The 57,671-nt window shown below is 37.1% G+C and carries 53 protein-coding genes, 5 tRNA genes and 1 pseudogene (2 of these 59 running past the window's edge); 40 read left to right on the forward strand and 19 right to left on the reverse strand.

Annotated elements, in window-relative coordinates; genetic code table 11:
- A protein-coding gene (locus CALHY_RS00905; protein ID WP_013402019.1) for an ISNCY-like element ISCahy1 family transposase crosses the window boundary here: on the reverse strand, positions 1-111 show its beginning. 1,320 nt of this gene lie to the left of the window's left edge; only the first 111 of its 1,431 coding nucleotides appear in the window; it begins with the start codon at positions 109-111; its stop codon lies off the left edge, out of view.
- A gap of 162 nt (positions 112-273) precedes the next feature.
- On the opposite strand from CALHY_RS00905, the gene CALHY_RS00910 reads away from it, so the two are divergent.
- From CALHY_RS00910 to CALHY_RS00980, 15 genes are all read left to right on the forward strand, one after another.
- The gene (locus tag CALHY_RS00910) at positions 274-765 is read left to right on the forward strand and encodes an AAA family ATPase (RefSeq protein WP_049772003.1); all 492 of its coding nucleotides are present in this window, start codon (positions 274-276) and stop codon (positions 763-765) included.
- A complete protein-coding gene (locus CALHY_RS00915; protein ID WP_013402147.1) occupies positions 762-1,460 on the forward strand; it encodes a hypothetical protein in 699 nt (232 codons plus the stop codon). The genes CALHY_RS00910 and CALHY_RS00915 overlap by 4 nt, the downstream gene beginning before the upstream one ends.
- 155 nt (positions 1,461-1,615) lie before the next feature.
- On the forward strand, positions 1,616-2,320 hold the full coding sequence (locus CALHY_RS00920) for a TraX family protein (RefSeq protein WP_013402148.1): 705 nt from the start codon (positions 1,616-1,618) through the stop codon (positions 2,318-2,320).
- Positions 2,321-2,429: 109 nt separating this feature from the next.
- Complete coding sequence (gene mntA / locus CALHY_RS00925) at positions 2,430-2,864, forward strand: type VII toxin-antitoxin system MntA family adenylyltransferase antitoxin (RefSeq protein ID WP_013402149.1); 435 nt, start codon at positions 2,430-2,432, stop codon at positions 2,862-2,864.
- Complete coding sequence (gene hepT / locus CALHY_RS00930; protein ID WP_013402150.1) at positions 2,854-3,273, forward strand: type VII toxin-antitoxin system HepT family RNase toxin; 420 nt, start codon at positions 2,854-2,856, stop codon at positions 3,271-3,273. The genes mntA and hepT overlap by 11 nt, the downstream gene beginning before the upstream one ends.
- 11 nt (positions 3,274-3,284) lie before the next feature.
- Positions 3,285-4,271 carry a tRNA dihydrouridine synthase DusB gene (gene dusB, locus CALHY_RS00935; protein WP_013402151.1) on the forward strand — a complete coding sequence of 329 codons (987 nt, stop codon included), beginning with the start codon at positions 3,285-3,287 and terminating at the stop codon, positions 4,269-4,271.
- Between the two features lie 41 nt (positions 4,272-4,312).
- The gene (locus tag CALHY_RS00940) at positions 4,313-7,345 is read left to right on the forward strand and encodes an S-layer homology domain-containing protein (RefSeq protein ID WP_013402152.1); all 3,033 of its coding nucleotides are present in this window, start codon (positions 4,313-4,315) and stop codon (positions 7,343-7,345) included.
- 35 nt (positions 7,346-7,380) lie between these two features.
- Positions 7,381-8,835, forward strand: a complete 1,455-nt coding sequence (locus tag CALHY_RS00945; protein ID WP_013402153.1) for an S-layer homology domain-containing protein — start codon at positions 7,381-7,383, stop codon at positions 8,833-8,835.
- 74 nt (positions 8,836-8,909) lie between these two features.
- Positions 8,910-10,328 (forward strand): S41 family peptidase, encoded by a 1,419-nt coding sequence (locus tag CALHY_RS00950; protein WP_013402154.1) that lies wholly within the window; start codon positions 8,910-8,912, stop codon positions 10,326-10,328.
- 167 nt (positions 10,329-10,495) lie between these two features.
- On the forward strand, positions 10,496-11,515 hold the full coding sequence (gene mreB, locus CALHY_RS00955; protein WP_013402155.1) for a rod shape-determining protein: 1,020 nt from the start codon (positions 10,496-10,498) through the stop codon (positions 11,513-11,515).
- A 17-nt stretch (positions 11,516-11,532) separates the two neighbouring features.
- Positions 11,533-12,300, forward strand: coding sequence for a flagellar hook-basal body protein (locus CALHY_RS00960; RefSeq protein WP_013402156.1), 768 nt, complete (start codon positions 11,533-11,535; stop codon positions 12,298-12,300).
- Between the two features lie 55 nt (positions 12,301-12,355).
- Complete coding sequence (gene flgG / locus CALHY_RS00965) at positions 12,356-13,159, forward strand: flagellar basal-body rod protein FlgG (protein WP_013402157.1); 804 nt, start codon at positions 12,356-12,358, stop codon at positions 13,157-13,159.
- A gap of 24 nt (positions 13,160-13,183) precedes the next feature.
- Positions 13,184-13,534 carry a rod-binding protein gene (locus CALHY_RS00970; RefSeq protein WP_013402158.1) on the forward strand — a complete coding sequence of 117 codons (351 nt, stop codon included), beginning with the start codon at positions 13,184-13,186 and terminating at the stop codon, positions 13,532-13,534.
- 198 nt (positions 13,535-13,732) lie between these two features.
- On the forward strand, positions 13,733-14,548 hold the full coding sequence (locus tag CALHY_RS00975) for a sugar phosphate isomerase/epimerase family protein (protein ID WP_013402159.1): 816 nt from the start codon (positions 13,733-13,735) through the stop codon (positions 14,546-14,548).
- A 1-nt stretch (position 14,549) separates the two neighbouring features.
- Positions 14,550-15,650 carry a Gfo/Idh/MocA family protein gene (locus tag CALHY_RS00980; protein ID WP_013402160.1) on the forward strand — a complete coding sequence of 367 codons (1,101 nt, stop codon included), beginning with the start codon at positions 14,550-14,552 and terminating at the stop codon, positions 15,648-15,650.
- Positions 15,651-15,740: 90 nt separating this feature from the next.
- Here the strand turns inward: CALHY_RS00980 and CALHY_RS00985 are convergent, their stop codons facing one another.
- The 4 genes from CALHY_RS00985 to CALHY_RS01000 form a co-directional block, all read right to left on the reverse strand.
- Positions 15,741-16,508, reverse strand: coding sequence for a sugar phosphate isomerase/epimerase family protein (locus CALHY_RS00985; protein WP_013402161.1), 768 nt, complete (start codon positions 16,506-16,508; stop codon positions 15,741-15,743).
- Between the two features lie 56 nt (positions 16,509-16,564).
- Positions 16,565-17,449 carry a carbohydrate ABC transporter permease gene (locus CALHY_RS00990; RefSeq protein WP_013402162.1) on the reverse strand — a complete coding sequence of 295 codons (885 nt, stop codon included), beginning with the start codon at positions 17,447-17,449 and terminating at the stop codon, positions 16,565-16,567.
- A 24-nt stretch (positions 17,450-17,473) separates the two neighbouring features.
- Entirely contained in the window at positions 17,474-18,427 is a 954-nt protein-coding gene (locus CALHY_RS00995; protein WP_013402163.1) for an ABC transporter permease, read from the reverse strand.
- A 167-nt stretch (positions 18,428-18,594) separates the two neighbouring features.
- Positions 18,595-20,196, reverse strand: a complete 1,602-nt coding sequence (locus CALHY_RS01000) for a type 2 periplasmic-binding domain-containing protein (RefSeq protein WP_013402164.1) — start codon at positions 20,194-20,196, stop codon at positions 18,595-18,597.
- A 307-nt stretch (positions 20,197-20,503) separates the two neighbouring features.
- On the opposite strand from CALHY_RS01000, the gene CALHY_RS01005 reads away from it, so the two are divergent.
- Complete coding sequence (locus CALHY_RS01005; RefSeq protein ID WP_013402165.1) at positions 20,504-22,825, forward strand: helix-turn-helix domain-containing protein; 2,322 nt, start codon at positions 20,504-20,506, stop codon at positions 22,823-22,825.
- Positions 22,826-22,904: 79 nt separating this feature from the next.
- Here CALHY_RS01005 and CALHY_RS01010 read toward each other — a convergent pair whose 3' ends face one another.
- Positions 22,905-25,190 (reverse strand): transketolase family protein, encoded by a 2,286-nt coding sequence (locus CALHY_RS01010; protein ID WP_013402166.1) that lies wholly within the window; start codon positions 25,188-25,190, stop codon positions 22,905-22,907.
- 339 nt (positions 25,191-25,529) lie between these two features.
- Between CALHY_RS01010 and CALHY_RS01015 the strand changes: the two genes are divergently transcribed.
- Complete coding sequence (locus tag CALHY_RS01015) at positions 25,530-26,480, forward strand: AEC family transporter (protein WP_013402167.1); 951 nt, start codon at positions 25,530-25,532, stop codon at positions 26,478-26,480.
- Here CALHY_RS01015 and CALHY_RS01020 read toward each other — a convergent pair.
- Complete coding sequence (locus tag CALHY_RS01020) at positions 26,473-27,702, reverse strand: MFS transporter (RefSeq protein ID WP_013402168.1); 1,230 nt, start codon at positions 27,700-27,702, stop codon at positions 26,473-26,475. The two genes, CALHY_RS01015 and CALHY_RS01020, sit on opposite strands and share 8 nt — an antisense overlap.
- A gap of 332 nt (positions 27,703-28,034) precedes the next feature.
- Between CALHY_RS01020 and CALHY_RS01025 the strand changes: the two genes are divergently transcribed.
- The 4 genes from CALHY_RS01025 (at position 28,035) to CALHY_RS01040 (ending at position 34,360) form a co-directional block, all read left to right on the forward strand.
- Positions 28,035-29,057, forward strand: a complete 1,023-nt coding sequence (locus tag CALHY_RS01025; protein WP_013402169.1) for a rhamnogalacturonan acetylesterase — start codon at positions 28,035-28,037, stop codon at positions 29,055-29,057.
- Positions 29,058-29,196: 139 nt separating this feature from the next.
- Entirely contained in the window at positions 29,197-30,546 is a 1,350-nt protein-coding gene (gene glmM / locus CALHY_RS01030; protein ID WP_013402170.1) for a phosphoglucosamine mutase, read from the forward strand.
- Positions 30,547-30,857: 311 nt separating this feature from the next.
- Positions 30,858-32,693, forward strand: a complete 1,836-nt coding sequence (gene glmS / locus CALHY_RS01035) for a glutamine--fructose-6-phosphate transaminase (isomerizing) (protein ID WP_013402171.1) — start codon at positions 30,858-30,860, stop codon at positions 32,691-32,693.
- A gap of 95 nt (positions 32,694-32,788) precedes the next feature.
- Positions 32,789-34,360, forward strand: a complete 1,572-nt coding sequence (locus tag CALHY_RS01040; protein WP_013402172.1) for a ClC family H(+)/Cl(-) exchange transporter — start codon at positions 32,789-32,791, stop codon at positions 34,358-34,360.
- A 73-nt stretch (positions 34,361-34,433) separates the two neighbouring features.
- On the opposite strand, the gene CALHY_RS01045 is transcribed toward CALHY_RS01040, so the two are convergent.
- Positions 34,434-34,763, reverse strand: coding sequence for a winged helix-turn-helix transcriptional regulator (locus CALHY_RS01045; protein WP_013402173.1), 330 nt, complete (start codon positions 34,761-34,763; stop codon positions 34,434-34,436).
- 131 nt (positions 34,764-34,894) lie between these two features.
- On the opposite strand from CALHY_RS01045, the gene CALHY_RS01050 reads away from it, so the two are divergent.
- The 4 genes from CALHY_RS01050 to CALHY_RS01065 all read left to right on the forward strand — a co-directional run bounded on the left by CALHY_RS01050 (position 34,895) and on the right by CALHY_RS01065 (position 37,097).
- The gene (locus tag CALHY_RS01050; protein ID WP_013402174.1) at positions 34,895-35,449 is read left to right on the forward strand and encodes a flavodoxin family protein; all 555 of its coding nucleotides are present in this window, start codon (positions 34,895-34,897) and stop codon (positions 35,447-35,449) included.
- 300 nt (positions 35,450-35,749) lie between these two features.
- On the forward strand, positions 35,750-36,193 hold the full coding sequence (locus tag CALHY_RS01055; RefSeq protein WP_013402175.1) for a type II toxin-antitoxin system RelE/ParE family toxin: 444 nt from the start codon (positions 35,750-35,752) through the stop codon (positions 36,191-36,193).
- 92 nt (positions 36,194-36,285) lie between these two features.
- Entirely contained in the window at positions 36,286-36,660 is a 375-nt protein-coding gene (locus tag CALHY_RS01060) for a helix-turn-helix domain-containing protein (RefSeq protein ID WP_013402176.1), read from the forward strand.
- Entirely contained in the window at positions 36,657-37,097 is a 441-nt protein-coding gene (locus CALHY_RS01065; RefSeq protein WP_013402177.1) for a protein-export chaperone SecB, read from the forward strand. The genes CALHY_RS01060 and CALHY_RS01065 overlap by 4 nt, the downstream gene beginning before the upstream one ends.
- On the opposite strand, the gene CALHY_RS01070 is transcribed toward CALHY_RS01065, so the two are convergent.
- Together CALHY_RS01070 and dinB are read right to left on the reverse strand one after the other, a co-directional pair.
- On the reverse strand, positions 37,090-37,323 hold the full coding sequence (locus CALHY_RS01070) for a hypothetical protein (RefSeq protein ID WP_013402178.1): 234 nt from the start codon (positions 37,321-37,323) through the stop codon (positions 37,090-37,092). The genes CALHY_RS01065 and CALHY_RS01070 overlap by 8 nt on opposite strands.
- 44 nt (positions 37,324-37,367) lie before the next feature.
- Positions 37,368-38,603, reverse strand: coding sequence for a DNA polymerase IV (gene dinB, locus CALHY_RS01075; protein ID WP_013402179.1), 1,236 nt, complete (start codon positions 38,601-38,603; stop codon positions 37,368-37,370).
- Positions 38,604-38,809: 206 nt separating this feature from the next.
- Between dinB and CALHY_RS01080 the strand changes: the two genes are divergently transcribed.
- The 5 genes from CALHY_RS01080 to CALHY_RS01100 all read left to right on the forward strand — a co-directional run bounded on the left by CALHY_RS01080 (position 38,810) and on the right by CALHY_RS01100 (position 43,586).
- Positions 38,810-39,133 (forward strand): hypothetical protein, encoded by a 324-nt coding sequence (locus CALHY_RS01080; RefSeq protein ID WP_013402180.1) that lies wholly within the window; start codon positions 38,810-38,812, stop codon positions 39,131-39,133.
- Positions 39,134-39,340: 207 nt separating this feature from the next.
- Positions 39,341-40,003 carry a Yip1 family protein gene (locus CALHY_RS01085; protein ID WP_013402181.1) on the forward strand — a complete coding sequence of 221 codons (663 nt, stop codon included), beginning with the start codon at positions 39,341-39,343 and terminating at the stop codon, positions 40,001-40,003.
- 19 nt (positions 40,004-40,022) lie between these two features.
- Positions 40,023-41,669, forward strand: coding sequence for an efflux RND transporter periplasmic adaptor subunit (locus tag CALHY_RS01090; RefSeq protein ID WP_013402182.1), 1,647 nt, complete (start codon positions 40,023-40,025; stop codon positions 41,667-41,669).
- A 19-nt stretch (positions 41,670-41,688) separates the two neighbouring features.
- Positions 41,689-42,876: an ABC transporter permease gene (locus tag CALHY_RS01095; protein WP_013402183.1), complete on the forward strand. Its 1,188-nt coding sequence runs from the start codon at positions 41,689-41,691 to the stop codon at positions 42,874-42,876.
- A gap of 20 nt (positions 42,877-42,896) precedes the next feature.
- On the forward strand, positions 42,897-43,586 hold the full coding sequence (locus CALHY_RS01100) for a SurA N-terminal domain-containing protein (RefSeq protein WP_013402184.1): 690 nt from the start codon (positions 42,897-42,899) through the stop codon (positions 43,584-43,586).
- Between the two features lie 80 nt (positions 43,587-43,666).
- Here the strand turns inward: CALHY_RS01100 and CALHY_RS01105 are convergent, their stop codons facing one another.
- A complete protein-coding gene (locus CALHY_RS01105) occupies positions 43,667-44,917 on the reverse strand; it encodes a SufB/SufD family protein (protein WP_013402185.1) in 1,251 nt (416 codons plus the stop codon).
- A complete protein-coding gene (locus tag CALHY_RS01110) occupies positions 44,896-45,636 on the reverse strand; it encodes an ABC transporter ATP-binding protein (RefSeq protein WP_013402186.1) in 741 nt (246 codons plus the stop codon). Before CALHY_RS01110 ends, CALHY_RS01105 begins: the two co-directional genes overlap by 22 nt.
- A 171-nt stretch (positions 45,637-45,807) precedes the next feature.
- On the opposite strand from CALHY_RS01110, the gene CALHY_RS01115 reads away from it, so the two are divergent.
- Together CALHY_RS01115 and CALHY_RS01120 are read left to right on the forward strand one after the other, a co-directional pair.
- A complete protein-coding gene (locus CALHY_RS01115) occupies positions 45,808-46,134 on the forward strand; it encodes a cyclic-di-AMP receptor (RefSeq protein ID WP_013402187.1) in 327 nt (108 codons plus the stop codon).
- Between the two features lies 1 nt (position 46,135).
- Entirely contained in the window at positions 46,136-47,065 is a 930-nt protein-coding gene (locus CALHY_RS01120) for an NAD(P)/FAD-dependent oxidoreductase (protein ID WP_013402188.1), read from the forward strand.
- A gap of 58 nt (positions 47,066-47,123) precedes the next feature.
- Here the strand turns inward: CALHY_RS01120 and CALHY_RS01125 are convergent, their stop codons facing one another.
- The 3 genes from CALHY_RS01125 to CALHY_RS01135 all read right to left on the reverse strand — a co-directional run bounded on the left by CALHY_RS01125 (position 47,124) and on the right by CALHY_RS01135 (position 48,301).
- Complete coding sequence (locus CALHY_RS01125; RefSeq protein ID WP_174299044.1) at positions 47,124-47,471, reverse strand: hypothetical protein; 348 nt, start codon at positions 47,469-47,471, stop codon at positions 47,124-47,126.
- Positions 47,464-47,973 carry a DUF6036 family nucleotidyltransferase gene (locus tag CALHY_RS01130; RefSeq protein ID WP_013402190.1) on the reverse strand — a complete coding sequence of 170 codons (510 nt, stop codon included), beginning with the start codon at positions 47,971-47,973 and terminating at the stop codon, positions 47,464-47,466. The genes CALHY_RS01125 and CALHY_RS01130 overlap by 8 nt, the downstream gene beginning before the upstream one ends.
- Positions 47,974-48,082: 109 nt before the next feature.
- A complete protein-coding gene (locus tag CALHY_RS01135; RefSeq protein WP_013402191.1) occupies positions 48,083-48,301 on the reverse strand; it encodes an FmdB family zinc ribbon protein in 219 nt (72 codons plus the stop codon).
- Between the two features lie 250 nt (positions 48,302-48,551).
- Here CALHY_RS01135 and CALHY_RS01140 point away from each other — a divergent pair, with 250 nt between their 5' ends.
- Together CALHY_RS01140 and spoIVA are read left to right on the forward strand one after the other, a co-directional pair.
- Complete coding sequence (locus CALHY_RS01140; protein ID WP_013402192.1) at positions 48,552-49,271, forward strand: FTR1 family protein; 720 nt, start codon at positions 48,552-48,554, stop codon at positions 49,269-49,271.
- Between the two features lie 89 nt (positions 49,272-49,360).
- Positions 49,361-50,836: a stage IV sporulation protein A gene (gene spoIVA / locus CALHY_RS01145; RefSeq protein WP_013402193.1), complete on the forward strand. Its 1,476-nt coding sequence runs from the start codon at positions 49,361-49,363 to the stop codon at positions 50,834-50,836.
- A gap of 41 nt (positions 50,837-50,877) precedes the next feature.
- Here the strand turns inward: spoIVA and CALHY_RS01150 are convergent, their stop codons facing one another.
- Together CALHY_RS01150 and CALHY_RS01155 are read right to left on the reverse strand one after the other, a co-directional pair.
- Entirely contained in the window at positions 50,878-53,511 is a 2,634-nt protein-coding gene (locus CALHY_RS01150) for a phosphodiester glycosidase family protein (protein WP_013402194.1), read from the reverse strand.
- A 45-nt stretch (positions 53,512-53,556) separates the two neighbouring features.
- Positions 53,557-54,264 carry a tRNA 2-thiocytidine(32) synthetase TtcA gene (locus CALHY_RS01155; RefSeq protein ID WP_013402195.1) on the reverse strand — a complete coding sequence of 236 codons (708 nt, stop codon included), beginning with the start codon at positions 54,262-54,264 and terminating at the stop codon, positions 53,557-53,559.
- Between the two features lie 150 nt (positions 54,265-54,414).
- On the opposite strand from CALHY_RS01155, the gene CALHY_RS01160 reads away from it, so the two are divergent.
- The 5 genes from CALHY_RS01160 to CALHY_RS01180 all read left to right on the forward strand — a co-directional run bounded on the left by CALHY_RS01160 (position 54,415) and on the right by CALHY_RS01180 (position 54,958).
- Positions 54,415-54,491: transfer RNA gene (locus CALHY_RS01160), tRNA-Pro, on the forward strand.
- Positions 54,492-54,590: 99 nt separating this feature from the next.
- Positions 54,591-54,675 (forward strand) — tRNA-Tyr (locus CALHY_RS01165).
- A 17-nt stretch (positions 54,676-54,692) separates the two neighbouring features.
- Positions 54,693-54,768, forward strand: a tRNA-Thr gene (locus CALHY_RS01170).
- 28 nt (positions 54,769-54,796) lie between these two features.
- Positions 54,797-54,872, forward strand: a tRNA-Lys gene (locus CALHY_RS01175).
- A 9-nt stretch (positions 54,873-54,881) separates the two neighbouring features.
- A tRNA-Arg gene (locus CALHY_RS01180) sits at positions 54,882-54,958 on the forward strand.
- A gap of 214 nt (positions 54,959-55,172) precedes the next feature.
- Here the strand turns inward: CALHY_RS01180 and CALHY_RS01185 are convergent.
- Positions 55,173-55,754: a Uma2 family endonuclease gene (locus CALHY_RS01185; RefSeq protein ID WP_013402196.1), complete on the reverse strand. Its 582-nt coding sequence runs from the start codon at positions 55,752-55,754 to the stop codon at positions 55,173-55,175.
- A gap of 205 nt (positions 55,755-55,959) precedes the next feature.
- Between CALHY_RS01185 and CALHY_RS01190 the strand changes: the two are divergent.
- A pseudogene (locus tag CALHY_RS01190) lies at positions 55,960-56,526 on the forward strand (acyl-CoA dehydratase activase); the annotation flags it as partial.
- A 69-nt stretch (positions 56,527-56,595) separates the two neighbouring features.
- Here CALHY_RS01190 and CALHY_RS01195 read toward each other — a convergent pair.
- Positions 56,596-57,671, reverse strand: partial view of a C69 family dipeptidase gene (locus CALHY_RS01195; RefSeq protein ID WP_013402197.1) — the 3' portion only. Its footprint extends 76 nt past the window's final position; the window shows 1,076 of its 1,152 coding nt (coding positions 77-1,152); its start codon lies beyond the right edge, outside the window — the gene reads right to left on this strand; the stop codon is at positions 56,596-56,598.

Below are 57,671 nucleotides of genomic sequence, written 5' to 3' on the forward strand. Positions count from 1 at the left end.
AATGAATTTATTGAACAAGCCCAAGAGGCTTTCAGGCTTGTAGAGAGCCGAAGCCTTTAGGTGGGAGAATAGGTCTATGAAAGAAAGTTGTTTAGGTTTGGTGTTGAACATTTTGGAACCCTCCTCATAGTAGAAAATTTGTTTTATATAATCATATTTTACTACAATTATGAGGAGGGTGACCAGTCTTTTTTGATTCTATGTAAAGCTTGATAACGCTCATCTTGAGCGTTTTTGCAAAAGGCTATTTTTATAAATGGCAAAGAGGTGGGTGTGGATACACGAAAGCATATTGCATTTTTGCCAGATACAATTATCTTTCCAAGATGGATGAAAGTGAAAGATGCCCTTTGTTTTTATTCAGAGTTTTTTGATGACTTTGTTTTAGAAAAAGCAAATTCAATACTTGACTCCTTAGATATTAGCAAAAACATAAAGATTCATGATTTATCAAGAGGCACAATTGAAAAATTTTCACTTGCACTTTTGCTTTCAAGAGATGCAAATCTGTATCTTTTAGACGAGCCGCTTGCATATGTTGACCCACTATCAAGAGAAACTTTGGTGGATTTGATTTTAAAAAATTTGAGCGATGACAAAACAATTATCATATCAACAAATATAATTTCGGAGGTTGAACATTTATTTGATGAAATAATTATTCTAAAAGAGGGAAGAATTGTATACATGGATTTGGCTGAAAATTTGAGAGAAAAGTCTGGGCTTTCGGTAAACCAGTTTTTCAAGGAGGTAGATAAAAAATGATGGCAAAATATTTAAAATATCAGTACAGAAGTGGCTTGCTGTTTTATATTTTCTTTGTTCTGGGTATAACCTTTGCTATGGTATGGTCTTTCAATTCAAAAAGTGTAAAGATTGAACCAGATAGAACTCTTAAAATTGTAATTATTTGGCTGTGGTGGTTTTTGTCACTCATGGGCGTGCTTGTCTACCATTTTGTGAGGTGGAGTGGTATTTTTAAAAGTCCAGAAAGGTTTTTGCTGCTTTCTTCTCCAAAGTTCAAACCTTTCCATTTTCTATTTGGTGGAATTGCTCATGCTGTTTTAGATGTACTAATTTTTTCAGTATGGTTTAACTTAGTTGGGGCAATCATGATAACTCCTAAAAAGTATATTTTAGATTTTCACAAGATAGTAAGAATTCTGGGATTAAATGATGTTTTTATCATATCTGTATTATTCTTTACTACTATATATTTTTGGTATTTAACTACAGTTATATACTGGAATACTATCAAAAGCTCTTCTAAATGGGGTTGGTGTTTGATATTTGCATTTGTGGTTCTTGGGTATATTCAGATAAAGATTTCTGAGTTTATAGGAAAAATAAATTTGAGTTTTCCAGCGTTTATCTTGGCAGTTATACTTTTTAACTTTGCAATATACAGCATTTTGATCTTCTTTAACTTAAAAGCTCTGAAAAAAGGCTTGGATACTTAAAAAGAAAGAAAATAAATGATTTATTATTGGGACTGTTGCAGATAAGAAAATTAAACAAAACAGTCCCATTTATTTTGTCATTTAGAAGGAGTTTGTAGATAGCTGGAGAAATATATAAATCAATTACAAATCTTTATGGAAGGAGAAGACAATCTGTGGACAAATTTGTATTGAAATTAAAGTCAATACCTTATTTTTCTATACTATCAAAAGACCTCACCAAATCAAAATCAAATCTATTAAAACTTATTGCCTGTATCACAATGTTTATTGACCACACAGGCTATTTATTCTTCCCGCAAAAACCTATTTTAAGAATTATTGGGCGTATTGCTTTCCCCATCTTTGCCTATCAAGTGGCGGTGGGGTTCTGGCACACATCTGACCACAAAAAATACTTAAAAAGACTCTTAATATTTGCCATCATATCCCAGTATCCTTTTTATCTTATGACAGGCGATGGAGAGCTGAATGTCATTGCGACCTTCTTTTTTGCAGCACTTTGCCTTTATTTTTTCAAAAGTTCATGGTATGTATTAGTAATTGTTCCACTTGCCATATCATACTTTGTTTCAATGGACTATGGAATCTACGGTGTTTTAGCTGTATTGATATTTTATTTTCTATATGAAAAACCCATTTTGCAGCTTGTGGGATTTTCCGTTCTTACAGTAATTGCCTCATACCTGTTAGGCTGGCAGCTTCAAGTATATTCTATTTTGAGTGTTATACTTATACTTTTTATAAGAATGTTCCCAGTTGACTTTGAATTCAGACTAAATAAATACTTTTTTTACTGGTTTTATCCTGTGCATATGCTGTTTTTAGTTTTTATTGGCAAGCTGCTGGGATATTTATAAAAGATGAATCTCATAAATTTGTGAGCTTATAAACCTTGATGTGTGGTAAAATATTTCTATAAGTAGATTATTACATTAAAGTTTTTAAAGAAAAAGAAGGTAAAAAGGCATGCCTGAGATTAACATTCAGGAAATAAAAAAGGTAGTTGTGGAGATTTTAAAGAAGGAAATATCGCCTTGGCTTATAATTATTTTTGGTTCTCTTGCCAAAGGAAATTTTAGGCAAGATAGTGATATTGACATTGCATTTTTTTCTGATAGAGAAGTATCAAATATTGAGAGGTTTAGAATTTCGCAAGAGCTTGCAGATAAACTAAACAGAGATGTAGATTTAGTGGATTTAAAAAGTGCTTCTACAGTACTAAAAGCCCAGATTGTTGGCACAGGAGAGGTAATATATTGTGAGGATGAAAAAAGAAAAAATTTATTTTTTATGAGAACTTTGAAAGAATACGCACTTTTGAATGAAGAAAGAGATATTGTTTTGAAAAGCTTTTTTGGGATGAGTATTTATTCTGAGGGTGAGAAGAATTATGATAGATGATATAATTGCAAATAAAATTCAGATTATAGAAAGATGTTTAAGAAGAATAAATGAAGAATATGAAAACAACCCTAAAAATCTTCTTAATTATACAAAGCAAGATTCAATAGTTTTAAATCTTCAAAGGGCTATAGAGGCAGCAATAGATATTGCAATACATTTATGTGCAGTTTTTAAATTTGGTATTCCACAAAGTTGTAGAGAAGTTTTCGATTTGTTGGAGAAAAATAAAGTTGTGTCAGAAGAGTTAGCTAAGAAATTGAAGGCTATGGTAGGGTTTAGAAATATTGCAGTACATGATTATCAAGCAATTAATCTTGAAATCCTCAAAAACATAATTGAAAAAAATTTATCTGATTTTTTAGAATTTAAAAGTTCCATACTTAATTTTTTACAAAAAAGGAGCTGATAGTGTAAAATATGCTTGACATCAAAGGGAAAATTTTCTTAGCACCTATGGCAGGGTTTACAGACAAAGTTTTCAGAAGGCTTTGCTCAAGATTTGGAGCGGATGTTACAGTGACCGAGATGGTCAGCAGCAAAGCACTTGTTCTTGGCAGCGCAAAAACAAAAGAGCTTATTTCATTTTCAGAGGAAGAGAAGATAAGAAGTGTTCAAATTTTTGGTAGCGACGCTAAAATTATGGCAGAATCGGTGAAAATCCTGCAGGATGAATTTGAATACGATTTTATTGACATAAACATGGGCTGTCCTGTTCCAAAGGTTGTAAAAAGTGGCGAAGGAAGCGCTCTTATGAAAAATCCTTCTTTGGCTGCGAAGATAGTCGAAGAGGTTGCAAAGGTGAGTAGAAAACCTGTATCTGTCAAAATTCGAAAGGGATTTGATGATGAAAATATTAATGCTCCTGAATTTGCATACATCCTGCAAGAAAGCGGAGCCTCTTTTGTGACAGTTCATGGAAGAACAAGGGCTCAGCTGTACTCTGGGAAAGCTGACTGGGAGATAATCAGAAAGGTAAAAGAAAAGGTCAAAATTCCGGTTATTGCGAACGGAGATATAGTAGATTTTGAGTCGGCAAAAAGAGCGTATGAAGTAACAAGAGCTGATAGCATCATGATAGGAAGAGCAGCGCTTGGGAACCCTTGGGTGTTTCTTCAGATCAAAGAAGGGTTTGAAAAGGGGTATGTTGAAACTAAAGTCTTGCCTCATATGAAGATAAGAGTTGCGATTGAGTTTTTCACGCAGCTTTGCAGCGAAAAAGGCGAGAAGATGGCAGTCTTGGAAGCAAGAAAGCACCTTAGCTTTTTTGTAAAAGGAATTGAGAATGCCGCTAAGATAAGAGATAAAATTAACAGAATAAATAATGCTACAGAGCTTTTAGAGTTTCTTGAAGAGCTTGCAGCTTCTCTTGAGAAAAAAGAAAGCTTTGTCGATAATATCTTATAGGACAAAATTTTTGAGTGAAAATAAAGCGGGGGATTTTTAGCATGATAAAAAATAAGATGAAAATAATTACCTTATATAGATTAATAAGCTGGGTAGTTTTGATTTTGTTTTTTTTGATGCTCATTCCTGCAAATATCCAAGCTGCTCAGGAGTATGTAGGAAGCAGCAGCTACAGCAAGATGGCAAAAAATACTCAAATTGTGAACTTGCCTCATAACGCCCTGGCAAGAGATTCGTTTTTATTTTTATCAGCCTTGGGCTTTTTTAACACTGTTGCAAGACAGAAGATAAACCCTTCTGATACGCTGTCAAAGGAAGAGGCGCTGTCTGTAATTTTAAACAGCGTTGGCAAACAGCAGGATGCTTTTGTGAGGGCTGAAAAGCTGGAACTAAAAAGACCATCAGGACAAAAGCTTGTAAAGCCATACAACTATCTTTATCTTGGATATATTCAGCTTGCATATGATATGAAAATTTTGTCCAAAAAAGAGTATCAGGATGCGATATCTCAAGTGCAGCCAAGTGAAAAAGAACATGAGAAGATGACCCAGCAGCTGATAAAGAAAAATGATGATACCATTGCAAAAGCTGTGTATGAAGGAAGACCATATTCGTATGACGATTTGATATTTGTACGATCTGCACCTGCTACCCGTCAGGAAGTTTGCTTATGGGTTGTAAAGGCATTCAAAGTACCTCTCACTTATGAGAATTTAGCCAAGACTTATCCTGATTATGACAGAATAGACAGTAAGTTTTTAAGTTCAATTAATACTCTTTTGAAAAATGGTGCTCTTGTTGGAAGGTCTGATGGATATCTTCATCCAGACGACTACATAACATATGAAGAGCTGGCATTTATCCTCGGGAGTCTCAAACCAAATATCCTTAGCGCAAATGGATTAAAAGAGGTAAAGCTTGAGGTAAAAGATATTCAGAAGTTTAATACCGATAAAATGGTTTTAGACTGTGAAGATGACAACGGAAATGATGTAAATATTACTGTTAACCCTGGCAAACAGGATTTTGGAGTAATAGCAGATGGAAACTTTTTAAGCTCTTCCTATCTTCAAAAAGGAGACTATGTAGCCTTTTATGTAAATAGCAAGAACGAGGTTGTGCTGGCCAGCATTTTGCAAAGGCCTGGTCAGGAAAACATAAAAGGTGTAATCTCCAAAATTGATGCAAAAAAGAGAACATTTTCACTAAAACTGGCAGATGGTAAAGTTTACAACCTGAGTTTACATCCCAAAGTTACAATCTATGATGCAAACTCAGGAAAGAGTTTAAACTTTTCAGAATTGAATGTAGGAAATCTTGTACAGGTTAAAGTCCAAAAAGACAGAGCAGATGCCATAACATTGCTTTCGCTTGACAGTCCTGAAATTGAAAGAGTACAGGGAATAATCTCAAGAATAACAAAGGACAGGATTGTACTCAGTCAAAATGGACAGCTAACAGAGTATCTTCTTTCACCAGATACAGTCTACATTGATAAAGGTGATTTTTCAAGAGTTCTTATAAAGAATGATTTTTATGAGGGTATGAAAGTTTTGGCAGGTACGGCTTGCGGGTATGTACAGTATCTCAGCACCACATATGATGAGAAATCTGAAGATATAGTTTCCGGTATTTTGCACGAGGTAGATTCAAACTTGGGGTATCTTGAGATTTACAACCAGGAAGGCGCAAAGAAGAGCTACAGATTTTCAAAAAAGCTTGGGCTAAAAGTAAAAAAGGATGGTCAAAATGCTTCTTTAGACAGCCTTTTGCCAGGCGATGTTGTTTTCCTCTATTTTAGCGGCGATTTTGTGCGCACAGTCACAGCAAGTTCAAACCTGCAGCAGAAGGTTGCAAAGATTGAAAATGTTGTAAGAAGCCTTGCAAGCGGTCTTCCACAAAAAATAATTGTCAATATCGATGGGAGAATATATGGACCATATGAAATAAATGACAACGTTGATATTGTAAAAAATGGCATTCCTGCAGCTTTAAAGGATATTATGCCGGGTCAGTATGTGAAGCTCACTGGGAGCTTCTTTGGAAGCTCAGCGTACATCCGCAGAATAGAGATATCAGGGAATGAATATGTAAAAAATATCTACATCGCAAAAGGAACGGTCAATGGAAATGTTTTATATCTTTCTGACATCCAGATTTTAAGAAACAACGCATTTGAACCGCTGTATACATGGCTTTCTTTCCAGATTCCATCTGATTTGAAATTCATTTTAGATGGCAGACCTCAAGCATCACTTTCAAAGTTGCAAAACTTACCTGTTGTAGTTGTGACAAAGGAAAGATTTTCACAGGAGGTTTTGGACACCGTTGTGGCAATATCAAGAGGTTCTTTTACCAAGATACAGGGCGAGGTGAGCATGGTTTCTTCAAATTCGGTGGTGATATCTGGAAATAGGTATTCAATAGGAAACAAAACGTACACCGTTGCAAACGGGCTTTTGACCCCTGCAAGCTTCAAGGTTGGGGATGAAATAATTGGCGTTGCAAGCCAGGACACCATTGTTGTAGCAAAGTACCAGGAAGGTATGTCAAAACCCGTATTTGTTCGCGGGCAGGTGCTTGATGTTTCAGAGCTTGAATATATCACTGTGAAAGACTATGTCTATTTAGATGGTCAGAGAGGATGGCAGTATGTTCCGAGCAAGTTAACTCTTCTTTATGATACACAGACAGTTTTGTGCGATGTATATGGACTTGGCAGCCCGAAAGAGATATTGAATCTGAAAAACAAGAGTGTGTATATCATTCACAATGGTAAGTACGCAAATGTGATAATTGATGCAAGCTTTGGTGGATACATTGTCACAGGCGTGGTTGGCAAGGACATGAAGATTCTAAATGCCCAGTACAACGATATGATGACCCAGACATGGAACAGAATTGATAAAAGTTTTACCCTTGACACCACCCAAGCAGTTTTGATAGACGCAGGAGGGAACTTAACAGCTCAGATGCCACAATTTGGCGACAGGGTTTTGTTACTTGTTCCTCAGAGCAGTTTTGACATCTCAAAATCGGTATTAACGCCATCGATTGTGCTTGTAAATTACTGAGAGCTTTTATTGCAAAAAAGGGGGAAGTTTAAAAATTGAACAAAAGATATCCAATAGCAGTAATTATGTTTTTGTGTGTACTTTTTATTTTTGGCTGGCAGGTTGCTTTTGGTGAGGAAGGATATTTAGGATACGAAGGTGGAATTTCAGCATACAAAGACCCTGACCCAAAAAAGACCAAGATTGAATACTATGAATATACGTTTATAACGGGAAAACCTATACTTCTTTCAGGCACTATTGATGCTAAGATAAAAAGGGCCGCAAATAATGAGACTCTTTCTTACAATTATGACCTTAAAGATTCTACTGGGAAAATCTCAGTAAAAAGAACTGTAAGTTTAAAAGGCACCTTGACAAAGCTTCAAAATGGGAGTATAACAAAGGAGTATACAATCAGCACATACAAGGAGACCCTCACGGTAGATAGTACTACTTACAATCTACAGAACTATTCGTTTTCAAAGTCCACTGCAGTTGATACAAACCCGGCTGTGAGCTTTTTTCAGGGTCAGTGGACACTTGAAAAGACATATGATAAGGGGCTAAAGATTACTATCGAAGGTAAAAACTACGGGTATGACGGGTACTGGGGAAGCGGAGAGTTTCAGAATATAAAACAGACAGTGGAAACACCTTCATGGTTTGCAACCATCAATTACAATATTGCTACTGTGCAAAAAACTATCTTGGAGTTTCAACAAAATAATCTTCCATCCAGTATTCCAGGGACATATGTATTAAAGTCCAAGGTTGAAGGCAATTTCACTGCCATGTACGACCTTCCAACCTTTACAAAGACGGGAGAAGTTCTGACAATAAGGCAGAAAGGCAAAGTGACAAAAAGCATTGCAAAAAGTCCAATTGTCAGGATGGCAATTGCACCGACTCTTCCAAAAGTGAAAGGGTATGAGTACGAGGATGCGGTGAACACTTGCTTTGCTTTTGGCGGATTTGACAGTGCCACTGATTTTAATCCCACAGAGTATATAACCCGTGCTCAGTTTGCTAAGCTATTAATGGATACGCTCAACATATATTCTAACTATTACAATCCGCGAACGGTACAAAAAAAGTCGATATACAAGGATGTGCCGCTCAATCACAAGTATTATGGCTACATATACGCAGTCACAAAGGCAGGGCTGATGAGAGGCAAAAGTGCTGAGTATTTCAAGCCGGAAGACTATATAACCAGAGCGGAAGCTGCTGTTGTCATCTCAAAGGTGCTTGGTTTTGACAAAAAGGTAACCCAGCCAATCACTCAAACAGATTACCTTGATGACGATAGTATTCCTGTTTGGGCAAAGGATGCTGTTAAGGTATTGAAGGATGAAAAGATAATGGTTGGAACTGAGGATAACAACTTTTTGCCGCAGCAAAGGCTTACAAAAGGCACTGCTGCAAACCTTGTTTATAACCTTATAAACTTTTTAAGAGACACACTCGCAAGAAGATATCTTGACATGAGCCTCTTTAGCTCGGATTAACGGTTAAATTAGAAAAGGTTTAAAGTAGTAGATTTTGAGCATACAAAAAATCATGATGTGGAGGCAGGAGAGAGATGAGAATTAACAAAAAGCTTTTAATAAAAATTGTAGCTGTAGTGGTTGCACTTTCTATCTTTGTTGCAGTTCCTGTGTATTCTCAGTTTTTTATAATCTCAACTGATTTTCCTACAGACAAGCAGATGGATTATATCAAAAAGGTGTTGCAGGTTGCAAAGGTGTATCATATAGGCAAGTACAGTTATGATGAGCTTATTGATATGATGTTTACAGGGCTTTTCAAGAGCCTTGACAAATATTCAGAGTACATGAAACCACAGCAAGCTCAGGACTTTACCCAGAGCGTAAATGGCGAGTTTTCGGGAATAGGTATCCAGATAGAAAAACAGGAGGACTACATAGTTGTTGTTGGAGTTTTTGACGGAACACCTGCAAAGGAAGCGGGGCTAAAGGTTGGAGATAAAATCATAGCAGCAGATGGAAAGTCTCTGGTTGGGAAGACAACAGATGATGCTGTTAAGCTCATTCGCGGGCAGGAAGGCACAACTGTTGTGATTGACATCTTAAGAGATGGCAAGACTTACAGATTTTCTATTGTCAGAAGAAAGATAAAGATTCCTGTTGTCGAGTACAAGGTACTTGACAACAACATCGGCTATATTAAACTTACACAGTTTACCCAAGGGTGTTCAAATGATGTCAAGAAAGCTCTTGATGAGTTTGACAAAAAAGGTATCAAGAACATTATTTTTGATATTCGAAACAACCCCGGCGGACTTTTGGATGAGGTTGTAAAGATATGTGAATATTTTGTGCCAGAAGGACCAATTGTAACAATTGAGTACAACACCTTTAAAGATGAGTACAAGTCCAAGAACAAAAATCCAAAGTACAAACTTGCAGTTTTAACAAACGAGTCGAGCGCATCTGCTTCAGAGATTTTTGCCCAGGCTATAAAGGACAGAAAAGTAGGAGTTGTGATTGGTACAAAAACATATGGCAAAGGAACTGTACAGACCTTGGTGAGCCTTCCTGAGACAGACACAAAAAAAGGGTACGTGGCGAAAGTGACTGTTGCAAAGTACAAGTCACCGTCTGGCTATTATGTTGAAGGAAAAGGTGTTGTGCCAGACATAGAGGTTCAGGACGACTCACTCTCCCAGTTTGGACCTGATAAGATTTTGAGCCTGAGCGCAACCAAGAAGTTCAAAAAAGGTGATATGGACTTGGAGGTTTTGGCAGCTCAGCAAAGGCTTTTCTACCTTGGATATTTAAGCAACTGGACAGCCAAGATGGATGATAGCACAGTGGCTGCGGTTAAAAAGTTCCAGAAAGACACTAAGCTTTATCCTTCTGGAGTGCTTGATATAACCACGCAGAAAAAGCTAAATGAAAAGTTTTCAGAGTTTGTAAAATCCAAATATGTTGACAAACAGCTACAGCGAGCAATCCAGTATTTCAAAACTGGAAAGTAATAAAGTTACAGGGCTTTTGCCGGCAGTTTAAAAGTGAGTGCGGCGAAAGCCTTTTTTGTTTTCTAAAAAATTGTATATAAAATTCATTGAAAATATGCAAATTAAAAATTAAAATATATTTAAGGTATATTTACAAAAAAGAAAAATAGAAAGGATAGGGCGGCGTTATGGCATTTGGAACAGATATAGGAATAGATTTGGGTACAGCAACAGTTTTAGTGTATGTGAAAGGAAAGGGTATAGTTTTGAGAGAGCCATCAGTTGTTGCGATAGAGCAGACAAGAAAACAGATTTTAGCAGTGGGTGAAGAAGCAAGACGCATGATTGGAAGAACACCGGGCAATATCGTGGCTGTAAGACCTCTTCGCGACGGTGTCATTTCAGACTATGAGGTCACAGAGGCAATGCTGAAATATTTTTTGGGGAAGGTACTTGGCAAGAGGGTATTTTTCAAGCCGAGGGTTGTTGTGTGTGTGCCATCCGGAGTTACTGAAGTTGAAAAAAGAGCAGTCTTAGATGCAACATACGAAGCAGGCGCAAAACAGACATTCTTGATTGAAGAGCCCATTGCAGCTGCGATTGGTGCAGGGCTTGACATCTCAAAGCCGGTAGGATGCATGGTGATTGACATCGGTGGTGGAACAACAGACATTGCGGTGATTTCTCTTGGTGGGGCAGTGGTCAGCGAATCGATTAAAGTTGCGGGGGATAAATTTGACGAAGCAATTATCCGATATATAAGAAAGAAGCACAGTGTTGCAATTGGCGAAAGAACCGCAGAGGAACTGAAGATAAACATTGGATGTGCTTACAAAAAACCAAAGCTTGAGTCAATGGATGTGCGAGGAAGAAGTCTTTTGACAGGTCTTCCAAAGACAATAACCGTCACATCTGACGAGATGCTTTTAGCTTTAGAAGAGCCTGTTTCGGCTATAATTGAAGCTGTGCACAGAGTCTTGGAAAATACACCACCTGAACTTGCAGCAGACATTACATCAACTGGGATAGTGATGACAGGCGGAGGAAGCTTGCTGTGGGGGCTTGACAAGCTTATCTCTGAAAAAACAGGAATTCCAACAAGGATTGCTGACGACCCTGTGTCGTGCGTTGCACTTGGAACAGGAAAAGCGTTAGAATCATTAGATGTTCTGGAAGCAAGTCTTATAAAAGACCCGAGAGTAAGGTAGAGGGGATTATAGAGAAGATGATTAGAGGAATTTACACATCGGCATCGGGGATGATTTTGAATCAAAAACTTATGGACATAACAGCAAACAATGTTGGCAATGTGAGCACTACTGGTTTTAAAAGAGATGTTGCGCAGGTTGAAAGTTTCAGAAACATGCTTGCCTATAGAATATACGACAAACCTTCTTCGCCTGACAATGCAATAGGGTATATGTCGCTCGGTAGCGACGTGTCAAGGATTGTGAGTGATTTTTCCCAGGGGCTTTACATAAAAACAGATGAGCCTTTGAACTTGGCAATAAGAGGGAATGGATTTTTTGCTGTTGAGATGCCAAATAATCAAGGGGCTCAGCAAATCCTTTATACCAGAAACGGTGCGTTTACTTTAAATTCGCGGGGAGAGCTTGTGACACTTGATGGTTTTTACGTCCTTGGACAGAACGGAAGGATTGTTCTTCAAAATGGTGGGCAAGTGAGAATTGATGAGCAGGGGAATGTCTATCAGGATGGGAGGTTTGTTGACAGACTCAGGGTTGTTGATTTTCAGGATAAGCAACTTCTTCGCAAAGTTGGCAATAACCTGTTTGAAGCAGATGCGCTTAGCCAATCGATACCATTTTCAGGCAAGATTATTCAGGGGTATTTGGAAGGCTCTAATGTAAATTCAGTTCAAGAGATGGTCAACATGATAAATGTTTTGCGGGCGTATGAAGCAAACCAGAAAGCGTTTGTTATTCAGGATGAGACTTTGCAAAAGGCAGTAAATGAGATAGCAAGAAAGTAGTTAGGATGTAACTTGCGAAAAGAATTAGTGAGGTAAAAGGAGGAAAAAGAATAAGATGATGAGAGCACTTTATTCTGCCGCTCTTGGTATGAAAGCGCAGCAGACAAATGTTGATATCATATCCAACAACCTTGCAAATGTGAATACAACAGCTTTCAAAAAAGACAAAGCTGAGTTTAAAGACCTTTTGTATGAGACTTTGTCGCGTGCAGATGTTGTTGCAGGTGATGGAAAGCCTGTGAGTCTCCAAATAGGTCATGGCGTTACAATCTCTGCTATAACAAAAAGCTTTGCAGAAGGAAACTTGGAGAGGACTGAAAACCCGCTTGATCTGGCAATTCAGGGGGAAGGATTTTTTGTTGTATCAACTCCCAACGGCCCAAGATATACAAGGGATGGAAGTTTTAAAGTTTCCAATGTTGAGGGGCAAATAAAACTTGTGACTTCAGATGGATATCCAGTTTTAGCAGAGGGCGACACTGAGATTGTTCTTCCAGAGACTGCAATCTCAAGTATCACAATAGATGAAACAGGAAGGATTACTTACAAGGATCAAGATGGCCAAATTCAGGATTCAGGTTTTAAAATCAAGATAGTAAGATTTATAAACCCTCAAGGACTTTTGGCAGAGGGTAAAAACCTGTATAATGTTTCTGCTACATCTGGCGACCCTGTATCTGAAGAGGAGATGGAAGGTCAAAAGAGCAGGATTTTACAAGGGTTTTTGGAGATGTCAAACGTTCAGGTTGTTGATGAGATGGTAAAACTTATAATTGCCCAGAGAGCGTATGAGATAAATTCCAAGGCAATCCAAACAGCTGACGATATGCTTTCCATGGCAAACAACCTGAAGAGATAAGTCTTATAAGGCAGGTAATTACCAATGAGTGATGTATCAAGCATTAAGATTCAGGCACATTATCAGCAGGGAATTAGCAACTCTATCATAGACAAGCTTGAAAAAGCGTATTCTGAGAAAGACAAACAGAAACTCAAAGAGGCTTGTGAGGAATTTGAAGCAATAATGCTTTCTACCATTTTTAAACAGATGAAAAAGTCGATACCAAAAGGTGGACTTTTTAAAGAGAGTATTGCAGATGATATCTTTAACGATATGTTTGTTGATGAGGTTTCAAAAAGTGCTTCAAAACAAGGTGGAATAGGTCTTTCCAAGCTTTTGTATGATTCTATGATAAAGAGGATTGAAAATGCATATAAATTCAAAGAGGAATAAAAAATGGCTGGCATAATTTTGCCAGCTTATTTTTTTGGTTTTATTGTTGAAAATGAAAATCAATAGGTGTAAAATATATTTAAAAACACATAAAAACAAAAAAATTTTCTTAATCCCAATTTTTTAACCGTTTTCAAATTGACTTTTTACTTTGGATTTGTGTCGAATGGAATTTGAACAAGGGGGTATGGTGAGAAGATGTATAAATTTATATTCTCAGCATTTGGAGATGAGATAGCAAGCAGTTTGGATGAACAGATAGAGGTTTTGAAAAAACATGGTATTGAATATTTAGAGTTTCGGTCTGCAAATGGTAAAAACATTGCTGACTATACTGAAAATGAAGCAAAGGAAGTTTTAAAAAAATTAAAAGATAGTGGTATAAAGGTTTCAGCAATAGGGTCTCCAATCGGCAAGGTTGATGTAAACTGCGACTTTGAAAAGTATCTTGAGCTTTTCAAGCACATCCTGCAGCTTGCGCACATCCTTGAGACAAAGTACATACGCATCTTTTCGTTTTATGTTCCAGAGGGTGAAGAAGAAAAGTACACAGATGTTGTCATAGAAAGGCTTTCAAAGTTTACTGAGATTGCTAAGAGAGAAAATCTTGTTCTTCTTCACGAGAACGAAAAGGAGATATATGGAAGCAATGCTGAAAGGTGTTTTAAAATCCTCTCCACAATCAACTCACCCAATTTGAGAGCAACATTTGACCCGGCAAATTTTGTTCAGTGCAAAGTAGAGGTCTATCCTCACGCATTTGAGCTTTTAAAGGATTACATTGAGTACGTGCACATAAAAGATGCAAAATTTTCAGACGGCAGTGTTACAGTTGCAGGTGAGGGTGACGGAAGGGTAAAAGATGTGATAAAAGCACTAAAGAGGAGAGCCTTTTGTGGGTTTTTGTCGATAGAGCCTCATCTTAATAATAATCTTCCTGGTGGTGGACCTGAAAACTTTGCGAGGGCTTATAGAGCAATTAAAAAGATCATCGATGAGGAAGGAGAGATTTAAAATGTCAAAGCTTAAGTTTGGTATTGTTGGTTGTGGGGTTATATCAAAGACACATGCGACTGCTATCTCAGCTCTTTCAAGCGATGCAGAGCTTGTTGCTGTGTGCGACACAATTGAAGAAAGAGCTCGAAAAATTGCAGATGAATTTGGAGCAAAAAAGATTTACACAGACTACGAAAAGATGTTGCAAGATACTGATATAGATGTTATTACAATCTGTACACCTTCAGGTATGCATGCTGATATGGCTGTTTTAGCAGCAGACGCAAAAAAACATGTCATTGTTGAAAAGCCAATGGATATAACATTGTCTAAGGCTGATAAAATAATAGAAGCTCAAAATAGAAACAATGTAGTGATCTCTATAATTTCCCAGCACAGATACAGCGACTGTATGCAACTTTTAAAAAGGCTTATGAATGAAGGAAAATTTGGTAGAATAGTATTGGCGGCAAGCTATACTAAATGGTATAGGTCTCAGGAATATTACGACAGCGGTAGTTGGCGTGGTACTTGGAGCTTAGATGGCGGTGGTGCGCTGATGAACCAATCAATTCATTACATAGACATGCTCCAGTGGATTGTTGGCAAGGTATCAGAGGTTTTTGCATACTGCACAACAAGAGCACATGAAAGAATTGAGGTGGAAGATGGTGCTGTGGCTGTAGTTAAGTTTGAAAATGGTGCAATCGGTCAGATACTTGGGACAACAAGTGCATATCCGGGATTTGAAACAAGGCTTGAGATCTTTGGGGAAAAAGGCTCTGCAATAGCCATTAACACCCAGCTTGAAAGTCTTTTCTTCAAAGATGGGTCTGAGAAGGAGTATTTGGAGAGTTACAAAAAGGAGGATGGGGGACCTGTTGGTGCATCATCTGCTGCCATCAAAGAAGGAGGGCATGTAAGACAGTACAGAGATGTGATAAATGCTATAAAAACCGGGACAAAACCACTTATCCCTGCTGAAGAAGGAAGACATCCTGTTGAAATTATACTTGCCATTTACCTCTCAAGCTTGACAGGAAAACCTGTAAAACTTCCTCTTGAAAGTGATGAGGAGGTTTTAAAGGAGATTGAAAAGATAAAAGGCAAAGGCTTTTGAAATTTGTTATTACAAAATTGTCCATTTAAAAACAAATGGCTTGAGAATTTGTTGCAAATTCTCAAGCCATTATTTTGCTTGTGAATAGAGTCAATCCAGATAATTTTTTGTGAGAAAATCAAAGCTCATCTTAAGACTTTCGAATGGTGAGCGCTGACACATATCCTGTTCAATTATATACCATTCAACTCCTGCCTCATTGCAAGAAGCTATTATTCCGTCCCAGTCCAAATTTCCAAACCCCACTTCAAACATACCTTGTTTGAAATCTTCAATCATTCCCATATCCTTAAGATGTACAAGAGGAATTCGACCTTCTAAACTTCTTATCCACTTTTCAGGGTTTGCACCCGCAAACTGAACCCAGTACGTATCAATTTCAATCATAAGATATTCCGGGCTTGAATTTTCAATCAGTATCTCAAGCCATGTCTTTCCACCATATTTTTTGAATTCAAAACTGTGGTTGTGGTACGAAAGAGTAATTCCTTCCTCTTTAAGCTTTTTTCCAATTTCATTGCACGCTAAAGCAAACATCAGCGCACCCTCTTCAGACTTGTACTCAGAAGGTGCAGAGGGTATTGCAATGTGAGAGCAATCCAGAATTTTGTGTTCTTGCACAACATTGTCAAGTTCGGTTTTGAGCCTTTCAAAAGGTATGTGGGTTGCACACACTTTAAGGTCAAACTCATCACAGATTTCCTTTAATCTTTTTGGTTCAATCTTTCCAATACCCGAAATCTGGACAGCTTTAAATCCAATCTCACTTACCTTTTTGAGGCTGTAGAAGATATCCTCTTCAGTCTTCAAAAATTCACGCAGAGTGTACAGCTGTGCGGCTATTTTATCTTTTTTCATATTGATTTTGCACCACTTTTCTTTTGTTTAAGTTTATTTAATTATACCACAAATTATTACTCTTTAATAGCCCCAATCATGACACCTTTTACAAAGTACTTTTGCAAAAATGGGTATATACAGAGGATTGGTACTGTTGATACCACAATTGCTGCGTATTTGATAAGCTCTGTCACTGCAAATCTGTCTGATGCATCTGAAATTCCTGTTGTCATGTTCTCAGTGCTACTCATAATTAGTATTTCTCTGAGCACAAGTTGAAGCGGGTAAAGTTCTCTTGAACGCAGGTATATGATAGCGCTGAAAAATGCGTTCCAGTGACCTACAGCATAAAAGAGTATCATAACGGCAATCATTGGCATTGCAAGTGGTATCATGATTCTAAAAAGTATTGTCCAATCGCCTGCACCATCTATTCGTGCTGACTCTTCCAAGCTGTCTGGCACTGCGTGAAAACCAGTTCTCATGATAATTAAGTTTGTTGTTGAGATAGCACCTGGGATTATCATTGCCCAGATTGTGTCTATCATCCCAAGTGATTGAACAAGCAAGTATGTTGGAATCATACCGCCGCTAAAATACATGGTGAATGCTATGAAGAACATCACAGGATTTTTAAGTTTCAAATTTTTTCTTGACAGAACATATCCACCCATTGTAGTAAGAAGAATATTTATCGCCGTTCCAACAACAACGTATATAAGTGTGTTTTTATATCCTATCCATATCATAGGGTAGCTGAGAAGCAGTTTATATGCTTCTGTTGAAAATTCAAGCGGTCGCCACAGCGGTCCCCTGTATGCCATGAGTTTAATTGGATTACTAAACGATGCAAAGATGACATACAGCATTGGATAAAGCATTGTAAAACAAAGAAGACCTAAGAATACATAGTTAAAGGTGTCAAATATTATCTCGCCTGGACTTTTTCTTATTTTCATCTTGTAAAACTCACCCCTTTTCTTTTACCACAGCGATGTCTCTGTAAGTTTTTTAGCAATCTTATTAGAGAATATGACCAGTAAGAAGTTGATAACAGAGTTGAAAAGTCCAACTGCAGCGCCGTAGCTGTAGTCCATTTCTAAAAGACCTTTCCTGTATACGTATGTTGAAATAACGTCAGCAGTCTCGTATGTTAGAGGATTGTACATCAAAAATACCTTTTCAAATCCAACATTCATCATGTGCCCAACTCTCAGAAGGAACATAATAACAATTGTTGGCAGTATTCCTGGTATTGTGACATAAAGTGCCTGTCTGAACCTTCCAGCACCATCTATAAGTGCTGCTTCATAAAGCTGTGGGTCAATGTTTGAGATTGCAGCCAGGTACACAATCGAACCCCAACCGAGGTTTTGCCATATTCCAGAGCCGACATACAGTGGTCTGAACCAGCCAGGTTCTGTCATGAAAGAGATTGGTTCTGATAAAATACCGAGAGACTTTAAAATCTGATTTATAAGACCGTCTCTTGAGAAAAAGTCCATAATCATACCAACAATGACAACTGTTGATATAAAGTGTGGCATGTAGCTTACTGTCTGAAGAGTCCTTTTGTATATGCTGTTTTTGATTTCGTTTAGCAAAAGTGCAAAAAGAATTGGAGCAGGAAAACCAAATATAAGGTCGTAAACATTTATAAGTATTGTATTTCGGATTATTCTCCATACATAAAAACTGTCATAAACAAAAAACTCTTTGAACTTTTCAAGTCCGACCCATGGGCTGCCCCAGATACCTTTTGCTGGTGTGAAGTCTTTAAAAGCTATTTGAAGACCGTACATTGGGATGTAGTGGAATATAAAATAATATGCAACAACAGGGATGAGCATTATATAAAGACTTTTGTTTCGTATGAGGTCTTTTTTTAGCTCCTGCCATCTGCTTGGCTGAAAATGCTTTGTTGCAGCTTTTTCCATCTTGTTTTAAACCTCCTCATAAAAAGAATGCATCTTTGTGCCCAAAAAGAGTATGCATCAAAAAGGTTTTATAAAAAAGAGCCTTGCAATAAGGTGTGCCATCAAGAAAGCTTCCTAATTACTGTCAGCCTTGTTGCAAGGCTCTTTTGTTCATAAAATAGCCTATATTATTTTCTCTTCTTCCACCTGTCATAAGCCTGCTGGTAAATCTTAATAGCCTCGTCAATCTTCATCTGTTTGAGTGTCTTTACAAACGCATCGACATTTGTTGCCTTTCCTGTCATGAGTCTTAAGAACATCTCATCGTAGTATGTGTTGACAGTGTTCATGATATTTGCAAGTCTCTTTGACTCATCGTCTGTGAACGACAGTGGTGGTAGAATTCTGTCGTTTTTGACTTGGCTCCACTTGTTGACAACAGCATCTTTTTGCTGTGGATACATCATCTGAATCTGATAGTAGTATTCATCAGCTTGAGCAAATGGACCGCTTATAGATGCACGAGCGTATTTTGCTAAAGCCTCTGCTGCAGAAAGTCCTTGCGGATTTTTCAAGATTTCATCTGTGTAATATACCTTGCCATCTTTCTTGACATAAGATTTTCCAAGCACACCATAGTTGAACGCTTCATACCCTTCTTTGCTGTATCCCCAGTCAAGAACCTTCATAGCAAGTGGAACATTTTTACATGCTGTTGTGATTGCTGCACTTGTTCGTGAGAACAAGAACTCTGCCTGGCCCAAAAGTGGGTATTCACCTTTTTTGAGCACAGGGAACTTTGTTGCTATGATATCTTTCTTGAGATTCAGGAAAAAGCCCATATCACCAGAAAGAAGTCCTATCCATGCACCAATTACATCATTTTGAACGTTTGCCCTGATAACCTTCTGGTTCATTGTCAGAATATCCGGGTCGATGAGTCCATCTTTCCACCACTTCTGGAGTGTTGCTATAAACTGTTTATATTGTGGTTCTAACGGACCATATTTGACCTTTCCATTTACCTGGAAGAAATCTGTCTTTATTCCCCATGCACCAACCAGGAAAGAAGAATAATCAAACGCATATCTTGGGTTGGAAGCATTTCGAAGGATTGAAAATCCCCTTTCATCCTTTTTGCCATTGCCGTTTGGGTCTTTTGTCACAAATGCTTTCAAAACCTTGTACCAGTCATCAACTGTCTCTGGCTCTTTTAGTCCCAGCTTTTTGAGCCAGTCGTTCCTTATTTGAGGACCATAATAGACACATGCAATCTTTGGATTATTTCCACGAAGAGCTGGGAAGCCGTAAATATCACCATCGTCTGTCACAATAAGCTTTTTAATGTCTGGATGTTGCTGAAGGAATTTGTTGAGGTTTGGAGCATACTTTGGAATATAGTCATTGAGTCTTATGATTACCTTATCAAGCATTGCTTTTACAGGACCGCCTGGATAGTTGTCAATCCAGTTCCACTCAATAATGTCTGTCAGCTGTCTTGATGCAACCATGAGGTTGAACTGGTCTGTCTCGCCGCCGACCGGTGGGTGCTTGAACACAATCTTTACCCCAAGTTTTTTCTGCAAAAGCTGGTAAGCAGCAATTGAAGAGTAGCTGTTATAAGATGTTGCAACCTTGGGGTCAAGACGAACAAAATAGGTAAGTGTTGGTGTTGACTTTGCATAAGCTGTTGAGGATGACGAAACAAACGCTGGAATTACAAGTGATAAGGTAAATGCAATCACCACAATCAGACTTAAAACCTTTTTAGAAGATTTGAACCAGTCCATTTTGAAACCTCCTTGTTTTAAAAGTTTTTATTGAATTTTTCCAAATTACCCGCAGCAAGCGCTTATTGTTTTCAGCAACTTGTCGGCGGGCTTTACAGCTTTTATTATAAAGGGGAGCCAAAGCTTTTTGGAAGAGGAAAATATTAAGATTGAAAGGACAATATTAAGCTTCTTAAAAATGTACTCATGATTTATATTTTCTTTGCAATTTGTTTCATTGCTTTTCTATATTGCTTGTATTATAATTGAAATTGCCCAAAAAAGAAGGGCTTACGAATTTATTTTTTTGAGGAGGATTTTTTTAAGGATGTTTAAGAAAATCTTGTGGCGGTTTGTCTTTTCATATCTTGTCATTTTTATCATTCCTCTTTTCATAGGAATTGGAGCATATTTCAGTGTAAAAGAGATCATGATGAGCAGTTTATATAGATACAACAAGACAACCCTCACCCAGCTCGAAGACAAGGTTGAAAACGAGGTTGTAAAGTCAGTAGAATCTCTTGCTGACTGGATAAACTTAAACCCTTACTATTTTATTTTCCTTCCAGAAGCAAAAGAAGCGCTTGACAGCAGTGATAGACTCCTTAATATTAGAAACCTTTGCAGGGAGATATATTCACAGACATATAAAAATTCTTACATTTTAGATGCTTTTATATACATTCCTTCTGAGAACCTTATTATAGGACCATCGTATACAACAACACCTTATAACTACTATACATACATAAACAGGCCACTTGATATGAGCTATGAAAAATGGCTTAAATTTTTAAACGGCGAGTACAAGATGCAGTACATACCTTCTTTTGAGATAAAAGCTGATTATAAAAAGCTTTCTACAATAATGTTTGCAAATACACTTTCAAGATGGATTATTGATGGTAAAAACGCAAATGTGTTTGTCATCATTGATCAGAGCAAGATTGTAAACCTCATGAAAGAGATTATAAGCTATCCTAAAGGTATCATGTGGATTTTGGATAGGAATAACAATCAAGTTCTCAAGGTTTCTGCAGAAAAGCAAAATATATCTTTACCAAAAATTAATTTTTCTATTTACAATGACTTTAGTATAAGAGAGTTCAAATTAGATGGGCAGAAGTGGATAGTCTATTATACCATTTCACCACTCTATGGCTGGAAATACATATCGATGGTGCCTGTTGACAGTTTCTTTGAAGAGATAAGAAAAATTCGAAACTTGAGCTTGCTTCTTCTTGGACTTATGAGCGTTATTAGCAGCATACTTATATTTTTCTTTAGCGTGCAGAATTACAGACCTCTCAGTGAGATCAAAAGTCTTTTGCAATCTAATAATGAAAACAAAGATCTCAAGAGCACAAAAAGCGAGTTTGACGTAATAAGAGACCTTGTTGTCCACACTCTTTCAAAGGAAGAAGAGATGAAAAGACAAATTACGCGGTTTACACCTATCATAAAGAACAACCTTTTATACCAGCTTTTGGTGGGCGGTATTTTGCCCGAAAGTATAGGGGATCTGGAGCTAAAAACCTTGAGTATGGAAAAACAAAGTGGCAAGTTTGTGGTGTGTTTAGTTGAGATTGATGACTGCTCTGGGTTTATAAAGGGTGAGAGTGACAGTGAGTATGCTCTTGTGACCCTTGTTGTCACAAATGTTTTGGATGAGCTTTTGGATACAAATAACTTTAAACACTGGAATGTGCTATTTTCAAGGACAAAGCTCAGTGTAATCGTGGAGATTAAAGATAGCTTTGAACAAAGCTTGCCAAAACTTTCAAGCCTGTTTGAGAACATGATTGAATTTTTGGAGAAGAACTTTACAATATTTGTGTCTGTAGGTATAAGTGGGGAGGTTTTGGGTATAGTAAATTTAAAGTTTGCATATGAGCAGGCAGAAAAGGTTCTTTCATTGAAATTTGTAAAACCTAACATGAAGATTTTCAAGTTTTCTGAGCTTTCTCAAGATATAACTTCAGAGAAAGAATTTTTGCCCAAGGACATTGAAAACAGGATTATAAACTCTGTAAAAGAAGGAAAAGTAGAAGGGATTTATGAGGTGTTTGAAGATATCCGCTGTCATATCACAGCTGCGAATTCTCCTCACATGGCAAAGATGATACTTATATATCTTTACGGATTGTATTATCAGCTTTTAAATAGCATTCCAAACACGGTCGGAGATGATCAAAAACCTGAGCCAGAAAAAGTAATGAGATTAATCATTGATGAGAAAAATCCAAAAAAGGTTCTTCAGGCGTTGCAAGAAGATTATAGAATTTTGGCTGAAAGTGTGATAGTAAATAAACAGAAAATGGGCAATGACTTGATTTCAAATATTTTGGAGTATATCCACCAGCAATATTCAAGCTCAGAGATATCACTTTCAACAATCGCAGATAAGTTCAATATAACTCCGCAGTATCTTTCAGCAATATTCAAAGAAAAGACCGGACAGAACATAAGCGACTATATCCAGAACCTGAGAATGAACAGAGCAAAAGAACTTCTTCTGACAACCGACTATTCCGTGTCTCAGATTGCGAAGATGATAGGATACACAGAGGTAAGTGGATTTACCAAGGCTTTCAAGAAGTTTGAAGGTGTGTCTCCAAACAAGTTCAGAGAGCTTAACAAACCACAATAAAAAAGAGCGGGAGGGAGAAGATTAAGATTTCTTCTCATCCCGCTCAAAATTTTTTCAAAGAAGCAACATTGCTGGGGGTTTATAAAATACTTTTTAGCTTTGCAATTCTTTTTTCTCTGTCCTTTACAAACCTTTCAATGCCGCTGTAAATGCTGTCGCAATCAAGGTGCGCTTCTTTTAATATCTCATCAACTGTTCCACCTGTTCGCCACTGATTATCCCAGTCGCTTGAAAGTGAGTACTCTTCAGACACTTTTGAAAATATCCAGTCATGCATGAGCTTTTTGCTCTCGTTTGTGATTACCATGGAGTCCATCCAGTCTTCAAGCGGCAGCACCTTATTTCTGTACTCATCTTCCTGCATCATGAAAAGTTCAAAGCTTGGTGCAGCAATTATCTTGAGGTTAAAATCTTTTCTAAGCTGAGGCAGAAGCTTTATTAAATTGTAGGTTGTGCTTGTGCCCCTGACAATTATCGTTCCGTCCTTTCTTCTATTTGGGTCAAAATCATTTATGATATACGCTCCTTTTGCGGCTTCAAAATGTGACGGAATACCAAGTGCGCTTCTGTCAGGTATTTCAATTGGTGGTCTTGTAAGGTGCAATGCAATGTTGTTTATGTCAGTTGCAAGTGCAGCTGCTAGCAAAACCGGCACTTCATTGTGTTCCCACGGGTAAAGATTTATAATCTTTCCTTTCGGTAAAAGCTGCAAAACTCCAGGTTCAAAAATCCCAAAATGTGTCCTTGAATCTTCAGCAGTCTCTGGTCCAGAGTGGCCGGCAACCCAGATAACTTTGCCAAACTTTACTGGAGAGTCTTGTGCCATCTGGGAGAAAAGTCTTATTGCGCCATATTTGAGATACATAAAAGATCCATATGTTGATGTTATAGCCCAAAAACCGTTAAAATCCTCATATGGATTTTCGCTAAGGTTGACAGTTGCTAAACCAGCACACACACCGGCGTTCAAGAACTCTGTGATTGCAGATGGCAAAATTGCTCCATTTCTATTTTTTTCTCTGTCATACACTCCAAATCCGGCAAAGTCGTCTTTTCCAAGTCCAAATCCGTGAAGGTTTGTAGACTCTGTAAGGTCGGCAGATGTTGCAATGATAAGAGGTCTTCCATATTTTCTGCCGACCACACCGTTTATATACATTCCCCATTTTGCTAAAGCTGCTCTGTTTGGAACATTTTCGCCCGGCTTTGCAAAAAGCCAGTCAGGATAGTTTTTGTAATCATAGATAGCCGGGTCTTTATATGGATTTTGGTTTAGAACAAATGTCGAAGGAGCATCTTTTGGCAGAGCTTCTGCAATCTCAACAAGCGTGTCTGTGATATACTTAACAAGCTCCTCATCTGATGTAAGCACTCTGTTTATGATCTTAAGGTTTTCTTCCCATTGTTTTCTCTCTTCATCCGGGTTAGATGGTGCTGGTTTTCCAAAACCTACAAACTCAACTCCGTACTTTTCCATGAAAGGTTTTCTTGTCTCCCAGAAAATCTCTGAGTTTTTCTTGTGCGGCACACCGTGCGATTTGTTGTCATATACGCCATATTCATATCCTTTTTTGGTCTTAAACCACATGAGATTAGGAGTATTCTCATTTGCTTCTTCCACTGCTTTTTTGATTGTGCTATAGACATCATTCCAGCTGTGACCGTTCATTGTTCCACAAACCTTCCAGCCATGGGCAGAAAACCACTCATCAGGTGTGCCGTACACAACAGAAGAAAAAGGTCTGTCATCTATTCCAAAATCGTTCCAGTCCAAAAGCCAGAAAAGATTTCCAAGGCCATATGCCCATGCACCGTTTTGAGACTCATGAGTAGCGCCGGCTGTCAGCGCACCTTCGCCTTCAATCAAGAACACCTTTACATTTTGAAGTCCTGCCTTTTTGAGTGCTAAAGCTTGCCCTACAGATGCAGGAAGGCCATGGGCAGAAGGTCCTGTGTTGAATTTCAAAAGCAGTGTTTTTCCGCTTGACTCTGCATGACCAGGAAGTCCTTTGTTGTGTCTAAAGGTTAATAAATCATAATATCTTACAAGTTTATCTTCAGCAATTAAATATTTTACATCTTTTGTTTGCCTGTACATTTCATCAAAAGCATCCCCAATGACAGCAAAGAGTGAGTAGATTATTGGTATGGTATGTCCAGCAGAAAGAATTAGTCTGTCGTTGAATCTGTATTCTGGTTTTCTGATATCATATATCATCTTTTTTCCAAACAAAAGGCTTATTAACATATGAGCTTTTGAGTGAGAACCGCCAGGATGCCCGCTCTGCCTGTAATTTAGGGTAAAATCAAGATACTGATAGGTTATGTCTTTAATCTTTTCCCAGAACTGAAATTCTTTCTCCATCTTAAACCTCCCACAATATTGTTCATTATTTCTACTACTTTGAACTTAATTATAACAGCAAAATGTAATAAATTAAAGTGGATTATTTTAAGTTTGAAGCGAAAATTTTAAGATAATTGTTTAACAAAATGTTGTCGTTTTGAACGAGTTTAGATTTAAAAACCATAAAATATATTCAAAAATCCTTAAATAAAACATTGGATTTTTATTTAATTATGTTGACTTTTTGACCCTAAGCATTTACAATTAAATATTATCTACCTATCAGATTTTTAATGGTATAATATTTTGAAAACCATACTGATTTTTTGACCGAAATTTCAAGAGGGGGTCAGAACGTTGCTGCATACATTTATCAATGCCATTCAGGGAGTACTGGTGATTTTATTTGTTCTTATGCTCGGGTATTTTCTTGCAAAGTACAGGTGGTTTGACTCAAAAGTATCAGACCTTTTTGCAAAGGTTGTTGTAAATGTCTCGCTGCCGCTTTATATGATAGCAAACCTCACCTCAACATTTACAAAAAGTGAGCTTGAACATTCAGCACAAGGGCTTTTAATTCCATTTTTATCAATTTTGCTTTCTTACAGTGTGGCTGTGATGCTTGCAAGGATTACAAATGTAAAAGCTCACAGAAGGGGTCTTTTTGCAGCCATATTTTCGCTTTCAAATTCGATATTTGTGGGGCTTCCTATGTCTCTTGCGCTTTTTGGAGATGTCGCAACACCTTATACTTTACTTTATTACATGGCAAACACTACGATATGGTGGACATTGGGTGTATATGGGATTATCCGAGACAACAAAACCGAAAATCAAAAGGTTTTGAGTATAGATACTCTAAAGCGCATATTTAACCCGCCTTTGATTGGATTTTTAATAGGAGTTGGTCTTGTACTTTTGCAGATAAAGCTTCCAAAATTTATATTTGACAGTTTTAAAATGGTAGGAGGGCTTACCACCCCCCTTTCCATCTTCTGTGTGGGTATAACAATGTACGAGATGGGGTTTAAAAATTTCAGGTTAGACAAAGATAGCATTTTAGTGTTTGCAGGAAGATTCCTTGTTACGCCTTTTATTACATGGCTTCTTTCACATTTTATTCCCGTTCCCAAACTCATGCGAGATGTGTTTATCATAATGTCTGCAATGCCTGTGATGGTAAATTCAGCTATAATTTCAAGAGTATATAATGGTGACTATGAATTCGCTACTGCTATGATTACATATTCCACTGTGTTTTCGGTTGTAATAATGCCGTTTTTGATGGTGCTGATTAAGATTATTTAGTTTTCTCAAGGGACCTTCTCTTAAATGTGGTGATAAGAACCATTGTGGTTAAAACTATAGTAACCAGGCCGGATATATAAAACCCAGCCCAGGGAGAGATTTTTTGTGAAATTGTACCTGTAAATAGATTGCCAATTGGTGTTGTGCCAGCATTGCAAAGAAAGTAAATACTCAGTACTCTTGCTCTGAACTCGTCACTTGATGAAAGCTGCAAAAGTGCGTTTGCGCTTGTGTTAAAACTTATTGCAAGAAGCCCAACAAGCACAAATAGCACGCAAGCAACTTTATAGCTTTTGTTTATTCCCAGAAGAATGTAAACCAGTGAAACAGAAAGAATGAATTTAAAAAGAAGATTAAGATTAATCTTTTCCTTTCTTCTTGTAGCTGTCAAAAATGCGCCTATAAGTGATCCAATTCCCATCGATGACATCAAAAGTCCAAAACCTGTTTCATTTCTGCCCAGAGCAAGTTTTGCATACACAGGGATAAGAACGTTAAAATTGAGTATGAATGTGCCCATGATTAAAACAAGCGATATTGCTCTCAGAAGTACTTTTGTCTTATACACATACTTGAGCCCTTCTATCACCTCTGCAAAAACACTTTTACCATTTTCCTCTTTTTGAGGCTCTTTGGCGTCAATCAGAAATACGCCTATAATGACTGGCACAAAACTTATAGCGTTTGCCAAAAAACACATTTCAATTCCAACTGTTGATATTACCAAGCTTGCGACAGCAGGACCTATGATTCTTGCAAGGTTGAAAATCATAGAATTAAGACCAACAGCGTTTGGCAAGTCCTCTTTTCCAACGAGAATTATCATGTAAGATTGCCTTGCGGGATTGTCAAATGTTGTAACAACTCCTCTCATAAGGGCTAAAACCACTAAGTGCCAGTACTGAACAACATCTGTGTATGTAATCAAAAATAAAACAAAGGCAAAGAATAAAAGAAGGCTTTGAGTGATCAGAATTACTCTTTTTTTCTGCTTTCTGTCCAAGATTGCACCGGCAAAAAGGGAAAGAATCATAACAGGGACCTGCTCAGATGCTGTGACAATACTTAGAAGCAATGCTGAATTTGTAAGCTCTAAAGCCAGCCACTGCATTGCCATGTTCTGCATCCATGAACCAATCACCGATATTGCCTGCCCAAACCAGTAATACCGGTAGTTTTTGTGTCTCAGAGCTCTGAAAGGTCCAGATATAGCAAGTTGCATCCGTTTTCCACCTTCTTGTAGATATTATGAGGAATATGTTTGATTCTTGTGGGAAAAAAGTCTCACACTCCTTTTGATATTAAATTTTAATATAACACCTCTTGAAATTATTATAACATCTGAACTAATCACAATCAAATTAGCTTTTTAAAAATAGTTAATATGCACAAATTTAATTGGGTATTGTGCACAAAGACAGGTTTTTAAAGAAGAAGTCAAGAAGAATTCAATGGCAATATGTAAAGAAATATTGTGTTATTGTGTTGAATAGCTTTGATATTGAGGATAAAATAGATATAAATGAAATTTGAAAAACAGAGGAGTGTTTTTTAATGATATTGAAATTCAATTTTGAGCCCATTGTAAAAAATGATTTTATAAATGTCAGTGGTAGCACGCTTTACAGTAAGGATAAAGGCTATGGTTTTGAAACGTTTAAGTTCAGAGTAGATGTTCCAAATGGTAATTACGATGTTAAGCTTGTCCTCAAAAATTTTAAAAAAGATATTGCAAGTGCGACCGTAATGGTTTTTCCAAGAAGACTTATGATAAAGGACGCGCAAATTAAAAAGGGAAATGTATATGAAGAGGAGTTTACAGTAAATGTGAAGAATGAAAAGATAATTTTTGAAATTGAAACTGATGGAGCGGAGGTTTGTAGTATAGAAGTTAAAGAAGCCCAAAATCCTATTGTTATTTATCTTGCAGGAGACTCTACTGTGTGTGACCAGGAAAATTTGCCTTATGCTGGTTGGGGTCAGGCACTTGGCTGCTTTTTCAAAAAAGGAGTTTCAGTTTCCAATCATGCATATTCTGGAAGATCCTCTAAAAGTTTTATCGAAGAAGGAAGACTGACAAAAATACTTGAGAATATAAAAGAGGGTGATTATCTTTTCATCCAGTTTGGTCACAACGACCAGAAGGATGATAAAAGATATACTGAGGCGAATACCACATATAAAATAATGCTAAAAGTTTATATAGATGAAGCACGAAAAAGAGGAGCTGTGCCGGTTTTAATAACACCTGTTGCACGAAGACATTTTGATGAAAATGGAAAAATTGTTGGTAGCGGACTTCATTTTGATTATCCTAAGGCTATGAGGGAGTTGGCAGAGGAAGAAAATGTTTTTCTGATTGATTTGCTTCAAATGAGTTCCCAGCTTTTTGAAAAACTTGGGGTTGAAGAGTCAAAAAAGCTCTTTGTCCATGCAAAGCCGGGGGAGTATCCCCAGTTTCCTGAAGGTGTAGAGGACAATACGCACTTTAATATGTATGGTGCTTATGAGATTGCAAAGCTTGTGGTTGAGGGGATAAGGAAAGTAAATTTGAAACTCAAAGAGTACTTGAGATAAGAAGTTTATTCTTGATGCCTGGAAAGTTTTCTACGGCAGCTTTTTTGTCTTTAAAATAAATGTTCACATTGTTATTTTTCGAACATAGGTATATAATAGATAAAGTAATAAATCACTTTCATATGAAAGGGGGACGAGAATGGGAAAACTTTTTGGGACAGATGGTGTGAGAGGCGTTGCAAATAAAGAACTTACATGCGAACTTGCGTTTGACTTGGGAAGGGCTGGAGCGTATGTGCTCACTGAAACTAAGCAAAAGCCCAAAATTTTAATTGGGAAGGACACAAGGATCTCATGTGATATGCTGGAAGCTGCACTTTGTGCTGGACTTACATCTGTCGGAGCAGATGTGTACTTGGCAGGAGTTATTACAACACCTGCAATAGCTCACTTGGTAAAATCCCACGGATTTGATGCAGGGATTATGATCTCCGCATCACACAATCCTTATGAATTCAACGGTATTAAGTTTTTTAATTCTCAGGGCTTCAAGCTTTCTGACCAGATTGAAGAAAAAATTGAGGACATTATTTTAAACAGAAAATGGAATGAGGTTCCACACGCTCAATTTGATGCAATAGGCAGGGTAAATAGAGTTGATCTTAAAAAAAACTATCAAGAATACTTAAAATCGACATTAAATGGTGCAAGCTTCAAAGGGCTTAAGATTGTCATTGACTGTGCAAATGGTGCAGCATATAAGATAGCTCCAGAGGTTTTTGAAGAACTTGGTGCAGAGGTTGTAGTAATAAACAACCAGCCAGATGGTACAAACATCAACAAAGAGTGTGGCTCTACACACCTTAAAATGTTGCAGCAAGAAGTTGTTAAAAACAAAGCTGACTTTGGCATTGCATATGATGGTGATGCAGACAGGACGCTTTTTGTTGATGAAGAGGGCAGTATTGTTGATGGCGATAAAATAATGCTTCTTTTGGCACAAAATTTAAAACAGCAGGGCAAGCTCCAACGCAACACCCTGGTTGTGACAGTCATGAGCAACATGGGACTTTTTGTTGCAGCAAAAGAACTTGGCATCAACCTCGAAGTTACAAAAGTTGGAGACAGGTATGTTTTAGAAAAGATGCTTGAAGGCGGGTATTCAATTGGCGGCGAGCAGTCAGGCCACATAATCCTTTTGGACTTTGCAACAACAGGCGATGGAATCTTGACAAGCCTTCAGCTGACAAAGCTTATTAAAGAAAGTGGTAAGAAGCTTTCTGACCTTGCAAAGATCATGAAGGTATATCCTCAAGTGCTTGTAAACGCTAAGGTTGAAAATGGCAAGAAAGACCTTTATTCAAAAGACCCTGTAATTTTAGAGGCAATCAAAAAGGTTGAAGAAAAGTTAAACGGTAAAGGAAGAGTCTTGATAAGACCATCTGGCACAGAGCCTTTAATCAGGGTAATGATTGAAGGTGAAGACTATGAAGAGATTAAAAAAGATGCCCACGAGCTTGCAAGCTTGATTGAGTCAAGGCTTTCATAAAACTTTCTAAGCTAAGTTAAAAAGGCCTTTTTTACAAAAGGCTTTTTCAAAGCGCCAGGACCTCTGGAAATTATAGCGCTATTGCCTTTGCGCATTTTTTCCAGAGGTTGACGAGGACTGGGGAGAATCGAGGTTTTCGGCGGGTGCCCCAGCGGGGTTTTGCCTTTTTCCCTCGTAACTTTCTGCTACAAACCCCGGAAGGCAACTTCTGGGACAAAGGCAGAAAGAAAAAAGGCTTATATCCTTGTATTTGCTATGATAAATTAGCAGCTTGGAAATTAAATATAAAGCTCAAGAGGAGGACAAAAACAATGTGCGGAATTGTTGGCTATGTTGGCACAAAAAACTGTGTTCCTATTTTGCTCTCTGGACTTAAAAGACTTGAGTACAGGGGATACGATTCTGCCGGTGTGGCAGTTATCGATATAGATAAATCAAAGATTGACATAGTAAAGACAAAAGGAAGACTTACTGTTTTGGAAGAGAAGCTAAATCAGAATCCCATTGAAGGTTTTGTTGGGATTGGTCATACAAGATGGGCAACACACGGTGAGCCGTCTGATGAAAATTCGCACCCCCATGTGAGTCAAAGCGGCAAGATTGCAATTGTTCACAACGGAATCATTGAGAACTATTTGAAGCTAAAAGAATTTCTCATAAAAAAGGGTTACACTTTTGCATCAGATACAGACACTGAGGTTGTTGCACATCTTATAGAGTATTACTATGACGGTGACATTTTAGATGCATTTATAAAGACTCTTGAAAAGATACAGGGATCATATGCGCTTGGTGTTCTTTGTCTTGACAGACCGGATATGATACTTGCAGCAAGAAAAGATAGTCCCCTGATTGTCGGTTTAGGGCAGGGTGAAAACTTCATAGCATCAGATATCCCAGCTATACTGGAGTATACAAGAGATACCTATATTCTTGAAGAAAATGAGATTGCCATTGTGACAAAAGATAAGGTAGAGATTGTAAATACCGAAAAAGAGCCAGTTAAAAAAGAGGTATTTCATGTTACATGGGATGTATCAAGTGCAGAAAAGGGCGGCTATGAACATTTCATGATAAAAGAGATAATGGAGCAACCCAAAGCTATCAGAGATACCTTGACAGGAAGGCTTCCAGACAGTGGTTTTGAAGTGAACCTTGATGGAATTAAGATTACCAAAGAAGATTTGCAAAAGCTTAATAAAATATTTATTGTTGCATGTGGCACAGCATACCATGCAGGACTTGTCGGCAAACATGTCATTGAAAAGCTTACAAGAATTCCTGTTGAGGTTGACATTGCAAGCGAGTTTAGATACAGAGACCCAATTGTGGATGAAAATACTCTCACCATTGTGATTTCTCAGTCGGGTGAGACAATAGATACTCTTGTTGCAATGAGAGAGGCAAAAGCAAGAGGTTCACGCACTTTGGGAATTGTCAATGTTGTTGGATCATCAATTGCAAGAGAGGTAGATGACTGTCTTTATACATGGGCAGGGCCTGAGATTGCGGTTGCATCAACCAAGGCTTACACAACACAGCTAATATGCCTGTATCTTATTGCACTTGACTTTGCGACAAAGCTTGGAACAATTTCCTATGAAGAGTTTGCAAATATCAGAGATGAAATAAAGAGACTTCCCGAAAAGGTTGAGTATGTTCTGACTCACAGGGAAAATATTCAAAAATATGCATCTGAGCATTTCAATGCAAAGGATATCTTCTATTTAGGAAGAGGCTTAGACTTTGCGGTTGCAATGGAAGGGTCTTTAAAGCTTAAAGAGATTTCGTACATTCACTCAGAAGCATATGCAGCAGGTGAGCTAAAACATGGAACAATTGCACTGATTGAAGACGGAACATTTGTAATTGCGCTTGCAACGCAAGAGAAGCTTTTTGAAAAGATGGTAAGCAACATAAAAGAGGTAAAATCCCGTGGTGCTGTGGTGCTTTCTGTTGCGCAGGAAGGAAATACTGAGATAGAAAATGTATCAGACCATGTTTTGTATATTCCAAGGACACTTGACATTTTAGCACCAGTTTTGACAGTTGTACCTTTGCAGCTTTTTGCATACTACACAGCAGTCCAGAGAGGCTGCGATGTTGACAAGCCAAGGAATTTAGCAAAGAGTGTGACTGTGGAGTGATTTGAAAGTTAAAAGAGGCTGTTCCTAAAAACTTATTAGGTTCAGCCTCTTTTATATTACCCTTCTTTTAAAATTAAAAAGGATGGTGATTACAGTTGTCAAATAATGATGCCAAAAGTATTCTACATAATTACTGGTCGTTATCTCATTTTAAAATTATAGTGGAAAGTACTGTTATTGGATTTGTGACAGGCATTTTAATTGTTTTGTTTAGACTTGCAATTGAAAAAGTGTTGCAATTTTCACTTTGTTTATATTCTTTCCTGCACATACATCCATGGTTGATTCCCATATGGAGCATTTTTCTGATATTATTTGGATTAATCATAGGTTTTATGGTTCAAAAAGAGCCTATGATAGCTGGCAGTGGTATTCCTCAAGTAAAAGGCATTCTGATAAGAAGATTAGAAATGAGTTGGTGGAAAGTTATAATTGGAAAGTTTTTTGGTGCTGTTGTGGGAATTTTAGGGGGGTTATCCTTAGGAAGAGAAGGACCTTCAGTTCAAATTGGTGCTGCAGTTGGACAGGGTTTTGGAAAGTTGATGAAAAGATCCAAACTTGATGAACGACTCTTTATTACATGTGGTGCCAGTGCCGGATTGGCTGCAGCATTTAATGCGCCATTTGCTGGTTTGATGTTTGCACTCGAGGAGATTCACAAGAATTTTTCTCCATTAATTATGGTATATGCCTTAGTTGCTTCTATCGTGGCTGACTTTGTATCTGCAAATTTTTTTGGATTAAGACCTGTCTTTCGATTCAAGGATTTAATTTCATTGCCACTGGACAAATACTTTGTTCTTATAATTTTGGGAATAATAACTGGAATTTTTGGTGTGTTATTTAATAAAGTCTTGTTAGCAACCCAAAAAGCTTATCAAAAGTTAATTTTTATTCCAGCTAATTTGCGACCTATAATTGCTTTTTTGATTGCAGGTTTGGTTGGTTATTCTTTGCCCGATGTTTTGGGAGGGGGACATGGTTTAATTAGCAAAGTGGTTACCAGAAATTACAGTATTAGAATGCTGATAATACTGCTGATAGTAAAGTTTCTATTTACAATGATAAGTTATGGGTCATCAACTCCGGGTGGTATTTTCTTACCGTTACTTTCTATTGGAGCTTTAACAGGAGCAATTTATGGAAAAAGTTTAACCATTTTATCTATAATAGATAAACAATACATTACCAATTTGATTATATTTGCAATGGCAGGTTATTTTTCGGCAATAGTAAAAGCACCAGTGACTGGTATTATATTGATAGTAGAGATGACAGGTTCATTTTCTCATCTTTTGTCAGTAAGTATTGTATGTCTCGTATCATATATTGTTTCAGATATTTTAAATTCTAAGCCAATATATGAACAGCTGCTGGAAAGAATACTGAGCAAAAGTGTAGGTGTTTACAAGAAACAGCATGATTCTAAGATTGTTTTAGAATCTTTTGTAAGTGTAGGTTCTCAGATTGAGAACAAGAAAATAAAAGATATAAAATGGCCGGAAAATACATTGGTGGTGGCTGTAAGGCGAGGAGGGAGAGAAATAATTCCCCGTGGAAACACAGAAATTTGGGCTGGTGACTGCTTAGTTTTGCTTGTAAATGAAAACAAAGTAGCAGAGGTAAAGAAATGGTTAGAGAATATGATAGAGGGATGTAAAATGTGAAGAGGCTCTTTTAACAATGGACAATGAGAGGTCTATTTATGAATTTTGCTTTTAAATGTAATAGCGTAATGTTTTATCCCTTAATTTTTTTATATCTTTCTCCCCACTCATACATCGCATCAAGAATAGGTTTTAGACTAAGCCCGAGCTCTGTAAGCGTGTACTCAACCCTTGGTGGAACCTCTGGGTAAACCTTTCTAATAACAAGTCCATCTTTTTCCATTGATCGCAGCTGCTGTGTGAGAACTTTCTGGCTAATGCCATTTATAGATTTTAGAAGCTGGTTAAACCTTTTTGTACCGTGCAAGAGCTCTCTCAAAATAAGAATTTTCCATTTACTACCTATCAGAGCCAGCGTAATTTCCACAGGACAAACTGGCATGTTATCATTTGAGTTTTTCAATGTACATAGCTCCTTTTTTTACTCTAAAGTTACCTAAAGTATAGTATATCACAAAAAAGTACCTACTTGCAATTATATACTAACAGCAGATAATATATTATTTGTAATCACTGGAAAGGAGGAATTTTAAAGTGAAGGTAATAGGCGTTATTGGCAGTCCGCGCAAAGGTGGCAATACAGAAATTTTGGTTGAAAAAATCTTAAGCGGTGCAAAAGAGGCAGGCGCTGAGGTGGAAATATTTAAATTGAATGAACTGAATATTCATCCCTGCCAGGGATGTAATTTTTGTCAGGAACATGGCATGTGCAGACAGCAAGACGACATGCAAAAAATATATGATGCGATGTATTCTTCCGACGCACTGGTTGTTGGCTCTCCAATTTACATGAGTTATGTAACTGCCCAGACAAAAATCTTTTTAGACAGACTTTATGCCCTTTTAAAGATTGGAGAAGGTCCAAGAATACCTGCTGGCAAAAGGTGTGTGCTTGTATATACTCAAGGCGGGGGAACAGATGGTCAAAAGGTTATGGAAGAGCTCTCTATGTTTTTTAAAGATGCACTGGGAATGGATATAAAGGCGATAATCGGTGCTAACAATCTTAATCCCATTGGTGCAGTGAATGAAAGAAAGGATGTGCTTGAGAGGGCTTTTGAGGTGGGAAAAGAGATTGTGAAAGGGTAATATAATAAAATTTAAAATTTGAAGATAGAAGTTAATAATTGCAGTAAATAATTACAGTAGGGATAAGTGCAATTGCTGAAAATTGAGAGCTCAAATTTGCACTTATCCCTAAATTTTTTCTTGTTGAAAATGGTTGATAAAAGAGTTATATTTATGATTAGAGAGAGGATTTTCCAAAAAGAAAGTTAAAAGAATTTAAATGAGATTGGAGTGGGAAGTCAAAGTCTTGAAAACGCAAAAAAATCAAGAATGTTGTTGACAATATAACTTATAAGTTATATAATTGAGGTGTTTAATCCAATGTTACATAAGCTTAATAAAATAGTTTATGTAGAGAATTACGAGAGCGATTATGTATATGCTCATCCTTCTTTAATTGATGATTTAGATGAAATTTTGAGTGAAAGTGGGAAAGAAACTGATTTTGGAAAACAATTTAGAAAGAAAATTATTTTTTTAGAGAACCTAAAGAAAAATTGTATTCAACAAAAAAGCTTTGAGAGATTAAGCAAGCACGGTTATTTATATTCATTAAGAGTGATGGGTGTTCATAATATTCGAATATTGTTTGCTTTTTTTGCTTTGCAAGGAAAAGAAATAGTAATATTACTTAATGCTTTTCCTGAAAAAAGTAAGAGCACAAAAAATAATCCAAAAAGTTATTCATATGCGATTGAAAAAGCAGAAGAGCGAATAGAAGAACTAAAATCTGTATATGAGGACTTACAACTAATTACAAGTTGAAAGATAGAGGTTATTGATTATAAATCACGTGCAAATGGATATAATATAATAAAAGTAGTTTGCCAAAAATAGTTTGCAGGGAGATGAGAAAAATGTTAGATAATAAGAGATTAATTTCAGCCTACAAAATAGTTGAAAAATATACAAATGAAGAAGATAAAAAGTATTTTGAACTGGACGACATTTTGGTAGACATTGCTGTAAAGATTATCCAATATAGAATCAAAAATAATCTTTCCCAGAAAGAATTAGCTCAAAAGCTTGGAATTAGTCAGGCTATGGTGTCAAAACTTGAAAGTGGGGATTATAATCCTACTGTAAAAATGTTATATGAAATTGCTAAAAAACTGGGGTTTGAACTTGAGATAGAGTTTAGAGAAAAGACTGAATGTGAGGAAAATTGGTTGGAAAGTAGTGAAGAGTTATTGGATGAAGTTATAAACAATGAAGTAGGTGAGGCTGCTTGATAGAAATAGGAAATTTAAAGGCAGATTTTCAACTTGTAAGTACGCGTGTTGTAAAATTTGAACTTGAGACAAAAAAAGAAGAAAGTGACGAGATTGAAGTGGAACTTAAGTGTGATTATGATATTGAGGAAATTGAGGAAAATAATGAGATATATATAGGGACTGTTCAATTTAAAGCGGCATTTGAAGGAAAAAAGAAGAATAAAAAGTTATTTAAAATTCATATAGTGTATGAGGGGTGTTTTGCTGGGAAAAAAGAAAAACTTGGATTGGAAGATTTTAAGAACATGCTGGAATTAAACGGTATAATTACCTTGACTCATCTTACACGTTCATATATTATGTCATGCACAGCTTTAGCAGGGTTTAACCCGCCTCTGAGACTACCGTTGATAAATGTACATAAGCTTAGAGAGATGAAACATAAAACTATGTAAATTCTACAAACCACCTATTCTCATCATAAAAGAGATACAGCATTTTTGAGCGGACAAGGATTTTATATCTTATGCCTTGTCCGCCTGCTTTTAAAGAGGCAGCATTTCTTTTTTCTATGATTTTATCAATTTCGTATGTTTTTCCATCAAGCCAGACAAACGAAATCGGGGTTATTTCTCCTTCCTTTGAAAAGTGAGCATAGACTTCTACAAATATTTTTCTCATTTTAAAAACCTCACCCTTTCATGTTTCTTTTGAAAAACAAAATTTTATTTAAAAAATGCAACAGGGTGGATTTTATTGTGCAAGGCAATCTCGCAAGGCAAATCTGGCTTTGTTAAAAGCACTGCGGGCAGCACCGATGTGTGCCCAAATCTTTTTCTTATTCTATCAATTGTTTTCTCAAGCTGTTCTAACTTGAATTTTTTCAAACTGTCAAACTCAAGCTGATAAAATGAGTTTGCACAGACAAGATCTAAAGCTCTTACGCCAAGTGATCTTATGCTATTTTTAAAGCTCCAATTTTTTTTGAATATCTCAAAAGCTTTTTGAGCTATCTCTCTTGCCAAAAAAGTGGGTGTTTGGAGTTTTTCCTGCCTTGTGATTGAAAAAAGAAAGCTATCTCTTATCCAAACTTGAATGGTAAAACATTTTAAATACTGCTGACGAAGCCTCTGCGCAACAGACTCTGATAGCATTCGAATAACGTATTCCGCATCTTCATATGAAGTCAAATCCCTCGGTAGCGTTATACTGTTGCCAATTCCTTTGATGTTATCTTCAAAAAGTGGAGGAGTAACTGGTGTTGTATCAAATCCGTTTGCAAATATCCAGAGTACCTCACCCCATTTGCCGAGGATTCTTTTAAGATATTCAGGAGAGCTTTTGGCTATATCACCTATCGTGTAAATTGCTCTTGAACTGAGCTTCTTTTCTGTTGCGCTACCAACATACAAAAGGTCTTTTGCAGGCAGCGGCCAGACGATTTGTTTGAAGTTTTCTTTTGTGATAACTGTGACAGCATCAGGTTTTTTGTAGTCGCTCCCAAGCTTTGCAAACACCTTGTTAAAGGATACTCCAATTGAGACTGTAAGTCCTAACTCTCTTTTTATCCTTTCTTTGATTTCATAAGCAATTTTTCTGCCACTTCCTAAAATACCCGTAGATTGAGTTACATCAAGCCAACACTCATCAATCCCAAATGGTTCTATCAAATCGGTATACTCAGAATATATCTGCTGTACAAGTTCTGAAAAACGTATATAAAGGGGAAAATTGGGTTTCAAGATAACAAGGTTTGGGCATTTTTTAAGTGCTTGCCATATAACTTCACCTGTTTGAATACCATATGATTTTGCAATCTGGTTTTTGGCAAGAACTATCCCATGCCGAAGCTCACTTTCACCACAAACAGCAACAGGCTTGTTTCTCAGCTCAGGATGATAGAGACATTCAACCGACGCATAAAAGTTATTAAGGTCACAGTGCAAAATAACCCTGCCCACTTTTTCTCACCTATAGAACATGAGTTTGTATATATATTATATCACCGAAAATATGTTTGGTAAATAGAAATATTAGGCAGAAATTCTGTGCTACTAAAATTGATAAAAAGAAAAAGCTGAAATAATTATATTGAAATTGGAAATATATAATTGATATAATTAAAATGCCAAAAGAAAATAATTAGTAGAAAAAGGAGGGATTGTTTGTGAAGAAGAAAGTTTGGTTATTTTTCTTAATAATCTTACTTAGTGTGACAGTGGTAGTTGTTTTTGGAATAAAACTATTTAGAGAATATCATTCGACTCCAGAAAAAGCCATAAAATTTTACGTGTTGGTGAGAAATGGTCCTTGGGCTGCAAGTAAAGTGACTATCATAAAAGGAAACTCATGCAATCAAACATACGATTATCGGCAATACATAGTTGAAGGGTATAGGGATAGAAAAACAGGAATGGAAATAATGTTTTTTTATCTAAGTAAAGACGAAAATGGTTTATGGGAGGTAACTTCAGTTGGAACAGGACCATAAATAAAATCAATGGTAGGGGCAAATAAGGCAAGTCTAAATCCGAAATAATTCCTAAGTAGAGGCTATATTACAAAAATTTCTTGCAACAAACAAAAACTTAAAGTATAATATTTACAGCAAGTTTATGATTGCTCAGAGATAGAATTGGTTCGTATGTGTATGGTTTTTATTGTGTATCAACAAAATCTTGAGGAGGAGTTTTGAAAGATGGAATATTTAAAACCTTCAAATCTTTTAAATCTTGTCATATCACCAACCAAAGTATTTCGGAAGATAAAAGAAAAACCAGATTTCCTAATTTTAATATTTTTGATACCATTGATAGCAGCACTTGCTATCCTGTTTATGCCCAAAATACCTGAGGAAGTTTTATTAGAGCATGTGAAAAAAACGGTTGAAGACCCTAAGTTGCAAGAAACAACACTAAAAAGCTTAAAAGTTACAATGTCACCTGTATTTTTGGCAGGAACAACATTTGTGAAAGATATTATTTCATTTTTTATTACTGCATTTATTTTACTCATAATTATAAGGCTTGCAGGCGGTGAGATTGACTACAAAAAGGCACTTGCAATTGTAGCTGTTGCAAATCTTGTGATGATTCCTTATTACATTTTCTATGTAATATATGCCAGAGCTATAAATTTAAATATGTTAGATATTCAAATGGATTTTAAATATTTTATAAGGACATACCTGCACGTGTTTTCTATCTGGCGGTATGTACTGATTGGTGTTGGAGTGTTTGCTGTTTGTGAACTTAACAAAGCAAAAAGTGCAATTATTACAGCTGTGTATACTATAATTACCCTCATAATGCCAATTGTTTCAATGTTTACGCAAAACTTTATGAAGTTTGGTGGTAGATAGAAAAGGAGAGTATTCTCACATGCAAGATGCTGCAAAAGGTCTAAAAAACTGGCAAAAAGCAGTAATTATAGTTTTACTTATCTCAGTGGGCTTTATTTTAACATTTGTTTTAACAATGCCATCTGGAAGCAAAAAGAACATTTCATCTAAGCCTAAGACTGCAAAGGTACAAAAGATTTCTTTAAAGCAAACCCTTTTGGTATCTGGCACTGTGCAAAGCAGCAGCACAAGGAATGTCATATCAAAGGCAAATGGCACTTTAGAAAAAGTTTTTGTCAAAAACGGGCAGTATGTCAAAAAAGGAGATTTAATTGCCAAGATAGATGACAGTCAGGCAGCTTATAAGATAGAGTCTTTGAAAAGACAGCTTCTTGATCTTGAACTTCAAAGGGAAAGTTTTCAAAGACAGCTTCAAAACTTTACTTTAAAATCTCCCCAAGACGGGTTTGTACAAAACCTTGCTGTAGAAGAAGGCTTACTTGTCAGCCAAGGAATGCAGATAATGACTATTGTTGATGACTCAAAGATGAAGCTAAGCACCCAGCTTCCTGCCTGGTGCTATGGAAAGGTAAAACAGGGGCAGAAGGCAGAGGTTGTGGTATCTGACCTTATGGACAAGGTCGACGGTGTTGTGGAAAGCATCGGCAGCAGGATGTACAAAAATCAGGATGGTGTTATGGTGTTTGATGCAAAGGTGGTAGTTTCAAACAAAAACGGTAGCTTGGCTGAAGGTATGAGGGCAAGTGTAAGCTTTCTGCTTTCAAGCGGTGAAAAAGTGACATCGCTTAGCGAAGGCATTTTAGAAGTATTTTCAAAAAAGAGTATTGTAAGTCCTGTTTCTGGCAGAATAGAAAAGGTTTTTGTTGAAAATGGACAGAAGGTAAAAACAGGTGATTTGCTTTTGAGGTTTTGGTCAGATGATATTGAGGTGCAGATAAAACAGCTTGATTTGAAGATAGAAGATATAAAATCCCAGATAGAAGCAGCCGAAGATGATTTGAAAAACTATAAAATTTTATCACCGATTGATGGCAAAATAGCTGATTTGAATTTGCAGGATGGCGATGTGGTGACTGCTGGGCAGATAATATGTTCAGTGTATGACCCGAAACACCTTATGATAAGTGCTCAGGTAGAAGAGATTGACATTTTGAAGATAAAGCCAGGACAGAAGGTTAACATAAAACTTGATGCAGTGGGAAGCACAAAAGATAAGCCCATAGAAGGGTATGTTACGGAAATTTCTGAAAAGGCTCAGGTAGATACCAGCAGCATCTCAAAGTTTGTTGTTAAGATAGAGTTTGAAAATAACAATAGTATAAAGATTGGGATGCATGCAGAGGCAGAGATTATCTTAAAGTCCAAGGAAGCTGCACTGGTTGTGCCGGTTGAAGCAGTTCACAAAGAAGATGGAAAATATTATGTGTATGTTTATACACAACAAAAGGCTAAAACTTCTAAGAAAAACAAAGAACAAAAAACCAGTCAGAAAATAGACGAATACGGACTTGACAGCTCCTATTACAAAGATGCAGAAAAAAGACAGGTCAAACTTAGGATGACCACCGATAAGTACGTTGAAATCTTAGAAGGGCTCAGAGAAGGCGAAGAAGTGGTGCTACCGAAATTTGATAGTGAAAAACAGGGTCGAAGTCTTTTCTATTAAAAGGAGAAGATGTTGTACGATGGAGAAATTTTTGCTTTCTTGCAAGATGGCAATCCAGAGCATTTTTCTCAACAGGCTAAGGTCATTTCTGACGCTTCTTGGTGTTGTCATAGGAGTTGGAGCGGTGGTTGCAGCTGTGGGGCTTGCTGAGGGCACCACAGCTGGTATTACAAAAGAGATAGAAAAGCTTGGTACAAACCTTGTGTATGTTTTTATAAATCCAGCTTCAAAGAGCGAAGATGTTTCGGTTGATGAATTTTTAGAGTTTGCAAGAAAAAATAACGATGTTATTTTAGGTGTAAGCCCATTTGTCCAGTATCCTGCCGAAGCACTTTTCAGAGGTAAAAAAGAGGAGTGCCAGGTTATTGGTGCAACAGCCGAGTACATGATGATAGAAAACCTTGCACTTTCAAAAGGAAGGTTTATAAGTCCTGTAGACAGTGATTTTAGGCAAAAGGTGGCAGTGGTAGGTTCAAGGGTACAAAAAAAGCTATTTGATAATCAAAATCCTGTGGGCAGTGAGATAAACGTAAATGGTCAGGTTTTCAAGGTGGTTGGAGTTTTGAAAGAAAAACAGGGCGGAAGGGACAACACGGTCGACGACAGCGTCATAGTGCCTCTATTTGCCTTAAATAGCATGTCCACAGGCGAGCATGCGCTTGTAAAAAATTTTTTGGTGCGAACAGTTTCTGCTGATAAGAACAGTGAAGTTAAAAAGAGAATAAAAGAGTATGTGAGCAAGATTGTAAAAAAGGAAGACCGCTATTCAGTTTATGATATGTCTGAGCTTATGTCAACACTCAATCAAATAACATATCTTTTGATGATAATACTTGGCGGTATTGCTACAATCTCTCTTGTGGTTGGTGGCATTGGTATAATGAACATCATGCTTGTGTCTGTCACAGAAAGAACAAGGGAAATTGGGATTCGAAAAGCAATTGGGGCAAAGAGAAGCGATATCAGAGTACAGTTTCTCATAGAGTCGATGGTTATAACAGGTGTTGGTGGTATAATTGGTATATTGCTTGGATTTTTTGTAATTGCAGTGGGGATTTCAAAGATTCCTGGAGTTGAGCCTGTGTATTCGCTAAAGTGGGCTTTTGTAGCTTTTGGGATTTCAGTTTTGACAGGCGTTATTTTTGGGATGCTTCCAGCTGAAAAGGCGGCGCGTTTAAATCCTATTGAGGCGCTAAGGTATGAATAAAAAGTTGGAGGCGGGTAACAATGAAAAGGAGTAAAATTTTAATAGGGATATGTAGCCTGGCAGTTTTGATTGGCATTGTTGCAGCAGGGTGGTCTTTGGCGTCCAAAAAAGAGTTACCAAAGGATGTTGCGGCAGTTGTAAATGGTCACAAGATTTACAAAAAGGATTTGGATATGGCATATGGTCTTGAAGAGCTAAGATATGAAAATGCAAAAGCATCCTTTGAAGAGCTAAAAAATAAGTATGGAGATGATGTGGCAAAAAAGCTTGAAGGAAGCTTGCGCAAAAAGACTAAGCAGGAGATATTAGACGAGATGATAGAAAGGCTTGTTTTGTACGATGAAGCAAAGAAAGAAGGCTGTGAAGTTTCTGTTGATGAGGCAAAGGCTTACTACAATAAAACTCAAAAGGCACTACAAGACATTATTTCTGGCAAAATAGCGACAGATGAAGCAAATAATACTAAAAAAGCAGCAGAGTTGGTGAATTCTTTTCTCAGAAAACATGGAATATCTGAAGATGAGTATAAAAAGGGGCTCATAAGAGAATATCAGAAAATGCTTTCAATTCAAAAGTACCTGCAAAAAAAAGAGAAACAATACAAGGATAAGAACCCTGATGTAACTTTAAAAGAGGTTGAAGACTATCTTGCGCGCCTGAAAGTTAATCTAAAAAAGAAGGCAGAGATTATAGTTAATAAGAACATCTAACAAATAAGAGCCAAAAATAATAGAGGCAAGGCAGCAAACTGGGAGACTCCCAATTTAAGAAGCCTTGCCTCTTTTGTTTTTTACATATTCTCCTCCTGCGTCTGCAAAATAAGCTCTTGAATGTAATTTTCAAGCTGTTTGGGAAGCCCAAGTATTTTTACATCCATAAACCCTTGGGTTATAAGAGATATTGCCTCGTCTTTTGAAAGTCCTCTGCTCATCAGGTATTCTACTTCTTCTTCGGCAATAGGACCGATTGCAGCCTCATGTGAAAGATGGCTTTGCGGTGCGCCATCTGATAATAGTTCTGGCACAGCATACATCATTCCGTTGCTTGATAAAAGTATTCCGCGGCAGTCAAGGTGCGCTTTTGAGCGGTTCTGCCGAGCCTCTAAAATTCCGCGCGAGTATATCTTTGCACTGTCTTTTACAATTGCCCTTGATATTGCCTGGCCGCTTGAATTTTCACCTTCCAGTATTATATGTGATCCCATGTCAATCTCAGAGTCTTTTAACCCATACAAGAGCGAGTTGAAGGATGCAACCGAGTTTTTACCTTTCAAGACTGCAATGGGAAACGACTGTATGGATTTCACAGGTTTTAAAAGCACATAGTTTGAAACAAACACAGCATCATCCTCAACAACCGTCACTCCACGGGGTCTGACATAAAAATCTTCTGCCCAATTGTGAACCATTGTAAATGTGAGCCTGCTTCCCTTTTCAAGGTAAAACTCAGAAATTCCAATGTGCAGTCCTTCCTTTACCTTTGGTGCTGTTGCGCATCCGTTTATAATCTGAACCTCTGCACCTTCTTCTAAGATGACAATATTGTGCACGTTTTGTATCCTTGCATTTTCCTGCAAAAGCAGGCACGCCTGTATTGGCTTTTCAACCTTCTGCCCTTTGAACACTCTTATAAAATACCCGTGGGCAGGGTGTGTTGCCGAAAATGCAGTGTATTTATCCCTGTCAGGCTTTACCGCTTTCCAGAAATACTTTTCGCGAACCTCTGGATACTTTTCCAAAGCTTCATTTATGTCCAAAATCTCAAGCTGGCCCTGGTACCTTTGCTGAAGCCGTCTGTATACAACAGAGTGGTCAAGCTGCAAAAAACTTCCCGACCGGCTTTCTTCAGATACCTCTATTCCAGCATTTAGGATTGTCTTTTGAATCTCTTCTGGAAGTTTAGAGAGCTCTGAAATCTGGTCTTTTTCCTCTGCCTCTTCAAACTGGGAAAGGTCAATATCTTGCCCATAAGCTGCCTTTTTATTTAAAGCTGACTTTGCAAGCTCCAAAATCTTTTCATCTATATAGTGTCTTGAAGACAATTTTCACACCTCCCAAACCCGTTTTGCCTTATCTCTTCAAAGAGGTCTTCTGCAGAACCTGAGCATACAAGCTTTCCATCCATCAGAATGTGCCCTTTGTCTGCATTGACATACTCCAAAATATACCCTGTGTGTGTGACAATCAAGCCGGAGGTGTGTCGCTTCTTTATCTTTTCGCCTTTTAAAAGCTTTTTAATCACATTTCCCAAAAGGGTTATGTTGTCAAGGTCAACACCTGACTCTGGCTCATCCAAAAGTACAAGGCTTGGTTTTTGACACAAAAGCTGCAAAAGTTCAGACCTTTTTATCTCACCACCAGAAAATCCATAGTTTACTTCCCTTGATAGGTGCTCCTCTAAATTCAAAATTTTTGCATACTCTTGGATGTCAGCATCTGTCTGCCTTATAGACTTTATTATCTCAGAAAGTTTTTGAAGCTCAACACCTCTTATTGCCGGTGGTTTTTGGAACATCATTCCAATCCCAAGCTTTGCTCTCTCATGTGTTGGCATGTATGTGATGTCAATACCATTGAAAATTATCTTGCCGGACGTTATTTTGTATTTTGGAAGACCCATTATGCTCATCATGAGTGTTGTCTTTCCGCTTCCGTTTGGACCAAACAGAATGTGCGTCTCTCCATCCGGGATTGTGAGCGAAACACCTTTTAAGATCTCTTTTGAACCAACCTCAACGTGAAGATCAATAATTTCAAGCATTTTTTGCGACATCTCCTTGTCAAAATGGATTTAAAATCTTCTAACTTATTTATTATACCACCAAAATTGCATTTGCTAACAACAAAGATTTGGCATAAAATTTAAATCAACTTAAGAAAATTGTGGTAAAATAATATCATAATTGATTTTTAAAAAGGGTGAATTTAAAAAATGAAATTAGTTTTGGCCATTGTGTCAGAAGTGGATAGAAATAAACTGAACCTTGCACTTATTGAAAATGGTGTTCCTGCAACAATTATCTATTCAACAGGCGGTTTTTTGAATAGGGGCACTGTTACATTCATGATAGGTGCTGAAGATGATAGGCTTGATGAGGTGATTGAGCTCATAAAAAAGAACGTGTCAGAAAGGAAAGAGGTTTCAAAATCTACTTTGCCACCTGCTTTGCAGAGCCTGTTTTTTGTAAGCAAGCAGAAGATTGAACAGGGCGGAGCGGTGATTTTTGTGTTAGACATTGAAAACTTCTTGAAAGTTTGAAATGATAGTTTTAAAATATACCCTGTATGGGTATAATAATATAGGGGTGAAGTTAAGGATGATTTATGATTGTGCGGTGATTGGAGCAGGACCGGCGGGCTTGTCTGCTGCCATAAATCTTGCTCAGACAAACAGAAGTGTTGTTGTGTTTGCAACAAAAGAAGAAGACTCAAGTATCTACAGGGCACCTGAAGTGAACAACTATCTTGGGTTTCATGGTGTAACAGGGAAAGAGCTTTTGCAGGCGTTTTATGACCATGCCAAAAAGATGGGTATTGAGGTTGTGCACAAGAAGGTTATAAACTTCTACAAATCAGGTGACATTTTCACGATAAATGCAAACAACGAGTTTTTTGAGGCGTACTCTGTCATTTTAGCAATTGGCACACCAAAGAAGACTTTGTTGGAAAATGAGGGTGAATTTGTAGGTCGAGGAATTTCTTACTGTGCTGTTTGCGATGGGATGCTGTACAAGGGAAGAACCATCGCGGTTATTGGAGAGGCTATTGATGCTGAAGAAGAGGCTGAGTACTTGTCTGAGCTTGCAAAAAAACTGTACTATATTCCACTTTATAAAAAGAATGAGTTTCATTTCAAAGACAATGTTGAGGTTATTTTGTCACGCCCAAAAAGTGTGTATGGGGAAGACTTTGTAAATGCGTTAGAGCTTGAAGACAGGACATTGAATGTTGATGGAATATTTATAATAAGAAAGACAATGCCGGCTGACCAGCTAATTTATGGGCTTGAGTTTACAGAAGACGGACACATAAAAGTTGACAGCAAGATGCAAACATCTATTGAAGGGCTTTTTGCAGCAGGCGATGTAGTGGGAAGGCCTTATCAGGTTGCAAAAGCTGTCGGTGAGGGTCAGATTGCCGGGCTTTCAGCCTCAACATATGTGAAAATGGTAAAGGAAAAGCAGAAGTAAAAAGGACTGATTCGGCGTTTGCCGATGAGGTCCTTTTTTAAATTTGAAAAATGGGAGCTTATTCCCAGTACATAAGGTTTAAAAACATATTTGCAATCTTTGCCTGATCTTCAAGTATATTTTGAGGGGTTTTGCCGCAGTAATCTGGTTCAATTTGACGAGATTCTAAGGTCCACAAAAAAGCTTTGAATTTTGGGTATCTATGGATATTTTCTTTCATATAGCAAAGAAGGTCGCAAAGGTTTTGATAAGTTTCAGAGTTTTTGCTTTTCTCTTTATAAAATTTTTGAGGGTCTACAATTAATTCAAACACCTTCGCAATTTTATACCTATATTCATCCTTTGCGCCTTTGTTTTCAAAATTCTTGATATAATTATAATAGCTTTCGCAGAATATCCTATACATCATATTTCACCCTAAAAATTTCAAGTTTTTCTAAAAACCTTTTCTTCTTTGTTTCAAAAAAGTCTTTTCTGTTTAAGATTTCCTCAATTATTTTGTTAATTAATTCTTTGTTGCATGAGGGCATTAATTTATCTATATCTTCGATATCTTTTTCATCAAGCCTAATAATTTTACTGACCACAATGTCTTCTTTTGAAAGAACATAAACTCTTATGTATTCAAAACCCTCAAGCTTTATTGCTCTTTTTTTAAACGATGGTGCTATTGGAGTGCTTTCATATTCAAGAAGGTCAAAATCTCCTAGAAATCGCAATACTTTCCCAATCTGAGAAGGATAGTTCAAATCTAAAATATCAAAATCGCGGGTGGCTCTGTCTAAATATTCACCTAAAATACATGCAGACCCGCCTAAAAGGTATAACGAAAATGGTCTAATTTGCAGGACTTTTGCAATCTTTTCGGCATCCTTTAAAAGATTAAAAAGAGCTTCTCTTTCATGCATTTTGAAAATTAAAGAAAGTTTAAAGTTTTCTATATTTTAAATTATACCACACAAAAAATAAAAAACAAAAGGGCAACCTTGAAAAGTTTTACTCAAGATTACCCCTGTCTTAAAATCCACAGGAACCTCCACAGCATCCACTTGTACAAGAATAGCCACTATCAGAAGACTTCGAGGATGAGATGATATTCACGCTTTTAAAAACTGCTTCAAGCTCACGGCTGTGACAGCTTGGACATTCAATCTCTTTGTTTTCCCTCTCTTTAATGGATGCTCTAACATTGAACTCCTCACCACAATCTTTGCACCTCAAATCGTAAAATGGCATATCCATCACTCCTTTTATTTTGTTTGCTAAATATATTATAGCTTCTAATAGAACAAAGGTCAATATACATATTAGGGGTATAAGGTAATATTTCTTCATAAGCAATCAAATTTATGAAAGGTCCGCAGATAGATAGTAAAATAACAAATTAGAACCAAGTATTCATATAGAAATACTTGACAATATCATTACATTGCTTTATAATTGAAAATGAAAATCAATTTCAAAAAACAAAGAAAGGAGTTTCGTTATGGTTCAGGGATTTGTAATTGCTTTTAGAGAGGTTTTTGAGATAATTCTTGTAGTTGCTGTGATGATTGGGGTTATTCAAAAGCTTAACCAAAAGGATTTACTAAAGAGTTTGAATATTGGGCTGGTATTAGGGATTGTTTTGAGTGCATTGCTTAGTATTATTGTATTTGCCTTTTATGAGAGCTTGGAAGAGTCCTTTGAGGGAGTTGAGATAGCATTAAAAGCTTTACTGGTGATTCTAATTACATGGTTTTTAGCTTTAGCTATCAAATATCAGAAAAGGGATTTAAAACAGCAGACTTATGAAAAGGTTATTAATTTCCAAAAATATTCATATGGTATTTTTCTCCTATCTCTTGTAAATGTTTTACGAGAAGGAACAGAACTGGTAATATTTTCGTTGGCTTCATTTTCCAAGGATAAATCCTTAACTTTATTCTACGGGATTGGTCTGGGGATATTTGCAGCTGTACTTTTGGGCTACTTTGTGTTTAAGCTTTCTAACAGAATAAATATAAGACTCTTTTTCATTGCCACAACATTAATTTTGGTGATTGTTTCGTCTGAAGTTTTAAAAGACTTGGTTGAAGAAATTCTTAAAGAAGGGTTAAAAACTCAGAATGAGGTTATTCCTACTGTTTTGAGCGTTGGATATATTTTGATATTCTTAGTGCTGATGATACAGTCAAATATCATTTCAAGGCAGAAAACAGAGTAAAGGTTAAATCTTGTAATATTTCCCCCGCAACAAAAATATATTTTTACTGACAAGTCCATTTGAAATTGCATAGGGGGAAAGATGTTTTGATGGATGCTGATATCTACAGAGAAATAGCAAAAAGGACAAACGGTGACATTTACATTGGTGTGGTTGGACCTGTCAGAACAGGAAAGTCCACCTTCATAAAAAGATTTATGGACCTTTTTGTGATTCCCAACATTGAAGATGAGTATAAAAAAGAGAGAACAAAGGATGAGCTTCCGCAAAGCGCGCAGGGCAAAACTATAATGACAACAGAGCCCAAATTTGTTCCCAATGAAGCTGTTGAAGTTTTGCTATCAAGCGGTGCAAGGCTGAAGGTACGGCTTGTTGACTGTGTCGGGTACTTAGTTGAAGGTGCAATGGGACATTTGGAAGAAAACCATCCGCGCATGGTCACAACACCGTGGTTCGAAAAGCCAATCCCGTTTGAAGAGGCAGCAGAGATTGGCACTAAAAAGGTCATCCAGGACCACTCAACAATTGGGATAGTCATCACAACAGATGGCACAATCACTGAGATACCGCGAGAAAACTACATAAAGGCAGAAGAAAGAGTGATTGAAGAGCTAAAGCTACTTAACAAGCCGTTTGTGATTGTTCTCAACACCGCAAAACCATACTCACCCGATACACAAGAGCTCAAAAAAGAGCTTGAAGAGAAGTACAAGATGCCAGTTTTGATTGTCAATTGTCTTCAGATGCAGATTGAGGATGTAAAGAGGATTTTAGAGACAGTGCTGTTTGAGTTTCCTATTGTTGAAGTAAAGATTAACTTGCCAAGATGGTTTGACGAGCTGGAAGATGAGTCGTGGCTCAAAAAAGAGATTTACGAAAAGATAAAAGAATATGCAGAAAAGCTTGACAAAATCAGAGATATAACAGACCAGCTTGAAGTTTTAAAACAACATCCCCAGATTGACAGGTGTGAGGTTGTAGGAATAAATTTGGGAGATGGGAAGAGCGAGCTTTCAATTTACTTCAAAGAAGGGCTTTTGTTCAAGATCATTGAAGAGTCAACCGGGTTTGAAATAAAAGGCGAGCATCATCTTGTAAGACTTCTTTGCGAGCTTTCACAAATAAAGAAAGAGTATGATAAGCTAAAAGATGCTCTAAATAGCGCAAAAGAGAAAGGATACGGTATTGTTGCACCTGCTTTGGATGAGCTCAAGCTTGAAACACCTGAAATAGTAAAGAAAGGAAACAGCTTTGGTGTAAGACTCAAGGCCTCTGCACCATCTTTGCACATCATAAGAGTGGAAGTTGAGACAGAGGTGTCACCAATTGTTGGAACAGAGAAACAGAGCGAAGAACTTGTGAACTTTTTGATGAAAGAGTTTGAAGACGACCCAAAAAAGATTTGGGAGTCAAACATATTTGGAAAATCACTTCATGAACTTGTAAAAGAAGGACTTCAAAATAAGCTTCACAGAGTGCCTGAAGACAGCCAAGAAAAGCTCAGAGAGACTTTGCAAAGGATTATAAACGAAGGAAGTGGAGGACTTATTTGCATAATCCTTTAAAACAAAAAGGTCCAAACGCTTTGTCTGGACCTTTTTGTGTTTTAATGTCCTCTTGCAAGGTAAATGTAGCCTTTCTCAACATCACATGCAAGGTTTATACTTTTTGCACTTGATTTTGCAAGCAGGTTATTTGATGATGCATATCCGATGTAAAGAGTATCGTATCTTTCTACACGGGTGTAATCACTTGTGGTGCAGATAATCATTGAAGGTGCTTTTCTTGATTTTAAAAGTCTTATGAGTACATCTTTTTCATCTTGCCTGAGGCTTTCAAAGGGGATGTCCAAAACAACAATCAGAGGTTTTTTCTCAGCTGATAGATTTTTAATCCTCATCCATTGATAGTATGAAAAATCCAAAATCGAACCACTTTTTGTTCTTAAAAATACTATATTGAACTTTTCATTCTTTTCGTATGGTGGATTGTCCTTTTCAAGACTGTAGCATTTCAAATAGCTGCCAAGGTTTGATTCTACTTTTTTCTTGATCTCACTTGGTAGGCTTTCAAAACCCTTTGTCAGAAAGATAACAGATGTCTTTGCAAGCTTCTCATCAAACTTTGCAACATACTGGTTTATATTTTCAACAGGAGGTAGATTCACAACATCGCCTGTGAGATTGTCAATCCAAATATAGCCTTGTGTCTTTTGAGGAATAAGAAGAATATAATCTAAGGTTTTGTAACTCTCTACATTCAAGGAATAGCTTTTGAAATTGTCGCTTTTAAGCTGCGTAATCTCAACCTCTTTTTGCGTGCCACTTAGCATTTTGAATCCAAGGTAGACTTTGACATTATTTGCGCAAATGTCAAATGAAATTTTACTTATATTTGTAAGGTCAACAGGAGTTTTAAAATCAAGCTTGAAACTTTTGCCTTTTGTTGATGAGACGCTGAAGTATATCTTGTTTGAATATTTTCCCTGTGTCTTGTTCTTGGATGAAAGAAACATCGAAACACCTTTTGGCCAGCTCAAGGCAAGATAATCAAACGACCGTAGAAGCTGTAAAGTCTCACCTATCCCAACTGGTATACTGCATTTTAAATCTTTGTAAGTAAATGTTACAAAACCTCGAAAGTTAGATTTTGCTATGAAAATTCCATCTTTGAACTCAAAAGCTGGATTTTCTTCGGCTTGAACTTTTCTTGGGTCTATCTCTTTAAAGTGGCCAACCTTATCTTTTATATAAAACCTCAGCGCTAAAGATTCACCGGGCATAAGTTTGAGCTGCTTTTTGCTTGTGGTCAAAATCTCTGGCTTGTACACCGAAATCTTTTTTTGTGCAAAAGCTTTCTGGTACACATCTTCGTAAACACAAGATATTGTAACAACACCGTCTTTGTAAGGCGTGAAGATGCCATCTTTTATGTCTATCTCATAAGCATCCTGGTATACCTTCAAATATACAGCATCATATGTGATTGTGTTGTAGAACCTGTCCTTTGCAAAAACCTTTATAGGATACTCTTCGCCTGCAAAGACCTTGTCAGGACAGTCTATATAAAATGTGGAAATTTTATCATCTCTGTATTTATAAAAAGCTGCTATTGAATCAAAGACTTTTCTGGTCTCACCTGTGTTGTAAAAGGCTTTGAGGTTTCCATCATTGTCCTTTGCAATAAGCTGTGTAGAATACCCACCATCAAGGTTTATGGCTGTCCACACGCCAATTGACTGCAAAAAATTTGCAAGCTCACCCTGTGAAAGGCCAATGCTCTTTCCATTTCGGCCATCAACTGCAACAAGATAGAGGTATCGACCAATTTTGTCAATGCCAATTGCAGATCGTGGATGCCTTCCTGCAATCTCATGTGTAAAAGTTAGTATTTTGCCATCTTTTAACAAAAAGGTATTACCAGATGCCGCAGCTTTTATTTTCTCAAGGGGAACAGAGAGGTCTATCTTGATCTCCACCTTGTCGCCCACTTTGAAGTTTGTTTTTAGGTTTTTTGCATAGTTTCCTGTTGCCGCCAAAAGATATTCATCTTTATCCAAGACAACAGCTGGAGTTTCTTCTCTGATATCTTTGATGATGCCATCTTTTATGATGAGCTCTACAATTCCCTTGTACTTGTCTCCAATGGTTTTTTGAACATAGTCGCCTGTGAACAAAATAGGGTATGTCAAATCGCCTGTGAACTTGTTTATGTGTGCAATCTTGAATTCATAGCCAGAATCTACGTTTACAAGCTTGTATGAAAGACCATTTATATAGTCAAAAAGAATTTCATTCGAGTTTGTGTACACAAAGGCCGGGAAGGTATTTTGCTTGTTATTTGGCGAAGACAGAATCTTGCCACCTGACACAGAAATTCCAATTGGCCAGATTTTATTGTAGTTTGTTTTGGTGTTTGTGTAAAAGAAGTTTGCGTTTATTGCAGCAACAGGGTTTTTGTCGATTTGATTGTAAACCATGTTATAAACAAAATCGCCTGTGTTTGCAACGCCGGCTCTCAGCACGTCAAAGTCAAATCCACTATCTATAAGGTCAAGCTTTATGCAGTTTATATCCACAAATCCCTCATCTGTCAAAAGTTCATACTTTTCATAGTACGTGCGAGGAGCAATCTGCTGTGTTGTTTTAAATCTCAAGATTTCTGTGTACGGCTTTGCAAATGCTGATAGGATGAAGGACAAAATTGTCGCAAAAGAGATAAAGCTTAAAAACTTTTTCATCTTCACACTTGCCTCCAGTCTTTTGTCATGAAAAATCGCAAAAGTTTAATCTTTTAACCCCCATATATTTCTCTTTATAGCATTGAAGACCAAATCCTTGGTTGCGGGATGAAACTGTTTTAAGCTTTTCACAAACTCTTTCATTCTTTGCCTGTTAGTTTTTCCATTTGCAGGGCATGGATTTGTGATTACGGGAAGTTCGAGCCTTTTTGCGGCAGATCTCAAGTCATGTTCTTTTAAGTAAATCATAGGTCTTATAGTTGTAATTTGAGTCCTATCAAGGTATGTCTTTGGGGAAAAACAGTAGATTCTTCCTTCAAAAAATAGGCTCAGGAAAAATGTTTCAACCACATCATCTAAGTGATGTCCGAGCGCAACCTTGTTGCAACCAAGACTTTTTGCTGTGGAGTTAAGTATTCCACGGCGAAGGTTTGCACAAAGCGAGCAAGGGTTTTCTTCTTTTCTAATGTCAAACACAATCTGTTTTATTTGCGATGGCACAAGATGAAATTCAACATCTATTTTATCACAAAATTCTTTGATTGGCAAAAAATCCATTCCTTCAAATCCCATGTCGATTGTGATAGCAACAACATCAAACTTTTTGGGGTAAAATCTTCTCATAAAGCTCAAAGTGTAGAGCATGGTAAGGCTATCTTTTCCGGCAGACACGCCAACCGCAATCTTGTCCCCCTCTTCTATCATCTCAAAATCTTCTACAGCCTTTCTCACCTTGCTAAAGATATGCTGCATTTTTCATTCCTCCAAATGCTATTATTTTGATTTACATTGTAGACATTATTAATTATATCATGCATAGCAGAGGACAAAGAAGTTAAAAATTTACTGTATTTGACCTCTTGACGAAAATCAAAAATGATGTTATCATATAAATGCTGATGGCGGGGTGTAGCTCAGCTTGGTAGAGCACGTGGTTTGGGACCATGGGGCCGGAGGTTCAAGTCCTCTCACCCCGACCATAAAAAGGGTTTGTTTAAAAGGGTATTGACAGAAATGTAGAGCTTATGTTAAAATACAAAAACGTCGGCTCTCAGTAAAAAAAGAAGAAAGTAAGACATGGAGGGGTACCCAAGTGGTCAAAGGGGGCAGACTGTAAATCTGTTGCCGCAGGCTTCGTTGGTTCGAATCCAACCCCCTCCACCACTAAGAGTAAAAATGGTGCTGGCGTAGCTCAATCGGTAGAGCAGCCGACTTGTAATCGGCAGGTTGCGGGTTCGAGTCCCATCGCCAGCTCCATTTAATTTAATAAAGAAGAATAACAGGTGCGCCATTAGCTCAGTTGGTAGAGCAGCTGACTCTTAATCAGCGGGTCTGGGGTTCGAGTCCCTAATGGCGCACCATTTAAATGCGCGCCCATAGCTCAGCTGGATAGAGCAACGGACTTCTAATCCGTAGGTCAGGGGTTCGAATCCTCTTGGGCGCGCCATTTATTTTTGAGGGTTTTGATACTTGGAGTATTGTTACAAATTAATTTTTTACTGCTACCCTACAGCTACTGAAATAAACTGAAAAAATTTAGGGTAACTACTCCACATCAGGAGTGGTTACCCTTTATATTTGCTTGCTCAAACAGATGATTTAACTTCGTTCTGTATATCCTGCCTTCATTATTCCCTTTCTTTTTGGTCTTGGCAGGCATTTTATAACATCTCTTTGATTTGAGCAAAGTCTATTATAAGGTCTTCAAAAAGAGAGACCTTTACCTTGTCATTAAAAGTGTAGACTTTGGGATATGAATATCCTGTCTCTGGACGATATACATACACAAAAATGTTTTGCTCATCTGGATTGACAATCCAATATTCTTTGACTCCAAATTGAGTGTAAAGATTAAGTTTTCGAATATAATCATGTGCAGGATTATTTTGTGATACAACTTCAATTATCATCTCAGGAGCTCCAATACAACCTCTATCGGTCAGCTTTTTCTTATCGCATATGATTGATATATCAGGCTGGACAACGTTTGTTGCTTTGCTTTCATCCTGCCCTTCCTCTACAAAGACAACATCAAATGGGGCTGTGTATATTTTACATGGTTTATTGTTTTGCTTGATATAATTTCCAATAACTAATATCAACTCAAAAATTATCTCTTGATGTATCCTTGACGGTGCAGGGCTCATATTATAAATAACACCATCAATTAGCTCTACTTTTGCGTCTTGAGGCAGCTGAAGATAGTCTGCATAAGTGTATATTTTAGGTACTTTGGCCTCCATTGCCCTCACCTTTTTTGAATTTTATAAAGATTAAACTTCTGATATAATTATATCACAAAAGTTTTCGAAGAAAGAGCAAAATTGCCAAGCACTGTATTTATTATTACTTCTTTTAACCATTTTGGCCAAACATAAATATTTTGTAATTCTTTATAAAAAAAAGAGCGGTTTACAGAAGAAGAGTATAGAGAAATAAAGAAGCACGCTAAGTATTCCATTTTCAAACATGCAGGTTACAGAGATAACTTGCCATGCAAAAGGTGCCCATGCCCTTTTTCCGAGTGCAAGAACTATCATAGACATTGGTGGGCAGGATAGCAAAGTGATAAAAATAGATGAAGATGGCAATGTATTGGATTTTGTTATGAACGATAAATATTCGGCAGGCACTGGTAGATTTATTGAATACATGGCAAGAGTTTTGGAGTTGGAGCTTGAAGATTTTTCGAGGTGTTCAAATTTCACAGAGGATTTGACAATTTCGAGTATGTGCACTGTATTTGCCGAATCAGAAGTGATAAGCCTCATTGCGCAAGGTAAGAAAAGAGAGGATATAGTAAGAGCTATTAACAAGGTTGTAGCAATAAAAGCTATTTCGTTAATAAATAGAGTAAAAGGTGAAAAGGATTTTGTAATGACAGGCGGGGTTGCAAAAAATAAAGGTGTTGTTTTAGAGCTTGAAAGAAGGCTTGGTAGCAGGCTTTTGATTCCTTTTGATCCGCAAGTTGTTGGTGCTCTGGGCGCAGCAATAATTGGGCTTGAGGGTGGTTAGATAGATAGATTTCAATTCCAATTTAACAGGTATAGTTAGCTTTATTGTATTGAGGAAAGAAGGCAGACATTACTCAAATTGCCAAGCCATTTTTATTATGTTTTCTTTTTCAAGGTCATTTTTTACATTTCTTGCAAGTTTAAAAAGTTCTTTTTCACGTTCATCTCTGTTTTTTAAATAAGTATCTCTATCCACTTTTCCTTTTTCAACATTCTCTATAATTTTTCTCTGGGCTTTCCAATACCCAATTGCAAGATCAGTTTTCTCTTCGGTAAAGAAAATATCTCTGTTTTCAACAAACCATAGAGGCTTATATATAGAAAGACATGGGAGTGAGCTTCCAGTTGCGAAGATGTTTATTTTTCGGTCAATTAATTCAACAATAAAGCTTCCAGTTGTTTCACTTGAGATAATGCTTTTTGAATGCATGCAAATGTTTTTCATAGATCCATACAAGAAATTTTTGCTATTTAAATTATAATGGTATCGCAATATGCTTTTGAAATCTTCTATAGTTAACTTTCCCTTTTTTTCTTCCAGCATTTTTTGGGTAAGCTGCTGTCTAAAATTACCACATGCAAATTTAGTTATAAGTGGGTTTTCAAACTCTTTTTTAAAATCAATGATTTCTCGTTTTATCATCTTGCTTTTCATATCATAATCGTTTCTTATGCTCAACGCATTTGAAATGCTTCTTACATCTTTAACTTTTTGCAAAGCCCAATAGACACCTGCTGTTTCTAATACCCATGCATTTTCAAAGTCAGCAATTAAAAATGAGTTGTGGTATTTTAGATTCTTTGTATATCCGCATTTTCCACCTTGTCCATATCTTTCAATAAAGTAAATAATATTGTCAACTGCTTCTTTTGCTGTCTTGCTTCGCTCAAGTGCAAGTCGCAGAATATCCATCCCAAGAAGTGCTGGTGGACCTTGTCTTTGATTTGTAAACACTGCTTCATTTCCAATAACAACTCCGAATTCATTAACTCCCATTTCAGCGCCCCATATCCAAGATGGCTTAAATAAAAAACAATCATATGTAACTTCTGCCTGCTCCACTTCAATATATGTACATTTGACCTTTTCTCCTTTTTTATGTTCCTTTCTGGGGACTCTTATAACTATATGAGGCTCATTTTTCT

The organism is Caldicellulosiruptor hydrothermalis 108 (assembly GCF_000166355.1).
GTDB classification, from domain to species: Bacteria; Bacillota; Thermoanaerobacteria; order Caldicellulosiruptorales; family Caldicellulosiruptoraceae; genus Caldicellulosiruptor; species Caldicellulosiruptor hydrothermalis.

Excerpts from the sequence above, each read along its gene's own strand:
- CALHY_RS00915 (WP_013402147.1), top strand. The coding sequence starts at position 762 with ATGATGGCAAAATATTTAAAATATCAGTACAGAAGTGGCTTGCTGTTT.
- mntA (WP_013402149.1), top strand. The coding sequence starts at position 2,430 with ATGCCTGAGATTAACATTCAGGAAATAAAAAAGGTAGTTGTGGAGATT.
- hepT (WP_013402150.1), top strand. The coding sequence starts at position 2,854 with ATGATAGATGATATAATTGCAAATAAAATTCAGATTATAGAAAGATGT.
- dusB (WP_013402151.1), top strand. The coding sequence starts at position 3,285 with ATGCTTGACATCAAAGGGAAAATTTTCTTAGCACCTATGGCAGGGTTT.
- CALHY_RS00940 (WP_013402152.1), top strand. The coding sequence starts at position 4,313 with ATGATAAAAAATAAGATGAAAATAATTACCTTATATAGATTAATAAGC.
- CALHY_RS00950 (WP_013402154.1), top strand. The coding sequence starts at position 8,910 with ATGAGAATTAACAAAAAGCTTTTAATAAAAATTGTAGCTGTAGTGGTT.
- mreB (WP_013402155.1), top strand. The coding sequence starts at position 10,496 with ATGGCATTTGGAACAGATATAGGAATAGATTTGGGTACAGCAACAGTT.
- CALHY_RS00960 (WP_013402156.1), top strand. The coding sequence starts at position 11,533 with ATGATTAGAGGAATTTACACATCGGCATCGGGGATGATTTTGAATCAA.
- flgG (WP_013402157.1), top strand. The coding sequence starts at position 12,356 with ATGATGAGAGCACTTTATTCTGCCGCTCTTGGTATGAAAGCGCAGCAG.
- CALHY_RS00970 (WP_013402158.1), top strand. The coding sequence starts at position 13,184 with ATGAGTGATGTATCAAGCATTAAGATTCAGGCACATTATCAGCAGGGA.
- CALHY_RS00975 (WP_013402159.1), top strand. The coding sequence starts at position 13,733 with ATGTATAAATTTATATTCTCAGCATTTGGAGATGAGATAGCAAGCAGT.
- CALHY_RS00980 (WP_013402160.1), top strand. The coding sequence starts at position 14,550 with ATGTCAAAGCTTAAGTTTGGTATTGTTGGTTGTGGGGTTATATCAAAG.
- CALHY_RS00985 (WP_013402161.1), bottom strand. The coding sequence starts at position 16,508 with ATGAAAAAAGATAAAATAGCCGCACAGCTGTACACTCTGCGTGAATTT.
- CALHY_RS00990 (WP_013402162.1), bottom strand. The coding sequence starts at position 17,449 with ATGAAAATAAGAAAAAGTCCAGGCGAGATAATATTTGACACCTTTAAC.
- CALHY_RS00995 (WP_013402163.1), bottom strand. The coding sequence starts at position 18,427 with ATGGAAAAAGCTGCAACAAAGCATTTTCAGCCAAGCAGATGGCAGGAG.
- CALHY_RS01000 (WP_013402164.1), bottom strand. The coding sequence starts at position 20,196 with ATGGACTGGTTCAAATCTTCTAAAAAGGTTTTAAGTCTGATTGTGGTG.
- CALHY_RS01005 (WP_013402165.1), top strand. The coding sequence starts at position 20,504 with ATGTTTAAGAAAATCTTGTGGCGGTTTGTCTTTTCATATCTTGTCATT.
- CALHY_RS01010 (WP_013402166.1), bottom strand. The coding sequence starts at position 25,190 with ATGGAGAAAGAATTTCAGTTCTGGGAAAAGATTAAAGACATAACCTAT.
- CALHY_RS01020 (WP_013402168.1), bottom strand. The coding sequence starts at position 27,702 with ATGCAACTTGCTATATCTGGACCTTTCAGAGCTCTGAGACACAAAAAC.
- CALHY_RS01025 (WP_013402169.1), top strand. The coding sequence starts at position 28,035 with ATGATATTGAAATTCAATTTTGAGCCCATTGTAAAAAATGATTTTATA.
- glmM (WP_013402170.1), top strand. The coding sequence starts at position 29,197 with ATGGGAAAACTTTTTGGGACAGATGGTGTGAGAGGCGTTGCAAATAAA.
- glmS (WP_013402171.1), top strand. The coding sequence starts at position 30,858 with ATGTGCGGAATTGTTGGCTATGTTGGCACAAAAAACTGTGTTCCTATT.
- CALHY_RS01055 (WP_013402175.1), top strand. The coding sequence starts at position 35,750 with ATGTTACATAAGCTTAATAAAATAGTTTATGTAGAGAATTACGAGAGC.
- CALHY_RS01060 (WP_013402176.1), top strand. The coding sequence starts at position 36,286 with ATGTTAGATAATAAGAGATTAATTTCAGCCTACAAAATAGTTGAAAAA.
- CALHY_RS01070 (WP_013402178.1), bottom strand. The coding sequence starts at position 37,323 with ATGAGAAAAATATTTGTAGAAGTCTATGCTCACTTTTCAAAGGAAGGA.
- CALHY_RS01085 (WP_013402181.1), top strand. The coding sequence starts at position 39,341 with ATGGAATATTTAAAACCTTCAAATCTTTTAAATCTTGTCATATCACCA.
- CALHY_RS01090 (WP_013402182.1), top strand. The coding sequence starts at position 40,023 with ATGCAAGATGCTGCAAAAGGTCTAAAAAACTGGCAAAAAGCAGTAATT.
- CALHY_RS01095 (WP_013402183.1), top strand. The coding sequence starts at position 41,689 with ATGGAGAAATTTTTGCTTTCTTGCAAGATGGCAATCCAGAGCATTTTT.
- CALHY_RS01100 (WP_013402184.1), top strand. The coding sequence starts at position 42,897 with ATGAAAAGGAGTAAAATTTTAATAGGGATATGTAGCCTGGCAGTTTTG.
- CALHY_RS01110 (WP_013402186.1), bottom strand. The coding sequence starts at position 45,636 with ATGCTTGAAATTATTGATCTTCACGTTGAGGTTGGTTCAAAAGAGATC.
- CALHY_RS01115 (WP_013402187.1), top strand. The coding sequence starts at position 45,808 with ATGAAATTAGTTTTGGCCATTGTGTCAGAAGTGGATAGAAATAAACTG.
- CALHY_RS01120 (WP_013402188.1), top strand. The coding sequence starts at position 46,136 with ATGATAGTTTTAAAATATACCCTGTATGGGTATAATAATATAGGGGTG.
- CALHY_RS01125 (WP_174299044.1), bottom strand. The coding sequence starts at position 47,471 with ATGTATAGGATATTCTGCGAAAGCTATTATAATTATATCAAGAATTTT.
- CALHY_RS01130 (WP_013402190.1), bottom strand. The coding sequence starts at position 47,973 with ATGCATGAAAGAGAAGCTCTTTTTAATCTTTTAAAGGATGCCGAAAAG.
- CALHY_RS01135 (WP_013402191.1), bottom strand. The coding sequence starts at position 48,301 with ATGCCATTTTACGATTTGAGGTGCAAAGATTGTGGTGAGGAGTTCAAT.
- CALHY_RS01140 (WP_013402192.1), top strand. The coding sequence starts at position 48,552 with ATGGTTCAGGGATTTGTAATTGCTTTTAGAGAGGTTTTTGAGATAATT.
- spoIVA (WP_013402193.1), top strand. The coding sequence starts at position 49,361 with ATGGATGCTGATATCTACAGAGAAATAGCAAAAAGGACAAACGGTGAC.
- CALHY_RS01150 (WP_013402194.1), bottom strand. The coding sequence starts at position 53,511 with ATGAAAAAGTTTTTAAGCTTTATCTCTTTTGCGACAATTTTGTCCTTC.
- CALHY_RS01155 (WP_013402195.1), bottom strand. The coding sequence starts at position 54,264 with ATGCAGCATATCTTTAGCAAGGTGAGAAAGGCTGTAGAAGATTTTGAG.
- CALHY_RS01185 (WP_013402196.1), bottom strand. The coding sequence starts at position 55,754 with ATGGAGGCCAAAGTACCTAAAATATACACTTATGCAGACTATCTTCAG.